The following is a 56,473-nucleotide window of genomic DNA, read 5'->3' on the forward strand; positions in this document are numbered from 1 at the left end:
GAAAGTCCTTGCCCTAATGACCCTGTGGTCATATCAAGTCCCGGTGTGGATTTCATATCGGGATGCCCTTGAAGTATTGAGCCAAGCTTTCTTAAAGTTTTTAACTCTTCTTTTGGGAAAAACCCTTTTTCAGCTAATACAGCATACAGTGCAGGAGCTGCATGACCTTTTGAAAGCACAAGTCTGTCCCTATCTTCCCATTTGGGATTGTCAGGCTTTACATTCATTTTATCAAAATAAAGCAGGGTTAAAATATCTGCACAGGATAATGACCCCCCAGGATGGCCAGATCCTGCTTCTGCCAACATGTTTATGATGTCTATTCTCACTTCTTTTGCCTTTTGCTTTAAAAATTCTTTGTCCATACCAATACCTCCATTTCACATGTTTTTAAATCCTTCTCCTAAAACTTCATGGGCTGTTGATAATATCACGAAAGCGTTGGGGTCTATTCTTTTCACAAGGCTTCTTAAGGTTGTAACTTCTCTACGAGTTACAACACACAACAAAACATTTTTGTCCTTTTTTGAATAACCCCCTCTTCCTTTTAGTTCTGTTACCCCCCTTTCCATTTCCTCCAATATTGATTTACTAATTTCCTCATACCTATCAGAAATAATTATAGCAATTCTCTCATCGCCACTACCTTCTTGTATGAGGTCAATAACTTTGATAGAAATAAATTCAGTAGCTAAAGCATAAAGGGCAAGTTCCGGGCTAAAAACTATGCCTGCTAAAGTTATTATTACAAAGTCTATTATAAGCAGTATTCTGCCCACACTTAAAAAGTGTATGTATTTATGCAAAGTCATAGCAGCCATGTCTGTTCCACCAGTTGTTGCTCCATATTTTATCACAATACCTAGCCCTACACCCATTATTATACCACCATATACTGCCGCCAATATTGTATCATGGGTAAGAGGTTTTAAAAAAGCCAATGCATCAATAGAAACACCTAATAAAATAGTTGAATAAAGTGTTTTAGCTCCAAAACCTGTTCCTAAAGCTTTAGTCGAGATGATAAAAAGCGGAATATTTATTGCCAAGGTAACTGCTCCTATTGGCCATCCAAACAAATGTTGTAGAACAACTGCAAGTCCACTTACTCCACCAGGAGCAATTTTGTTAGGTGCCAAAAATAGGTCAAGAGACAAACTAACAAGTAATGTACCTATCGTAACCCAGAAAAAGTCTATTATTATTTTCTTAAGTGAAACTTTCATAATACATCCCCTTATCGCATGTCAACTTTTCCTTTGTGTAGCAAAACTTTAAGAGCAAATTTAGGAAGTGCCATCATCCTTTTATATCTCCAAGGCTCTTTAATTAACCTGTATAGCCACTCTAAGCCTAATTTTCTATAAATGTAAGGTGCTCTCTTAACTTTTCCAGCTATTACATCAAAACTTCCTCCTACCCCCATTGCTATTTTTACTTTTAATTTGTCTCTGTTTTTATATATCCATTTCTCTTGTTTAGGAGCACCTAAAGCCACAAAAAGAACTTCTGCACCCTTATTATTTATCTCTTCTATGATTTTATTTTCTTCCTCTTGAGTAAAATAGCCATGATGAGTTCCCACTATTTTAGCACTCGGATATAGCTTTTCCAAATTAACACGAGCTTGTTCTGCAATTTGAGGAGCAGCCCCCAATAGATAAATCTTTATATTTTTAGAAGATATATCTTTTATAAATTCCATCATGAGGTCAAAACCTGCTACTCTTTCAGGCATCGGCTTTTTAAAAACTTTTGAAGCAAAAACAATGCCGTTTCCATCTGGAACATTTAAGTCAGTATTATTTAATATTTCCATATATTCTTTATCCTTTTGCGCCATCATTACAATTTCCGCATTAGGTGTTGCAACAATGTGCAGTCTGTCTTCTTGTAAAAAATTGTTTAAAATCTCTACTGCTTGTCTCATCGTCACCCGATCTATTGGCACTCCAAATATATCTAATCTTTCCATCTTCACACCTCAAATTTATTATGTTCAAATAATATATCAAAATTCTTTTTTGCTTTTTCTTTTAACTCATCTAAATGCTTAGACATATCATTTATATACTCTTCTTTTCGCTGTAAAATTGAACTTACTTTATTTAAAATGTCGTCGGCAGTAAAAGAATTAATGTCTCCTGCGCTGCTTTCACCAATGGATTTTAGAAAACCCTCCACCTTAGGGTCATAAGATATACCAACAAATGGAACTAAGGATATAAACGCAAAAATCAAAGAATGCAGTCTTACACCTATTAATAAGCTGCTGCTTCTAATAATACTCAATATCTCTTCTATTTCGTATTTTCCAGTTAAAATTTCATAAGGCATTTTCATATAAGTAGCAACCCTATCGCTCTCTTCTATATCCTCATGATAAAAAGGAAGAAAAACAATCTTATATCCATAATCCTGCGCAATAAAATCTGCAGCCCTTGCCAACTCAACCCTTGATAATTCAGAATTTCCCCATTCTCTCGTGCAAATCAGAACATATTCTGCAGAATTTAAATCAATCCCTTCTTTTTCGAGGATTTTGCCAAAAATTTCTCTATTATTACCACCAGAAAAATTTAATACAAGGTCTGCCGCTACTACCACATCTTTTTTTACATTTAGCTGTTTCAAATACTCTTTGGATAATTCGTCTCTTACAGCTATTCCGTCAACTTTATTTAAAATTCTTGCAGTAAGCCATCTGTTAAACTTTTTATCAACTGGACCAATACCTTGTCCCATAACATACACTTTTTTCCTAAGGAATTTCCCCATAAGCATTATTCCGAGATAATACCACAAACTCTTACTACTGGTCTTATCTTGTATAAGACTCCCACCGCCACTTAACAGTACATCTGACTGTTTTAGCGCTTTGTATATTTCTTTGAAAGAGTTCCTATTTACTGCTTTTACGTTGTACTTTTTAGAAGTTTCATCAGGTTTATTAGAAAGAACTGTTATATCTGTTATACCTCTTTCTTTTAAACCTTCTACCAGACATTTTAGAACAGCTTCATCCCCAATATTATCAAATCCGTAATAGCCGGATATGACTGTTTTCATATCAATACTCCCTTTTTATATTTTTTAAGATCTTGTCCACTATAAATACAGCAATCATGCCAATTAAAGCCCCCAATACCCATGCAATTACCGTGCGCTCTATCGCAATCGTAAGCACGCTTTCGATATGGCTAAAAGTATTGACAATCGACAATATACCTATCGAAGCAAATATCCCCATAATAAATGTCCACGCTTTTGAGCGTTTAAAAGCAGCATAAATTCCCAATATAATCGCAGGGTCACCTATTAAAAATTCCTTCGTCCGAGGTCTTGCTACAAGAGTGTGTTCAAGGAAATCTCTAAATTTAAGCTCTAACTCTGTCGGCTTAACAATAGGTTCATTGCCCGTCCTTGAAATGTATATAATTCCGATAATCCCTGCTATAGCAATAGCTACTAAATGCCATACTTTTATATCTATATTTAAAAATTCCTTTATTCTCTCCATAAAAGTCTTCCAGTGATTAGCATTGTATATCTTTATAATATAATACAAAACATAAAACACTAAAGGTAGTACAAAAGAAACTTTTACACCCCTAAAATAGTCAATTTTTAACATATATTTACTGTCAGCCATTATAGCCGCTATACTAAGAGCCCCTATAAAAGAAATCAATAGTGAATTAATAAATATTTTTAGTGAGGTATATGTGAAGCTGATATTTTGCTTTTTCTCCAATATTTCTTTCGTTTTGTCTATAAAATATCCTATCCCAAGAGAAGGAAAAATTATAGAAGAAGCTAATGCTACTACTTTGACACCTAAATCGTTAAATCTGCTTACTAACACTAAAGAAGTCAGTATAGCACCCAACAATCCTAATAAAATTAACACATATTCTCCAATTCCTAACATCTGTAAAAGCAACAAGCCACCAGCGATAACTCCCAAACTTATAAGTATTTCTGTAAGTTTTGACTGGTGAAGTTGTTGAAGAGATTTTGCAATGCCAGCTTTTAATCCAGCTTTTTTTATGTATTTTGTCATATCTTCAATCATAGATTGATTTTGTTGTATGTTGTAAGCTGCACTTTTGGAATTATCTATTTTTGCTCTCATATAAATAATTCTCACATTTCGCTCTATTATTCCTCTGTACCATCTATTTACTATTTCAGAAGTATCGTATTTTTGAGTTTCTGCTTCTGAAACTCCAAAGACTTTTATCCCCCTATAATCATCGAACTTAGCAAATTTATTCATTCCATCTTGAAGTTTTTTCCCCATAGGCACATCTATAATTCCTACGTTTATGCCATTTTTCTTAAATAAAGAAGCAGCATAAGATATTTTTTCCGGATTTCCTAAGACATCAGTACCATTAAAAATTACAGTTTTTACATCAAATTTCTTCAATATATCAACATAGTCTTTTATATCTTTATCCTTTATCCCAGTAAAATTCTCAATTCGCGGTATCACATCAAAGCCTAAAGACTTTACCAGTTCTAAATCGCTTTCATCAAATCCCAACCCCTTTGTTATAAAAGCATCTTTGGGTTTATTGATAACAAAGGCATAGCTACCTCTCTTTTCAAGCACTTTTAATTCGTCTTCAGGTACTCTTCTTGTTAAAGCCTCTTTAAGAAAATTGAATATCTTTACATCTTTTGTTGTAACAACTATGTAGTTTCCATACTGCTCCCTTTCCTTATCTGTAAGACTCTTTAAGTAGTCTTCCAATGCTACATTCCCTAAGTTTGAAGACAACAAATAAAGATTCCCTACGTCTTTTAAAAGGCTCAAAGAAATTTTACCAGACTGTTGAAGGCTTTCAAGAGTAACCTCATTTACAGCAACACCTATAAGACCAGCTGATTTCATGTCAGAAAGTACAGAAACCAAATCTTTGCCTGTTGCAGAAGCAAGGTATTTGAAGCTTTTTAAATCTCCTACAATTTCTACTGTATCATAGTTGTTTTCTACTCTTATTCTGTTTATGTCTACGAAAATAGATACTACTAAAGAAATAGCAATAAATATTACAAGTATTTTTCTTAGCTTCAAATTAATCTCTCCTTTGTATTCGCTTTTGTAACACATCGACATTTAAGGTGGGTAACTACTCATATTATATCACAAAAATTTCTTTAGAGCATAAAAAAACAGCGCAAAGCGCTGTTAATTTTTTGTATATTTCCCCATCACAACTATGTATGTGTGTTTTGTCGCTTTTATGCCTCTGCCATCAGAGCGTGGAAAAAGCAAAAGGTGATTAGCAGGTATAAGGTCATTATCTTTCAAATTTGTACCTGCAGTAAGGTCCGCTACTCCATCAGTTTTTGTAACAATTACTGCTGAATTTGCAATTCTAACTATCGCTTGGGTACCGCCCTCCATTGTCAAAACCTCTCCTGCATTTAGTTCAACTACTTCATAGCTTGCCCCTGTCTTTGCCTCTTTTAGCTTATCATCAACATAAGCTTTTACCTGATTATATTGCGAATCAACATAGCTTTTGCTGACAAGGGGGTCTTGCTGACTTCCTGGTTCAGGATTTTGATCAGCATAACCAACACTCAAAGCCACTAAAATCACAACAAAAACCAGTATAAGCGCATAAGCTTTTTTCATTTGTTCTTCCTCCTATAATTCCCCTCTTCCACCTCTATTTTATAAAAAAATAAATGATATTTCAACAAAAAATAAGAACTTATCTTAAAATAAGTCCTTAAAAATCAATCAACCCTAAACTTATTTGCAAAGCTTCATTGACTTTCTCCATCATTTCCTGGTCAAAATGGCCAATTTTTTCTCTTAAACGTTTTTTGTCAATAGTTCTGATTTGTTCTAACAATACTACAGAATCTTTGTTAAGTCCATATTCTGCCCCATTTATTTCAACATGAGTGGGCAATTTGGCTTTGTTGATCTGAGATGTAATTGCCGCTACTATTACTGTTGGACTATATTTATTACCAATATCATTTTGAATTATAAGTACAGGCCGAATTCCACCCTGTTCAGAGCCTATTACAGGGCTTAAATCGGCATAAAAGATATCTCCTCTCTTTATCACCATAGTCAATCACACTTTTTCAATTTCATTTCATATCCTGTAAAACATTCGTTTTCTGCGGTTAGGCCCATTTCCGCAAGTTCACTGTTGATTGCTGCCATCTCGAGATATCCTTTTTTCATGCTCTCGCGTATTTGAACTTTTTTCCTCTCGCGTATATATAATTTCATCGCTTCTCTTATAAATTCACTGCGATTTCTGTTTTCCATAGCGGCAAGAACGTCGACCTCTTCTAATAAACTCTGAGGTAAGCTCACAAGTATTCGCTTTGTTTCGCCCACTTTTAGGACCTCCTTACGCACTTATATAATTTATTATATATTACTATATATAATGATGTCAATCATTTGTAAATTTTATACTATAAAAGTCAAATTTTTAATTAATTTTTTACTTCAACTACCTCTCCTTTGTAAATATATATTCGAGGCACCCTTCTAGATATTCCACAATATACTTCATAAGGTATAGTATTTAATTTTTTAGCAATCTCATCCGCTGTTATTTTTTCTCCCTCTTGATTTCCAAAAATAACTACATCATCACCTAGTTCTACTCCTTCTATATCGGTGACATCTATCATCGTTTGGTCCATACAAATTCTCCCAATTACAGGAGCATATTTCCCTTTTACTAAGACATGATGATTATTAGAGAGTAATCTATTAAAACCATCAGCATATCCTACAGGCAATGTGGCAATTTTGCTTTTTCTTTTAGTTATAAATGTCCTTCCATAACTAATGGAAGTACCTTCAGGTACCTCTTTTATATGCACTATTTTAGTTTTAAAGCCCATAGTTTGTTTTAAATCCAATGGTCTTTCGACTTCTTCTGAAGGATAACTGCCGTATAAAACTATTCCTGGCCTTACCATGTCTAAATAAGTATATTTAAGGTCAATAATTGCTCCACTGTTAGCTATATGCTTTAAAGGAATATTTATCCTTTTTTCTTTTAACCTTTCCAACAATTTTTTGAACACATCAAACTGTTTTTCAGCATATGTTTTATTTTTTTCATCAGAAGTAGCAAAATGACTAAATATGCCTTCTACTTCTACCCCTTCCATTTCCATCATTTTTTCTATCTCTTTTTCAGCTACCTTTAAATCTGTATATCCTATCCGTCCCATACCTGTATCAATTTTTACATGAACTTTAGCCTTCTTACCCACATTTAAGGCAATTCTTTCTAAGTCTTTAACATAGTTTATATCAAAAACAGTTTGAGTTATATTGTGCACAATTAATTCTTTGGCCTGAGTTAAAGGAGTATATCCAATAACGAGTATGGGAATATTAATTCCGCATTCCCTTAATTCTAACGCCTCTTCTATTGTAGCTACTGCCAAATAAGAAACCCCATTTTCTATTAAAACCTTTGCTACTTGACAAGCTCCATGACCATAAGCATTGGCTTTCACTACCCCCATTATTTTTACTTTCTTGCCCACCCATCGCTTTACTTCACTCAAATTATGCACTATATTATCCAAATATATTTCTGCTCTTGTTGGCCTTATATTATCAAACATTAAAAATCCCCCTTGTTTTTCACCTCAAGGATTTTATCACTTTAAGTATCTCCTCTTCATTCAAATCCCCGGTTACTGTAATTTTTACTTGCATACCATTTACCATCGTAGTATATTCCTTTTCCCCATTGTCTTTTTCTTTATAATACACTCCTTCACTCAAAAGAAATCCTTTTTCATTAACTATTTCGTTTTGGTCAACTACAGTTTCAAAAATTTCTATCAAATCCCCACCCGAAGTATACACAAAAGTAACTCCATTATTTTTATTAACATTCACTAATACATTTAAAAGTTTAAAGCCTTGTGGTAAATACACAGGCATTACAGGATTTATGCCGCAATATTTATAAACCTCTTTTGCATCTATTTCTATTACTGGAGAATCTAAAAGATTTCCCGCTAACGTCGTTACGCTATCCTTAGTAAACAACTTGTCATTTATCTCAGGGTTATATTTATAATCCTTATAAGTAATTTTTGAAAAAATTTCATTATTAATATCAAAAATTGTCAATTCTTTAGGTGTCAAATCCTCTTTAGAAAAAGCCATTTGTTCTTTGTACATGAAAATATTTTTATCCAAAATAGGAACTGTTATTAAATAAAATTTATCCATCTCTCTTTTTTCTATCTCTCCACCTGAATTAATATAGTTTTTTATAAAAGAAGTAATCATCGAATACAAAGGAATCTCTTCTGTATTTTCTGCTACAAAAACTTGATTCACCTTTGCAAAATACACATAACTTCTTTTGCCGTCATATACAATAATTTTATCCGGACTCCCATTTTCTTTTAAAACTTCTAATCGAAATTTACCTTTTTTGTAAAATTGCACAACTGCAAATTTGTTATCTATCTTGTTGTTATAAAGCTCTACAATTGCTGTGGCAGTATAACTTTCTAATTTATCTAATTGTTCTTTAATAGAAATAAAAGGATCTTTAACTTTTTTGTTTTTACTCCACACCCTGAAAGAAGAAATATAAGCACAAAAACAATTACAAAAAAGCTCTTTTTCAACAACTCTCACCCTCTTACAAACCACATTTAAGAGCCTCTGGAATGTTCTCAAGGATATCCATCGCTGTCATTCCATACTCTCCCACATATTCTTTAGCAATATCTCCTGCCTTCCCATGATAAAATACCCCATAAATTGCCGCTTTTTCTTCGCTAAACCCTTGAGCCAAAAAAGCTGTAATCATTCCTGTCAAAACATCTCCACTACCAGCAGTTGCCATCCCGGGATTGCCTGTGCTATTTATATATATGCTTCCTTCTTTTGTCGCTATTACAGTTTTAGCACCTTTAAGTACAAGTGTCACTTTGTACCTATCAATAAAAGTTTTTGCTACTTCAAAAAGATTATTCTTAATCTCATCAATCTCTAGGCCTGTCAATCTTGACATTTCCCCATAATGGGGAGTTAGAATAATTTTTTTACCTTGTATAACTTCCAATCTTCCTACCAAAGCATTGAGAGCATCAGCATCTAAAACTACAGGCTTATCCGTATTTTTTACAATGTCATATACCAATTGTGAAATATCTCTATCATGAGTCAATCCTGGTCCTATAGCAATAACATCACTTTCCTCTATTAACTCTAGTACACTACTTAAAGCATTATGGGATAAAATACCATTTTGTTCCTCTAATCCATAGGTTATAACCTCATAAAGTCCCCCCTGAATTACTGATTGCACACTTTGGGGAACTGCTAATTTCACCAATCCGCAACCTGCCTTAATAGCGCTTTTAGCACTCAAATATGCTGCTCCTGTCATATTTTTAGAACCAGCTATAATCAAAGCTTTACCATAATCTCCTTTATGAGTATTTCCATGCCTTTTTGGAAGCTTTACATCCTCTGAAGTCACAAGGTTATAATTATAACCTACCTCTGCTGCTAACCGGTAAGGAATCCCTATTTCAGCAACACGAACTTCTCCTGCATAATCGGCACCCGGATACACTAATAAGCCTGGCTTTAGAAATTGCATAGTAACTGTTTTAGTAGCCCTAACAGCGCATCCTTCTACTTTACCTGTATCAGCATTTAATCCAGAAGGAATATCGACAGATACCACAATTTTATTGGCTTGGTTTATCATTTCTATAATCTCTTTTGTTATGCCGCTTATTTCTCCTTTAAGCCCAATTCCGTAAATTGCGTCCACAATCACATCGCTGTCTTTAATAGTTTTTTCCAAAAATTTTAGATGTTCTCTTTGAGTAATTTCCGCTACATAAATCCCCATATTTAGGATTGCATCTAAATTTACTTTTGCATCCCCTGAAATAGCACCTAAACTTGTAGTTAAAAATACTTTTACATCGACTCCCCAATTATGAAGATTTCTAGCCACTACATAGCCATCTCCACCATTATTCCCCTTTCCAGATATAACTATTACAGAGTTTAAATTCTCTTCCTCTAAAATCTTTTTCACTTCTAGCGCTGTTTCTCTTCCCGCATTCTCCATTAAACCTATAGAAGGAATTCCTATTTTTTCTATAGCTATTTTTTCAACTCCTCTCATCTGTTTTGATGTCAGCACTATCATTTTTTTCACCTCCAATAGCAATAGCACAGCTTATAGCATAGGTCTTCGTATGAGAAATAGACAGCTTTATATCCCTTATTCCCTTTTTGTCTGCAATATTTTTAGCCTTCCCCTTTAAAATTACGGCAGGGGCTCCTTTTTCATCGTGACATATTTCAATATCTTTCCAGCTAAAACCACTGATACCTGTTCCTAAGACTTTTGATATGCTTTCTTTTGCTGAAAAAAAACCCGCTATATGAGGTAATTTCATCCTTTTACTGTTAAAATACTCTATCTCTTTTTGAGTAAATAACCGTTCCAAAAATTTAGAATTTGCATCAAAAGCTTTTTTTATCCTTTCAACTTCTACAATATCCGTTCCCACAAACAGTTCCATATATACAGTTCCTCCAATTATCCTAATTACATTATATTATTTCTCTATTAATTCACAAAATCCTTCAAAAAAATAAAAGAAGGCATGACACCTTCTTAAATAGCAACCTTACACAATTTAGCTTGTCTATCATAGTCACTTATATAATCTTCACACATATCGTCAATTACTTCATACAGATGAACAGGCGATACCGTCATTTCTTTAAAGAATTGTGCTAGCTTGTCCACTTTTTCAAAGTAAGGACTTATATTTGTCACTTTTTCTTCTATTATTTCAATTTTCTCCTTTTCTCCATCAAAAATTTCTTGAAGAATTTTGATCCCATACGACGGCAATTTTACTTCCTCTTTTCCGTTAAAAACACTTATTTCTGACATGACCACTGTGTAGTGAGTAGTTATGTTTCTCCTTTCTTCCTCCCTTGTCGATATGTACTCGCTCACTTTCCTGTAATACATCTTACTATCCCCTCCAATTTATTTTTTAAGATTAATTATTAACTTACAATACATATTAATATATTCTATTTTTTTCTAAAAAATCCTTTATTTTTTTGAAAATTTTTTATCGACAGAAAAGACACTTTTTTTACTTTAACAAACATTTAACAAGTCTATGTAAAACTATTTGGTGTTTTTTGCGATATCGAAAATTGTAAATTATTCTGTCTATGTTCAATATTAGAACTATAATTGTCGAAAAAAATTTATAAAAAATTTCTATCAAAAAAATTTCACAAAATACGAAAACTCTTTTTTAAAGTTTTAATATCTCCTTTATTTTATCCATATATTTTTTCCCTGACCTTTCACCATGTAAAATCATGCTTAAATATGGCTCACTGGTACCTATCAATCGCGACAATTCTTTTTGTGTCATATTCAGTTCCGCCAATCTGTCATTCACTAATTTCCCAAAATCTGTTAACTTTCTTTTCTTCATCAAAGCACCCCCTTGTTTTTTCCTACAAACAAAAGTTAGCATATTTATTCAGTAGGAATAATAAAATATTTGTGTTAAAATAGATAATGATTAAAAATTAACTATTTTAAATATATATCTGAATTACGAAAATGTCAATACTAATATCGTAATTCAGAAAAAAACAAAGGAGGAGTGTTATGGATACAGTTGGCGAACGCATAAAATATGCTCGTAAAAAAAATAATTTGACTATAACAGCTTTGAGCAAACTCACAGGATTATCTGTTGGAAATTTAAGTGACCTTGAAAACAACAAATCAATGCCTTCTTCCAATGCTTTGATAAAGTTAAAAAACGCCCTTAATGTTTCAATAGATTGGCTTCTTACTGGCCAACAAATAGAATATGTAAAAGAAGAAGAGGAAAAATACTTATCGAGAGAAGAGTTTGAAAGCATCAGTGAAAAGGATAAAATAATTTTTAAAGCCTTTGAAACATTGCCTGAGGAAAGAAAGAGAGATATAGAAGGATACATAAAAGTGAGTTTGAATACTACTGATTTAGAAGAGTTCATTAAAAAAGAAAAGAAAGTATAATTTTAACCATTATGATTAATTATTAATCATAATGACAAAAGATTACGGCTGCATTTTGCAGCCGTAATCTTTACTCACCCATGAACATTTTCATATCATCTTCTACGTTTGTGATACCACCAATGCCAAATTTGTCAACTAATACTTTTGTGACATTTGGTGATAAGAAAGCAGGAAGCGTAGGTCCTAAATGAATATTTTTTACTCCGAGGTATAAAAGTGCCAAAAGCACTATAACAGCCTTCTGTTCATACCACGCAATGTTGTAAGAAATAGGAAGCTTGTTTATGTCATTTAAACCAAAGACTTCTTTAAGCTTCATGGCTATCACAGCTAATGAGTAAGAGTCATTGCACTGTCCTGCGTCTAAAACTCTTGGAATTCCGTTTATGTCTCCAAGGTTTAACTTGTTGTACCTGTATTTTGCACAACCTGCAGTTAAAATGACTGTATCTTTAGGAAGAGCTTTAGCAAATTCGGTATAATAGGTTCTGCTCTTCATTCTGCCGTCACAGCCTGCCATTACGAAAAATCTCTTTATAGCTCCTGTCTTTACCGCTTCTACAATTTTATCCGCCAGCTCTAAAACTTGGTTGTGAGCAAAACCACCAATTATTTCCCCTCTTTCAATCTCCACAGGTGGCTTGCATCTCTTTGCATGTTCAATTATTTCTGAAAAGTCCTTCTTTCCGTCGGGACCTTCTGGAATGTATTTTACTCCCTCAAAGCCTACAACACCTGTAGTGTAAACTCTATCCTTGTAGGAATCCTTTGGAGGCACAAGGCAGTTTGTAGTCATTAAAATTGGTCCGTTAAATAGCTCAAACTCCTTATCCTGCTGCCACCATGCATTTCCATAATTACCAACAAAATGCGGATATTTCTTAAAAGCTGGATAATAATGAGCAGGAAGCATTTCTCCATGTGTATAAACATCTACCCCTGTACCAGCAGTTTGCTCTAACAATTGCTCTAAGTCTTTCAAGTCATGACCGCTTATCAATATTCCAGGATTATTTCTCACACCGATATTAACTTTTGTTATCTCAGGATGGCCATAAGTCGAGGTATTTGCTTTGTCAAGGAGCGCCATTGTATCAACACCATATTTTCCTGCCTCGAGTGCAAGAGCCACATAATCATCAGCAGTTAAGCTGTCATCTAAAACTTTAGCTAAAGCCTTTTCCATAAACCTAAATATATTATCATCTTTGTATCCCAGCTGATATGCGTGATATGCATAAGCCGCCATACCTTTTACACCATAAGTGATAAGCTCTCTCAAGGACCTTATATCTTCGTCTTTCGTAGATAAAACTCCTACTTCAGCTGCTATTGCTTCTATATCTTCATCTGTATCATAAACCCAGTTTATTGCCTCACAGGATTCGTCTACTTCAATTCCTGCCTTTTTGAGGTCTTCTTTTATTTCTTCTCTTAATGCAACAGCTTCTTTTATTTTGTTAATAAAGAAGTTTCTGTCAAAATTAACGTTAGTTATTGTGGAAAATAATCCCTCAAAAAGGAATCTGTCCGTCTTCTCTTTATTTACTCCTGCCTCTCTTGCTTTTAAATTTAAAAAAGATATGCCTTTTAATGTAAAAATCAACAAATCTTGCAGATTTGCAACGTCGTATGTCTTACCGCATACACCTCTCACTGTACACCCTATGCCCTGAGAGGCTTCTTGACATTGATAGCAAAACATACTCATTTTACTTCCTCCTTTTTCTAAGTTTTTGCCCACAAATTATGATAAGCTAAAAACTCAAAAGAATCTGTGATAAAAATCACAAAATAAAAGCTCCAAATGAGCATATTCATTTGGAGTCACACATTTATTGTATCCATTTCTATATTTTCTATATAAGCATCTGTATTTTCTTCAATATAGTCTACAACCTCTTGAACTATTTTATTTGTTAAAACAGCATCACTGCCACACACCGAAAAACCTATGACAATTGATTTGTGTAAATCTTGATTTTCTATTTCGCATATAGAAACATTATAATGACTTTTTACTTTACCTACAATACTTCTTACAATCATTCTTTTTTCTTTTAAAGAATGAACCCAATTTGCTCTCAGATATATTTTACAATAAGATACAATCATATATATCGCCTTACCTAATTTCCTCCAGAAAATTTTTACAATATAATTATACCTTACATAATAAACTCTTTCAATAAAATCACACCTTCTCTATCTAACGTATTATAAATAGAGGCTGGATAGAGAGGAGTGTGAACATATGAAATGGCTAATTATTCTTGGTTTCGCAATATCATCAAGCATAGATAATTTTGGAGTAGGCATTTCCTATGGTATACGAAATATACGAATAAGCCTTTTTTGTAATACAATTATCGCAGTAATCGCTTTTTTGTTTAGCATATCTGGAATTGTCTTTGGCAAATGGTTAAATTCAATACTTCCAGGGTCACTCCCTATTTTTGTAGGAGCTTTTTTGCTGTTTATAATCGGACTTAGAATTATTTTACTGGCTGTCCCTCGTAAATCTTCTTCACAAAACACACAACAAGTATCATCAAAAACTACTTCTATAAAGGGAATTTTAGAAAATCCTGAAATTGTAGATTTAGATAAATCAGGAGAAATAAGTCTATTAGAAGCAATTCTTTTAGGAATTGCCCTTTCGGCAAATGCCCTGACAAACGGATTAGGAGCAGGGCTTTTGGGCTTTTCTCCCTTTGCTATATCTTTCACTACAGCAATTGGAAGCCTTGTTTCTGTATGGGCAGGAGTACAATTCGGGACAAAAGTTGCTAATATACGAATAGGCTCTTTTACTATCGGACAATTTGGCACAATTATAAGCGGGGTTATTTTACTTATAATAGCTTATAAAGCTTTGTTCTAACCTTTAAAATTATAACACTTGACATAATCCCTTGAATATAATGTATTGAAAAAAGTAAAAGCTAAGAGGTGATTTTATGGAAACAGAAGCAATAGAAAGTATCCCAAGAACTTGCCTTCCTCAAATAGGAGCACCTGCCCCAGATTTCAAAGCCAATAGCACTTTTGGACCTATAAAATTATCAGATTATAGAGGTAAATGGATTGTACTATTTTCACATCCAGGAGATTTTACGCCTGTTTGCACTACTGAATTTATAGCTTTCACACAAGTCTATACCAGTTTTGTAGAAAGAAATGTCCAATTGATAGGATTAAGTATAGACAGTAATCCTTCCCATTTAGCTTGGGTACAAAATATATACAAAAATACTGGTATAGAAATTCCTTTCCCTATAATAGAAGATAAAGATATGAAAATAGCAAAATTGTACGGAATGATATCCCCCGCAGAAAGTTCTACAAGTACTGTTAGAGCTGTATTTGTAATTGATGACAAACAGATACTTCGCCTTATACTGTATTATCCTCTCGAAATAGGTAGAAACATCCAAGAAATAATACGAATTATTGATGCACTGCAAACAGTAGATAAATACAAGGTTTTGGCACCCGCCAACTGGTATCCGGGTATGCCTGTCATCGTTCCACCTCCAAAAACTTATGCCGAACTTAAAGAAAGAGTTAAAAACATTGAAGGATATAATTGTACTGACTGGTATTTATGTTATAAAAAAGTTTAAGCCGGAATTTTCCGGCTTAAACTTTTACCTGCTTTGGAAATCGTACACCATCTTTGATATTTGCCTTATTACAGTATATGCATAAGAATCATCTGACCCATCTACATTGTTTGCCAAGACCGTCAAGATATAAGGCTTTGTGGGATGAAAAACTATTGCAGTGTCATTTACAACATTTGAAAGGTTGCCTATTTTGTGTGCTACTTCTATTTCATCAGGTATTGTATATGATATTCTATCGTTGTATATGGTATTTTTGAGATAATACATCAATTCTCCAGCTGTATCCGGATGAGCCTTCACATAATTTAAGAGATTTTCCATATACATACTCATATCTCTTGGGGAAGTAACATTGCTGTTATAAGGTATTACATTTGCTCCTAAGCTTTCCATGAATTTTATATAGTTATCTCGCCCTACAACTCTCATAATCATATTTGATGCTATATTATCACTCTCTTCAATCGAACGTCTTGAAAGCTCTCTTATAGTATAATAACTTCCAACAGGGTCTGCCTGTATAGAACCGGCACCCCCTTCATAGTCAGCTTGAGTGTATTGCACTTTCATATTAGGGTCTATTTTTCCATCGGTTATAAGAGTATAAAGGTAAAAGTTAAGAGGTACTTTATAAGTGCTTGCCGCAATAAACGAATCATAACCGTTTATTTCAAAAGTTTGCCCTGTATTTAAGTCAATAAAGTAAACTCCGTATTTACCAGGATATTGAGATATTAATGCCTGAATGTTATTTTTAAGTTCTTGATAATTTGTAGCATTGTTCAATTGCTGCGGTACTTCAACAGGCGGATGAGGAATTAAAATCTTTTGCCCAACATATAAACTATCCCCATCATTTAATCCATTTGCATCCATTATATTTTGGGCATTCGTTCCATGGCGCTTTGCTATAAAGTATAAGTTGTCACCTGGTTTGACAGAGTAAACTATCGGGTCAGCCCAGGAAACAGTTTCAAGAGCAGCATATGTCTTAGGACCTACAATTCCATCTGGCACAAGATTTTTGGACCTTTGAAAGTCTAAAACTCCATTTAATGTCATTTTACCAAATATGCCATCAACAGTACCTGTATCAAATCCCGCTTTATTTAACATAGCTTGTAATTCTTCTACATCAGTTCCATACGTCCCGCTATATAAAAGCCTTGACCCAAAAGTGAATTTTGGAAGATTTCTTGCATACGAAAATATAGGTATCAATACAACAATAGCAATAATAAGAATCCATGAAAGTATCTTTTTTATATTCTTCAATTTTATCCCCCCATTCAACTCCATATTATACTGTATATAACATCATATTTCAACAAATATATATATCCATATATACCAATTTACAAATATGATTTTATAAATAAAAAGTTTCTTAATGGGGATATTAATTATGAGGTGATTTAAATATGCGCTCAATGTGGAAAGGAGCAATAAGTTTTGGTCTTGTAAGTATCCCCATAAAACTGTATACCGCTACAGAAGACCATGCCATACATTTTAGGCAACTTCACAAAGAATGTAAATCCCCCATAAAATATGAAAAAATATGCCCTGTATGTAATAGACCCGTTTCAGATGAGGAAATAGTACGAGGGTATGAATACGAACCAGGTAAATTTGTCATTATAGATGATGAAGATTTGGAAAGGATACCTATGCCAACAGTTAAAACCATTGATATAGTAGATTTTACCGATATAGGACAAATAGACCCCATATATTATGACAAAACATATTTCATTGTACCTGAAGATATTGGTACAAAGCCTTATGTACTTTTAAGAGATTCTATGAAAGAAACAAAGCGAGTTGCAATAGCGAAAGTGGTAATTAGGTCAAAGCAAAACCTCGCATGCATACGAGTGTATGATGAAAAATACATGGTCATGGAAACAATGCATTTCCCTGATGAAATAAAAAACGCAAACCAGCTTCCTCCCTTAAGAGAAGTCAGCTTACAGGAAAATGAAATAAAAATGGCCAAACAACTTATTGATACTTTGACCTCCGATTTTAAACCCGAAAAATATGATGATAGTTACAGAAAAGCGTTAATTGAAATGATTGAGTCAAAAATACAGGACAAAGATGTAGAAATTCCCCAAAAAGCACCTGAAGCCGATAATGTTCTTGATTTAGTAAGTGCATTAAAAGCGAGTATTGAATCTGTAAAGAATGAAGAAAAAGCAAAAAAAGGACGCAAAAGAAAAGGCGCATAAAAGGAAGATTGAATATGTCTATGATAGAAGAAAAAATATCACCTATGCTGGCATCCAGCAGTGACCCTTTTGATAGCCCCGAATGGATATATGAAGTCAAATGGGATGGTTCAAGGACTATTGCTTTTATTTCAAATAAAACAAGACTTCAAGATAGAAGGCTTGTTGATATAACCCATCAGTTTCCAGATTTAGCATTACTTCATAAGCAAATAAAAGCAAAAGAAGCAATACTTGACGGTGAACTTGTAGTTTTAAAAAACGGCAAGCCCAGTTACAAAAGCATTATGTCGAGAAAGCATCAACAAAATTTAGTAAAAATAAATCTTTTAAGCAAGATAATGCCCGTAATTTTCATAACATGGGATATATTATATTTAAACGGCAAATCTCTTGTAGAATTGCCACTTATAGAGAGAAAAGATATCCTTAGAAAAACAGTTAAAGAAAACGAGATCATAAAAATATCAGATTTTATATTTGAACATGGAAAAATGCTTTTTGAAGAGACAGGGAAAAAAGGACTTGAAGGAATTGTTGCCAAAAAAGCAGATTCAAAATATTTAATAGGAAAAAGGAGTAAACTCTGGCTTAAGTCAAAACATTTTATTGTAATAAATGCTGTTATTATAGGGTACAGAACTGACAAAACAGCCCTCATACTGGGGCTTTACGATGAGGAAAATAATTTAATAAACATAGGAAGTTGTGAATCAGGCCTATCCCAGAAGGAATTAAAAGCATTCTATGAAGTTGCCAAGGAGATAAAAGCCCCAGATAATTATTATAACTTTAAAGAAAAAAATGTGCAGTGGTTAAAACCCTTGCTAACATGTAAAGTGAGATTTATGGAATGGTCTGAAAACATGAAGATGAGGGCACCTTCTTTTATTCAATTTGAGTATAACGTAAAACCAGAAGAGTGCAGGTTTGAATAAACTCACTTCAAAAACTTAATATACACTCTTCTTCTCCTTGGACCATCAAACTCACATAAATAAATACCCTGCCAAGTTCCTAAAAGTGGCCTTCCATTTTCAATAATGAGAGTTACTGAACTTCCCATAAGAGACGCCTTGATGTGGGCATCAGAATTGCCTTCCATGTGTTTAAAACGCATATTAGGAATTATTTTTTCTAAGGCTGCCATTATATCTTCTCTTACAGTTGGATCTGCATTTTCGTTTATTGTAATTCCCGCTGTTGTATGGGGCACAAAGATAACACAAAGGCCATCAACAACGCCAGATTTTTTAATTTCTTGCATTACCATATCAGTAATATCCACCATAACTTCCCTTGTCGGTGTATTTATCTCCAAAACAACCATAACGACTCCTCCATTTTTTGTTTTCTGGATTTGCTTTTTATAATAGCAAATTGTTTAATGGCATGTCAACATGGATTATAAAAAAGTAAATCAAAAATGCAACATTTATTTCCATATCATCATAAATATACCTGCAGTAATAAGTACACTTGCAACTAACGTTTTTGCGGTGAATTGCTCGTTTAGGATAAAAAAAGATAAAGTTAAAGTTAGGACGATGCTGGATTTATCAATAAGTGCAACCTTTGATACTTCACCTATAGATATTGCCTTATAATAAAATAACCAGGACAAACCTGTCGCCAGTCCAGAGAGAATCAAAAAGATCCAATTTTGTTTTGTCAAACTTTTAATTCCATACTGTCCCCCTGTTGTAAATACAATACCCCACGCTAAAAATATAATAACAGTTGTACGAATAGCTGTAGCCAAGTTAGAATCCACGCCTTTTATGCCAATTTTAGCAAGAATTGAAGTCAAAGCAGCAAACAAAGCTGATAATATTGCAAATAATTTCCACATAATCCAACATCCCCTCAATGCAATTTTTACACTTAACTATTTTTACGTCTCACTTCAATTACTACTGCGTCTTAACCTTTTAACTTCATTATACTTGAGGAAGGAAAAAGTAGCAATATTAATAGTTGAAAAAAGTCGTTCCGTAGGAGAGGATTATGGATCAAGGAAAAAAGGGATAAGTGGCGTAAATCCCGAATTTTTCGAGGCTTTACCACTTATCCCTTTGTTATTCTATAAAGACTTAATCCTTAATCCTTTTCCCTTTCTCCTTCCCAAACGGAACCACTTTTTTCGCATGGGGAAAAGGTATAAATGAAAAATACACAACTCTTCAGCCTTTTGACCTCCATTACTCTACAGTTACTGACTTTGCAAGATTACGCGGTTTATCTACGTCACATCCTTTTTCTACTGCCATATAATATGCTAAAAGTTGCAAAGGCACAACTGTCAATACTGGAGTAAGCTCTTTAAGCGTTTCAGGTATATATATTACTTTATCTACAACGCCCTCAAGCTGCAAATTACCCTGCTTTGCAAAGGCGACTAAAAAACCACCTCTTGCTTTTACTTCTTTTATATTACTAAGCATCTTTTCAAAAAGGTCATCTTGTGTTGCAAGAGCTATCACAAGTGTTCCCTCTTCTACAAGGGCCAAAGTACCGTGTTTTAATTCACCAGCCGGATAAGCCTCTGAATGAATATAGGATATTTCTTTGAGTTTTAAAGAACCCTCCATAGCAACAGCATAGTCCAGTCCTCTTCCAATGTAAAATACGTCTTTTGCATTATAGTGTTCAGAGGCAAATTTTTGTATTACATCTTTGTTGTCAAGTAAATACTGAACTTTTTCAGGAAGTTTCTTTAATTCTGTGCAAAGTTCCATAACCTTTGTTTTAGTTATTGTCCCTCTTTTTATTGCAAGGTCCATAGCTACAAGATAGAGAGCTATAAGTTGCGTAGTATAAGCTTTGGTGGAAGCAACAGCTATTTCAGGACCTGCCCATGTGTATAGTACATCATCTGCTTCTCTGGAGACAGAACTTCCAACGACGTTTGTAATGGCTATAACTCTTGACCCTTTTTTCTTAGCTTCTTTTAATGCAGCAATGGTATCTGCTGTTTCCCCCGACTGGCTTATTACAATTGTAAGAGTTCTTTCATTTACTAAGGGGTTTCTATATCTAAATTCTGAAGCGACATCTACTTCAACAGGTATTCTCGCAAGATTTTCTATGACGTATTTCCCAACAACACCCGCATGATAAGCTGTTCCACAGGCTACAATAAAGATTTTATCTATCTTTTCAAGGTCTTCTTTAGTAATTTTCACATCATCTAAAACTATTTCTGAATCATCAATTATTCTGCCTCTTAATGTATCTTTTATAGCACTTGGCTGCTCGTGAATTTCTTTTATCATGAAATGTTCATAACCGCCCTTTTCAGCCGCCTCTACATCCCATTTTACTTCAAAAAGCGATTTTTCTACTTGCCTTCCAAACATGTCTATAAACTCTACGCTGTCTTTTTTAATTATGGCAATCTCATGATCATCAAGAAAATATACACTTCTTGTATGTTTTAATATAGCTGGGATATCAGATGCAATAAAGTTTTCACCATTGCCTATTCCAACTATAAGAGGTGCTTCTTTTCTTGCAGCTACAATCATATCGGGATTGTTTTTGCACAAAACGCCTAAGGCATAAGAACCTTCAATTCTGTCTAAAACTTTTTTCACAGCCTCTACTATATCGCCATTGTAATAATACTCCAGCAAATTTGCTACAACTTCTGTATCAGTCTCAGACTTAAAGGTATAACCTTCCTCTAACAGCCATTTCTTCAGTGGAAGATAGTTTTCAATTATGCCATTGTGGACTACTGCAATTAGCCCTGATTGGGATAAATGAGGATGGGAGTTTGTATCAGATGGTTCACCATGCGTAGCCCACCTTGTGTGTCCTATGCCTATTGTCCCTACCATATTATCTTTTTCAACAAGCTCTTTTAGGACGTTTAATCTTCCCTTCGCTTTCTTTATATTTATATTGCCATCATTTAAAATGGCAATTCCTGCCGAATCATAGCCTCGATACTCCAATTTTGTCAAACCTTCTAAAAGTATTGGCGTCGCCTGTTTATCGCCAATATATCCTACAATTCCACACATACTCGGTCTCCTCTCACTTTTGTAATAAATATTCATCCCTGCCCAGACTGCTTTATGCCACAGTCGCCTGTGGTTTTACCAGTCCTTTATCGGTCGCAGAAAACCGCAGGGCACCCGCCGATAACTCGATAAACCCTGTCCTCGTCAGCTTAAAGTATACACTTTAAGCCCAGGCGCTTTTTTAATTTTTAATCCTTACCTTCTTTTACTCTTCTTCAATAGGCATCCCCCCTTTCAAATAATACCTTTCGCACTTTTATTTAATTTAATTTTCTTTCTATTAATTCAGCAAGTTCTTTTGCCATTTGACTAATTTTATCAGAATCTTTTCCTTCTACCATAACTCTCACAAGAGGCTCAGTACCCGAGGGTCTTATAAGTACTCGTCCTTCTCCTCTCATTTCCCTTTCTAAGTTTTCAATTTCCCTTTTTATTTCTTCATCCTCTAAATAAGCATGTTTTAACTCATTTTTTACTTTTGCGTTTATAAGAACTTGTGGGTAAGTAACCATGCAGGCAGCTAACTCTGACAATTTTTTGCCACTTTCTTTTAAAATAGAACAAAGTTTTAAAGCAGTAATTTCCCCATCTCCAGTAGTATTGTCATTAAGGAAAATAATATGGCCTGATTGTTCGCCACCAATAGAATATCCGCCTTTTATCATTTCTTCTAAAACATATCTGTCTCCTACTTTTGTCCTTATGAGATTAATCCCTTGCTCTTTAAGTGCAATCTCAAAGCCTATATTGCTCATAACTGTTGCCACAACTGTGTTATTTTTTAACCTACCTTTTTTCTTTAAATCTATAGCACATATTGCCATTATGTGGTCTCCATCAACAACATTTCCTTTTTCATCAACTGCAATAAGTCTATCAGCATCTCCGTCAAAGGCTAAACCTATGTCGGCCCCATTTTCTATGACGAGTTGTTGCAATTTTTCAGGATGAGTAGACCCACAATTGACATTTATCTTTTCCCCTATAGGCTCTGCTCCATGTAATATGACTTCCGCCCCTAGTTCTTTAAATAGAATTGGCGCTACTGTGCTGCTAGCTCCATAAGCACAATCAATTACAATTTTCATTCCTTTTAAATCCCCATCAATAGTAGACTTTAAGAACTCTATGTAATCTCTATGAGAATTTGTGTATTCTTTCCTGGTACCTATTCCCGTCCCAATAGGAGAAGGCAACTCAATTTTTTCTTTTATTATATTTTCTATTCTATCTTCTACTTCATCTGGCAATTTATACCCATTTTTATCAAAAAATTTTATCCCATTGTACTCTACGGGATTATGAGATGCCGATATCATAACTCCAGCATCTGCTTGATATAATCGGGTAAGGTAAGCTACCGCTGGTGTAGGAATTATCCCCACACTTATGACCTCCGCCCCTACAGAGGTAAGACCAGCAGCTAATGCGCATTCTAGCATGTCGCTAGAAATACGGCTGTCTTTTCCCACTACAATTTTGGGCCTATGACTTCCTTCCGTCAAAGCATATGCTCCTGCTCTTCCTAGTTCAAAAGCAAGTTGTGGAGTCAAGTCATAATTAGCTATACCTCTAACACCATCTGTACCAAACAACCTTGCCATTTTCTATCTCCTCTCAATAAATCATACGATAATATTTTATCACAGTGAAAACCATATTTCAATTTACACTATTCCTCCAACATTGTTAATATATTTTGCATAACTTTGTCTCTCAATTCAACAATTTCCATCTTTATATCAATATTCAGATTTGGGTAAATTGGTTCCCCTATTTTTAGTTCAATTTTTCCCCTAAATTTGGGAAAATATTTGCCAAAAGGTAGTATTTCTCTTGTGCCTTTTATAGCCACTGGCACAATGGGCTTTCCCGATTTATATGCTATATACATAGCCCCTTCATACATTTTTTCTACTTTGCCAGTTGGTGATATTCCTCCTTCTGGAAATAATCCTATAGAATTTCCTTCCTTTAGTCTAAATAACGCTTGTTTTATGGCATTTAAATCAGGCGAATTTTTCTTTATGGGAATTGCTTTATCAATTTTTAAAAAATATTTTAAAAAACGCCTTTTATAAAGTTCAGAACTTGCTAAAAATATAACGGGTCTTTTTACAGAACAGGCTACCACAACTGGGTCTAGCAAACTTTGATGGTTTGCAACAAAAATACAAGCTCCCTCAGGCAAATTTTTCTCATATTTTACTTCAAAGGAATAGAATATCTTAAGAATCAATTTAGCAATAAGCCGTAAAATTCTATATAACAAAAAAATAATACCTCCCTTCCTCTAATGACAAATTCAATAAAGTCAGCGCTATAAGATATATTCGCCACAATCTTTAACAATCCTTCTTTTAATAAAAAATGGAGGAAATTATCTCCCCCTCTTAGATTACCTCCAGCCCTTTTCTAAAGGCATTTGTATTTAATTCAACAAATTTTTGTGGCACGTTATTTTTTATTACCTCTTCCCAATCAATGCCTTGTAGTCCTAAATATTTAACAAGTACTCCTAAAAGAACTATATTTTGAGCCTTTATATTTCCAAGGCTCTCTGCTATTTTATCTGCATCTACTGCAATTGTCTTTACGCTTTTTGATATTTCCTCAATTAAGTTCTTGGGATACTCTTCTTTGCTTATGAGCACAGAAAGTGGAGGTATTTCTACCGTATTTACAATGACAACGCCGTCTTTTTTAAGATAATTTAACCATCGCACAGCTTCCATTTTTTCAAAGGCTACGATAACATCAGCAGCCCCAACTTCAATGACTGGAGAATAAACTTTTTCTCCAAACCTTATTTGAGTATTGACACTTCCTCCTCTTTGAGACATGCCGTGGACTTCTGACATTTTTACATCATAACCACTTTTTAATAGTCCTTCCGCCAAAACATTACTGGCTAGAATAGTGCCTTGCCCTCCTACCCCTACCATTAATATGCTTTTCACTTCTTGCACTTTATTTCACCTCACCTTTTCTATAGCATCGAAAGGACATACCTGCATACAAACTGTACATCCGGTACACTGGTCAGGGTCTATGCTAAATATTCCATCTTTTTTGCTTATAGCAGGACAACCTATCCTTAGACACAAACCGCATTTTTTGCATTTATCTTGGTCTATTCTACACTCTCCCTGAGGTCTCGGAGGAATCAAAGCACAAGGTCCCTTTGCTACAATTACCATTGTATCGTCAGTATTCATAGCTTCATCAACAGCATTTTCAACTTCTTTTAAGTTAAAAGGATCAACCACTCTTACTCTTTTTACTCCTATTGCTTCACTTAATTTCGCTATATCTATTTCTGGAGCCTCTTCTCCCATCAAAGTTTTCCCAGTTCCAGGATTGTGCTGATGCCCCGTCATAGCTGTTATGCGGTTGTCAAGAATTATAGGTACAGCATTTCCTTTATTGTAGACTATATCAATCAAACCTGTTATTCCTGAATGGAAGAAAGTTGAGTCACCTATTACACTAAAAATCTTTTGTTTCCTTCCTTTGTGTTCATTGGCCTTTTGGAATCCGTGAGATCCAGAAATACTTGCTCCCATGCAAACACAGGTATCTATAGCTTCCAGTGGAGGAGCTGCCCCTAAAGTATAACATCCAATGTCGCCTAAGACTGGAACTCTCTTTTTTTCAATACGTAGAAAACTCCCCTGTGAGGACATCCTGCACAAAGCATAGGAGGTCTACCTGGCACTTTTGTATCAACTGATATATGCTCTAATTCTTCACCCTTTATAGCTTTTCTTATTATACCAGGATTTAATTCCCCTACTATCGGCAATATCTCTTTGCCTATGACTTTTATTCCTAAGCTTTTTACATGTTCTTCGATGTAAGGTTCCAATTCCTCTACAACGTATAGTTTTTTAACTCCTTCTGCGAATTTTTTTATAAGCTCTGATGGCAAAGGATAAGTCATTCCTAATTTTAAGATTGAAACTTCATCTCCAAAAACTTCTTTTACATAAAGATAGCTTATACCACTGGTAATTATGCCAATTTCTCTATCATTCCATTCTATTCTGTTAATAGAAATTTCTTCTGACAATTGTCTTAAAGCCTTTAATCTTTCTTCTACAACTACATGCCTTTTTTGTGCATTAGCAGGCACCATTACATATTTAGGAATATCTTTTTTATAAGGTTTCATCTCTACATTTTGTCTTTCACCTAATTCTACTACTCCTTTGCCATGACTTACCCTTGTTGTAAGCCTTAACAAAACAGGAGTATCGTACTTTTCACTTATGTCCAATGCGTATCCTACAAAATCTTTACATTCTTGACTGTCTGAAGGTTCTAACATGGGTATTTTAGCAAATTTTGCATAATACCTATTGTCCTGTTCATTTTGTGATGAGTGCATTCCAGGGTCATCTGCCGTTACAATTACACAACCCCCATTAACACCTGTATATGCAAAAGTGAAAAGTGGGTCTGCTGCCACATTAAGGCCAACATGTTTCATAGCAGCAAGACTTCTTGCGCCTGCGATAGAAGCACCAATTGCTGCTTCAACAGCAACTTTTTCATTTGGCGCCCATTCAGAATATATTTCTTTGTACTTAGCTATATTCTCTATTATCTCTGTGCTTGGTGTACCAGGGTATGCAGCAGCAAAAGTGATGCCGTACTCATAAGCACCTCTTGCTACTGCTTCATCTCCCATCATTATTTTTTTCATTCATTTTCCCCCATTTAATTTATCGTTATCAAAAAGATACTGCACAGGCAAAAGCTATAGAATTAAACTTATCTTCGTGGGAATCAGCTCTTGAAACTAGAACAATTGGCGCTTTTGCTCCTACCACAATTCCCGCACTTCTTGCCTTTGCAAAATAAGTAAAGCTTTTACCTAAAGCATTTCCTACCTCTATAAATGGCACCAACAAAATATCGGCATCTCCTGCAACCTCACTTTTTACTCCTTTGTGAATTGCCGCCTCTTTGCTTATGGCAAGGTCAAAAGCTAAAGGACCATCTACTATTCCTTCTATCTCACCTCTTTGGTTCATTTCCTTTAATTTAGCGGCTTCAACAGTGGAAGGCATTTTAGGGTTTACCACTTCTACCGCCGACAAACAGGCTACTTTAGGATTTTCTATTTCTATAGCTTTTGCCACTTTAATAGCATTTTTTAAAATTTGCACTTTTTCTTCTAAAGTAGGACTAATATTCATTCCTCCATCAGTCAAAAGCAATAACTTGTGATAGTTGGGAATTTCATAAACCATTACATGACTGAGTAATCCTTCTCCTCTAATGCCGTATTCGCTGTCAAGAACAGCCCTTAAAAGAGTAGCAGTAGGAACAAGACCTTTCATGACAAAAGAAGCCCTACCTTCTCTAACTTCTAAAACTGCCCTTTTGCATTTTTCCGACTCTTCTTTTTCATCAATTATTTCATATTGCTTAATATCAATGCCTATATCTTTTGCAATAGTTTCTATTTTTTCTTTAATACCTACCAATATAGGATTTCCTATCCCTTCTTTTCTTGCAGATTCGCATGCTAACAATACTTCACAGTCTTCTGCCCCTGCCACAGTAAATATTTTATTGAATCCTTTTGCTTTCTCTACAATTTCACTTAATTTTTTCAAATTTACACCTCCTACAGAAAAAATAACCTCCGAAGAGGTTATTTTTTAGTTGTAATGAGACTTTTTACTAATTCTGCTCCCCTATTTAACGCTTTTTCATTTATAGGCATCAAATGCTCTTTACCTTTGCCAAAGACCTCAGGCAGAGCTTTTAGTACTGTTTCCATTTTTACAACTTTAGTAGCTTCTATGAAAGCTCCTAGCATCACCATGTTAGCAATTTTTAAATTACCCAATTCATTAGCAATATCATTGGCAGGTATCTCATACACTTCTATATCTTTTCTCTCTGCTTTTCTATCTACTAATGAAGTATTTATGAATAATTTTCCACCTGGTATCACATAAGATTCATATTTGTCTAAAGAAGGCCTATTCATTACAACTACAGAGGTAGCCTCTGTAATAATTGGAGAGCCTACTTCCTCATCTGATACAGTGACATTACAATAGGCAGTTCCTCCTCTCATTTCAGGACCATAAGAAGGAGTCCAAGACACATTTTTCCCTTCAAACATTCCCGCATAGGTAATTATAAGCCCCATTGATAAAACTCCTTGACCACCAAAGCCTGCAAAAATTATTCTTTCTTCCATAATTACTTAACCTCCTCTAAGGTGTTTTTATACACACCCAAAGGGTAATACGGTTCCATGTGCTCTTTTATCCAATTTAATGCCTCTACCGGTGTCATACCCCAGTTAGTAGGACAACTAGAGAGCACTTCTATCATAGAAAACCCCTTTTTTTGTATTTGAGCTAAAAATGCATTTTTTATGGCTTTTTTAGCCTGCATTACATGTTTTACATCGTAAACAGATACTCTTTCAATATATGCTGTACCCTCAAGGGTTGCTAGCATTTCACTCACTCTAATGGGATAACCATTTATTTCTGGCTTTCTTCCGTAAGGAGTAGTAGTTGTTTCCTGACCAATTAATGTAGTAGGAGCCATTTGTCCTCCTGTCATTCCATAGTTAGCATTGTTGACAAAAATAACTGTTATATTTTCTCCCCTTGCAGCCGCATGAACAATCTCTGCTGTTCCAATAGCTGCTAAGTCTCCATCTCCTTGATAAGTAAACACAATTTTATCAGGATGAACTCTCTTAATACCTGTAGCAACTGCTGGAGCCCTCCCATGAGCTGCCTCTTGCATATCACAATTAAAATAGTCATATGCAAATACAGCACATCCTACAGGAGCAACACCTATTGCCTTATCTAAAACATCTAACTCTTCCATAATTTCAGCTACTAACCTGTGGATTATACCATGAGTACAGCCTGGACAATAATGAAAAGGCGTATCTGTCAATCCCTTTGTTTTTTGAAATACAACAGCCATTATTTCACACCTCCTGCAATTTTCCTAATTTGTTCTAGCATCACAGATGGTTCTGGTATCATACCACCTGGCCTTCCGTAGAAATAGACCGGCTTTTTGAATTGTACTGCAAGTTTTACATCTTCTACCATTTGTCCCATGCTCATTTCTACAGTCAAATAAGCTTTTGCGGTATCAACTGTCTTTTCGAAAGGCTCTTTCGGGAAAGGCCACAAGGAAATAGGTCTTATTAATCCTACTTTATACCCTTCTCTTCTTGCAATATTCATCACATTCTTTGCTACGCGGGCAATAGTACCATAAGCAACTAAAATAACATCCGCATCTTCGCAATTTATCATTTCATATCTCACTTCATTCTTTTCAGCCTTTGCATATTTTTCAAATAATTGATAATTATATTTCTCTAATACAGGTGGATCGATATATAAAGAATTGATTATGTTTCTATGCTCTCTATTTCCTCTTCCTGTAGTAGCCCATGTTTTTTCTGGAATATCTCTCTTTCTTTTTTGAATATTTTCAAAATCTACAGGTTCCATCATCTGACCTAACATCCCATCTCCCAATATAACAACAGGGTTCCTATATTCATCTGCAATATCAAAAGCTTCTTGGACTAAATCTGCCATTTCTTGGATTGTAGAAGGAGCAAGGACAATCAATCTATAATCTCCATGGCCTCCTCCTTTTGTAGATTGAAAGTAATCTCCTTGAGCTCCTTGAATGTCTCCTAATCCTGGGCCACCCCTCATTATATTCACAATTACACAAGGTACTTGAGCACCTGCAAGATATGAGATACCTTCTTGCATAAGACTCAAACCAGGGCTGCTGGTGGAAGTCATAACACGAGCTCCTGCTCCACCTGCTCCATATACCATATTTATAGCAGAAACTTCACTTTCTGCTTGTAAAAATACGCCACCTACCTCTGGCATTCTCTTTGCCATGTAAGCTGTAACCTCATTTTGAGGTGTTATAGGATAACCAAAGTAATGTCTACACCCAGCTTGAATAGCTGCTTCCGCTAACGCCTCATTACCTTTCATTAATACCTTAGCCATCTTACTCCCCTCCATTTATTTTATAACTGTTATAACAGTATCAGGACACATCATAGCGCAAAATGCACAACCTATACATTTGTTCATATTTTCCGGTTTAACAGTGGCAGGATGATATCCCTTCACATTTATTTTGCTCATGTCCATTTCAATAATTTTCTTGGGACAAGCATTTACACACAATTCACAACCTTTACATAAATCTTCATTAAAAATAACTTTTGCCACATAAATTCCTCCTCTCACATTTTATCCCATGGAGTTTTCATATAAAGGTCAATTGGAAATATCGGATATCCTAAGTCAGGAACTTTGTTGAGCAATTCTCTTTTTACAGTCACCATCTTAATAGGTATCCCTGTAATTTTTGAGACTTCCTCCACCACTTTTTGACCTTTTAAAATATCCTCTACTGTTGTTTCATAAGATAAATGAGTATTGTTTACCAAATGAGTTACTTTAATTTTAGCTGCTTCTTCAATCGATTTAAGATATTCAATGACCGATTCTACATCTTTTGTAAGTGGCCTGTTTACATTAACTACAAATAATACTTCTGCATCTTGATCCTTTATTATATGCCGATACTGACCTAATGGAGTTGCTCCTACATCGTCTCCCCCAACATCGAAGACTGCATATTTATCCTTGCTGTATAATGCCCCATAGATGTTGCGGGAAATAGCAGGCACATCTGCATTCATATATTTCTCTTCTACTCCTGCTACTCGTATTCTCCACTTATCAAAAAGTTCTTTTCTCACTTCCCTCGACCTAAAATATGGATTTACAATATCTAAATCGACTATTTCTACCTCTTTTCCTGATTCTCTTATAAACTTAGCATAATTTATTGCAACCTCGGTCTTACCTGTACCGTAATGCCCTACTACAATTGTCAACCTTTTGAAATCCATTATCCATCATCCTTTTAACTATACATTTTAGCTTTTTCTTCACCGCTAAGTACCCGATATGCCCCCTGCGCCAAAGCTAACATTTCATCCTCACCTGGATATACATAAACAGGAGCTATAAATTTTACCCTTTCACTTATCCTTTTTACAAAATCCTCGTTATACGCAATTCCACCTGTAATTCCTACTGCATCTACATGGCCTTTTAAAACCACTGCCATCGCTCCAATTTCCTTAGCTGTCTGATAGGCCATAGCTTCTAAGACCAATTCTGCTTTTTTATCTCCTTCTTCAATTTTTTTATAAACTTCTCTTACATCGTTAGTGCCTAAATGTGCCACTATTCCCCCTTGTCCTATTAACTTCTTTTTCATCTCCTGATAGGTGTATTTACCACTATAACATAACTTTACTAAGTCAAGTACAGGAAGTCCTCCCGCTCTTTCTGGAGAAAAAGGCCCTTCCCCATTTAAAGCATCATTTACATCTACTACCCTGCCGTGTTTATGAGCCCCAACAGATATACCACCACCTAAATGAACAATAATTAAATTTACTTCTTCGTACTTTTTGTGTAAGTCAGCAGCTAAACGGCGAGCAATTGCTTTTTGATTTAACGCATGGAATATACTAGATTTTTCAATCTCAGGCATCCCTGTTATTCTCGCTACATCCTCTAACTCATCCACTACTACAGGGTCTACTATATAAGCTGGAATATTGTGTTCTTTAGCTAAAGTATAAGCAATTATACCCCCTAAATTGGAAGCATGTTCTCCTCTTTCAGCCTTCTTTAAATCCTCTATCATTTTTTCATTTACAATATAAGTTCCACTTTCTATTGGCTTTAAAAGTCCGCCTCTCCCTACTATTGCATCAATTTCTGAAAGAGAAATGCCTTTTTCTTTTAACATATTTAAAATCGCCTGAGTTCTAAATTCAAACTGGTCAATAATACTTTTATACTTACTAAGCTCTTCAGTATTGTGCCTTAAAGTTTCAGTAAAAAGGGGCACTGTGTCCTTAAACACAGCAACTTTTGTAGATGTAGAGCCGGGATTTATCACAAGAATTAAAGGCAAAACAATCCCCTCCGTGCTATCAATTTATATTATATTACACTTCCTTTTTCTATCAAAATTTTTAAGGAAAGGGCAAACAAAAAACCGCCCACCCTTATTTGACAATATAATTGTCTTTTACAGCAGCAATGGTCTTTATCCTCTCTTCTGCCACTCTATCTGCTGCTGCATATGTCGGTATGTTCTCTTCTTTAGATTTCTGTATAACCTTTTTCACTGTATCAAATATCATAGAAACTTTTCTCATAGCCCTATCTCTGTTATAGCCAGAAGGATTGAGCTCATCAGCTACATTTATAACCCCACCAGCATTTATAATGTAATCAGGCACATAGAGTATACCTTTCTCTTGCAATATATCCCCATGCCTCTCTTCTTTTAACTGGTTATTAGCTGAACCTGCTACTATCTTACACTTAAGTTGCGGTATCGTTTCATCGTTTATTATCGCTCCCAAAGCACAAGGCGCAAATATATCGCATTCTACCCCATAAATCTCATCCGGTTTCACATATTCAGCTTTAAATTCCTCTACTGCCCTCTTTACATTGTCTTCAAATATGTCTGTCACAATTAGCTTTGCCCCTGCTTCATATAAGTGTTTCGCTAAATTGTAGCCTACATTTCCTACACCTTGTATTGCAACTACTTTTCCTCTTAAATCTAAAGTTCCAAAAATCTCTTCAGCAGCTGCTTGCATACCCCTATAGACTCCATAAGCTGTAAAAGGAGACGGGTCTCCACTGGTTTCTGCTAACCCTGCTACATATTTCGTCTCATAGCGTATATATTCCATATCTTTTAAGTTAGTTCCAACATCTTCTGCTGTTATATATCTTCCTTTTAGAGACTCTATATATCTTCCCAAGCTTCTAAATAGTGCTTCAGATTTATCTGTTCGAGGGTTTCCTATTACAACTGTTTTACCTCCACCTAAGTTTAGGCCCGCAGCAGCATTTTTGTATGTCATTCCCCTTGCAAGCCTTAATGCATCATTTATTGCATCCTCTTCTGAGTCATAAGTCCACATCCTACATCCGCCTAAAGCAGGACCTAAAGTCGTGTCATGAATTGCAATTATCGCCTTAAGACCTGAAGTCTTGTCATGGCATAAAATCACATTTTCATAATCTTTAGTTTCCATTATTTCAAATATTTTCATAAAATATCTCCTCCTATTTAATAATCAACTTAAATAATCAAACATTAGAAGCAAGAGATGCCAACATTATAGAATTAAATTTAGCTTCACTGGAGTCTGCCCTTGAAGTCAAGACAATCGGCCTTTTTGCCCCCATTATTATTCCTGCTATCCTTCTTTCTGCTATATAGGTTATAGCTTTATACAGCATATTACCAGCTTCAATATCTGGAACTAAAAGAATGTCAGCATTACCTGCAACAGGGCTTATTATCCCTTTATGCCGCGCTGCTTCTACTGATAAAGCATTATCAAGAGCCAACGGCCCATCTATTATAGCCCCTTTGATTTGACCTCTTTCACTCATTTTTGAAAGTATTGCTGCATCTAATGTGGCTTGCATATCAGGATTAACTGTTTCAACAGCTCCTAAAACTGCAACCCTTGGAGCATCAATTCCAATTTGCCTTGCAACGTCTACTGCATTTAAAATTATGTCTATTTTCACTTTCAAATCAGGGGCAATATTCATTGCTGCATCTGTCAAAAGGATAAGCCTGTTATAAGGAGATTCAAAAACAGCCACATGACTTAAAGTTCTTCCAGTGCGAAGACCAATTTCCTTATCTAAAACAACCCTTAATATCTCTGCCGTCTGTACAAGGCCTTTCATCAATATATCAGCTTTGCCTTCGCTCACAAACTTTACAGCTTCGCGACAAGCTTCTAAGTTACTTTTTGTGTCTATTATTTCGTGATCCTTTAAAGGCATTGATATTGAAGAAGCTATCCTTTCTATTTTTTCTTTATCACCAACTAATATTGCTTTTACTATTCCTCTTTCATGAGCTTCTTTAATCGCTTCTAATACATCTTCATCTGCCGCTTGAGCTACTGCTATAGTTTTGGGAGGCAAGTCTTTTACGTAATTATACATTTCTTCAAATGTTCTCATATCATACACCTCATCAGCTATAAATCTTGGGCTTTTCAATATTTCTTAAAACTCTTAATGCACCATCTCTTAAAGCTTCCATTTCATCTCCCCCTGGATAAAGAGTTATAGGTGCAATAAAGCTCGTCATATCAATGATTATCTCTATTAGTCGTTTAGAATAAGCAAGTCCACCAGTTAAAATTATTGATTTCACATCCCCCTTTAATACTGCCGCCATTCTGCCAATTTCCTTTGCAATTTGATAAGCCATAGCTTCAAAAACTAATTTAGCTTTTTTATCACCATTTTGTATTCGCTTTTCTACTTCTCTCGCATCATTTGTCTCAAGATGTGCTACCATCCCACCCATACCTACAATTTTTTTCTTCATCTCATCAAAACTGTATTTACCAGAATAACAAAGGTCAACAACTTTCATCGATGGCAGGCTTCCTGTCCTCTCAGGAGAAAACGGCCCCATTTGATTTGCATTGTTTACATCTACAATTTTTCCTCCTTTAATTGCTGCTACAGAAATGCCTCCCCCCATATGAGCCACAACAAGATCCAATTCCTCTTCTTTAACACCATTTTCCATTGCATATCGATGAACACACGCTTTTATGTTTAAAGCATGAGATTGACTTTTTCTTGGAAGCTCAGGAAGGCCAGAAATTCTTGCAACATCTTCCATTTCATCAACAGCTACAGGATCTAATGTATAAACAGGAATATTATGCTTATCTCCTATAGCTCTTCCAATTAGTCCACCGAGATTTGAAGCATGTTCACCTCCAACTCCCCTTTTCAAATCCTCAAGCATAATATCGTTTACAAAATAAGTACCACTTTGAACGGGTTTAATAAGTCCTCCTCTTACCACAATTGCAGATATTTCTTTCAAGTTTATGTTGTTTTGCTCTATCCAATCATTTATAGCATTTAACCTTAAATCAAATTGCTCAATGATACTCTTATATCTTTTAAGCGCTTCAATGTCGTGGACAATCTCCGTTTTTACAATTTCTTTTTCCTCTTCATACAATGCCACTTTAGTAGAAGTAGAACCCGGATTAATAACTAAAACTTTCAACAGGTTCACCTGCCCTTCTTAATACATAATATGAAGTTCTATTACAATTTTTGAGTGTTATTAAAAATTTTTTAACCTTACAATATTTTAATTCTACATATTTGTCAAAAATCCTTCTCTTAAATTAAAATTTTTTTATAAAGACTTTATATTTTGTGGAATTGATAGATTTTTAGCAAAATTAACAGGCGGGAAGTACCCGCCTATTGAATATTAACAGTTACTTTGTCAGGTTTAATCCTAATTATTTGCAAGTTCAAGTTAGTATTTATATTTACAGTTAAAGAATGATCACCCATTGGCAGATTGGTTACGTCTATATATGCGTTAAAATCGGAAGCTGTAGCTCCATTAACTACACTTTCTGGGCCAGATATAGTAATGACTAAATCTGGATTTTGAATTACAACATTTTTGTTGTCTGCTCCTCGTATATCTATATTGCTTATAGTAATCTCTTTAGTCGCTATTTTTTGTATATCCACATATACTTTTGCATTAATATCACTTTTAACAAGTTTCACACCATCTGGCAAATCAAAAGGTACATTTTCAGTGACAGGTTCATTTTTCCCAGAAATATCGATTTGCTTAGTACTTATAGATTTTATCGTATTTAGGACAGTCTCATCACCAGTAATATACACATACTCTGGCAGTACATTTACAGATGCTATCATATATCCTTCCATTGGTTTCCCGAATATTTTAGGAACTACAGGCACACGTATAGATTTATTTACAGGAATATATACTTCAACAAGATTAGGAGTAATAGTAACACCTTTTACTTCTTTTCCTTCTCTGTCAACAGCAACCACTGGAACAGAGATTTTTACATCCTCTTTTTTATAAGAAACATTGACCCCAGCTATCACATTTTTTATAAGATTAATTTTACTTTCTGGTCCAATCACCAATACCTCTCCCGGCGTGGGGACAGCAGGTTGCATAGCATAACCATCCATCACATTGCCAATTACTTTTACAGTAACTGGCATTTGCGTTTTCGCAATATTATCTATTTCTACCTTTATTTCTGACGGATTTATTGAAACTAAGGAGACATTTCTAGGTAATCCTTCCACTGTAACAGGAATGACATTTGTCCCATTAGAATTTACTCTGCTTAAATCTGCAAAAGCTGATATATTCTGGGCTGCTATATTCAGAACATCACTTCGTCTTCCTTTTACTTTTACATTTACCGTATAATTTTTTTCATCTAAAACAATAAGTCCTTTTTTCTCTAAAGTATCGCTATTAATCAATTTGACAGGCACATTGCTTATTTCATAAGGAATTTCTGGATTTTCTTCTCCCATTACATAAAGCCACAGTAAAAAAGCCAATACCAGTGACAGCAATTTTATTGTAAAATCTTTAGTCAGCATGTTTGTTCCCCCATTTTTTCCATACGGGCTTTTTGGTATCTTTTACTTCAAATATGCTCGACAACACCTCTTTTAAAGTTTTTGCATCTAAATGTCTTGAAATCCTGCCATTTTGTGCAAGAGAAATAGTGCCTGTCTCTTCAGAAACGATTATCGCTACCGCATCAGATATTTCAGTAACACCTATTCCCGCTCTATGGCGTGTTCCTAATTCACTACTTAGATTTTGGTTGTCTGTTAAAGGTAAAAAACAACCTGCCGCCATAATCCTATCTCCACGAATTATGACAGCTCCATCGTGTAAGGGCGTATTAGGTATAAAGGTATTTATTAAAAGCTCACTGGAAATTTTAGAATCCATGGCTATGCCAGTTTCAATGAGCTCATTAAGGCCTGTCTCCCTTTCTAAAACAATTAAAGCCCCTATTTTTGAGCGGGACAAAAATTGCACCGCATCGCATATCTCTCCCAAAACCTCTGACATATCTTTTTCCTCTTCATTAAAAAAGAAGAAATTTTTGCCTAAGAACCCGCTCCTACCTAAAGACTCTAATCCACGCCTTAACTCCGGCTGAAAAACAATTAAAAGCGCAATAACTCCTACCGTCATAGCATTTCGCAATATATAATTGACTGTCCTAAGTTGTAGCCATTCGCTCACTTTGGTAATTACAATTAACACAGCAAGCCCTTTAAGCAACTGCTCTGCTCGTGTTTTGTGTATTACCAAAATTAAGCGATACAGGACATAAGCTATTATTAAAATATCTATTACATCGTTAATGCGCATTGTTTTTATGATATCTATAAGTCCATTAAACAAAAAATTCACCTCTCAAGGCTCTGTGGTAAATCGTGTGTACATATTAATTATACAACAAATTTGAATAAAAAATAATTTAAACTGAATTAAATTTTAATTAAAGTGGAAAAATTATTTTAGCAAAAAATAAGGAGGATGAAAATGAATAAAGATAAAATTATAGAAAAAAATATAAAGGAAAAATTAGAAAAGGAAAGGGTGTCTTACGGAGTAGATGTAAATGTCCGGTGTATCAATGGTCATGTAACTTTGTATGGAATAGTAGATAACTTATCCGAAAAAAATCACGCTCAAAAAATAGCAGAAAGCGTAGAAGGTGTAAAAAAAGTAGAAAATAATATAACAATTGCAATAGATAGCAAAATAACAGACAAAGATATAAAGCAGGGTGTTTTGAGAAATCTTCAGAACTCCAAATTTCATGAAGAAATAGGAGAATTAGGTGTTGATGTAACCGACGGTACCGTAACTTTATATGGAAAGATTAATAACGCACAGCAAGAAATAGAAAGCATAAGTCAAGCAGCCCAAGCCATGGGTGTCAAAAGTGTAATAAGCAAATTAGAACTTAACAAAGAGCATAAAATAGATGATGTATCTCTTGTAAATTTAGTAGTACAAAAGCTGTCTCGTTATGATTTGAGTTTGCCTGATTTAGTTATTACAGCAAACAACGGGACAGTAACATTAAGTGGATATGTGAATAATTTAAAAGAAAAAGAATTAGCCAATGAAGCAGCTCAAAGCGTAAATGGGGTAAAAAAAGTGATAAATCATATAAAAATTAGAGAGAAGTCATAGAAGGATATGTCATTCTATGACTTCTACTCTTATGTCATTCTTTTCTACTTCTTTTTTCAATGGATTTATCACATCTCCATGAAGTATAACATCCAGAGCAGACCTTAAAGACTTGCCTACTATTATCTCGGTTATATTGTTTTCTTTCGCAAATTCTGCCAGCGTTTTTGAGATTTTTTTACCCACCAAAATAGAAACTCTGCCACCCATTTTTTGTGCTAAATCAAAGAGCTCCAGCAATACTTTGTTTTGTTTTAAATCATTAGAGATGTCGTTGTTTTTGTTAACGTATACAACACAAAACTCACCATTAGTTTCTTTCGCTCTTTCAGCACCTCTTTCCACAAGCCTGCGGCAGCTTTTCTGCGGGGTCACGCATACCATGATCCTGCTCTTCACGTCAGGCTCGTAACTTAAAACCATTTTAATAAACCCCTTTCAGGTGCATACTTTCCCTTCCAAATATTATTATATGTTAGTTCTCTAACCTATGTCAAATTCATTAATAAACCTTATATTCTTTTTAGATTTAACTGTCTCTTTTTCTTTAACTCTTTTATAAATTCTTTTAGATAACCTACCTCTTCTTGAGAAGGTGTTTTACCTCCATAAACTGTTTCATTGTATATCCGCGTAACTTCACTGAAACCTATATACCCATTTCCCAACACTTTTTTTGATATTCTAAAGGAGTTTCCGTATCTAACTTTTTTAAGCCCTTTTTAGCTAAATGCTTTCCAATTTTTTCATAATAATATATCACCCAAAATTTATTGCCTAAATTATTAATTTTTTTCTTTTTATCCCACCAGTATAAAGAAGTTGTTACCACTAAAATTACTATCAATATTAAGCCAAAACGTAAAATATTAAATTTATTATCATTGAAAAAAGCAATTTCCTGAGAAGTTGTCTCCGTATTATCACTTTGTTGCAGTTTATCGACTGTGCTATGGGAATCTCTACTCCCGTTATCTGGTTGTAATTCCATATCATTTTCTAAATTTAAGTGATTATCATTTGAGAGGGACATTGGAAATTCTAATGAGGGATAATTAGGTGTTGGTTCAAAAGTAATCCAACCGTAGTCATCAAAATATACCTCTACCCACGCGTGAGCATTAGCAGCGGTAATCCTGTATTTGCCATCACTACTAGGTGCTGACGGCATTCTAAATCCCACTACATATCTTGCAGGAATTCCAATTGTCCTGAGCATAATCACCATTGCCGTCGCATAATAAGAACAATATCCTTTTTTTAGATCGAATAAAAAATAGTCAACAAAATCTCTATCCGAAGGAGTAGGAGGAACATCTAAAGAATAGGGGTATTGCCTTAAATATTCTTCCACTGCTTTTACCTTATCATAAAGAGTTTTTTTGTCTTTTGTGATAGAATAAGCTAAATCTTTCACTCTTTCTGGTAGAAGAGTAGCTGGATAAGACAAATATCTTATTCTTTCTTCGCCTTTTAAAGTCTCGTTACCTTTTTGCCTCAGTGAATTTAAATCAATTTGTGGCTTTAAATAAGTGACAACATAAGGCTCTCCAGTACCATGAGAGGTTTTTGCTCTTAAGTTTAAATTATCAACTTCATAATAAAAATCATAGCTTAGTTTATGAGGTTGCCAAGGGGAAAAAAGAATATCTGACTTAATTTTTAGTGGAATTACTGTGATAGTTTTTACTTCAAAATTTACATTATTACTGAAAGTTGGCGGAATTTTATCGCTGCTTTCTACATACATATACTGTTGTCTGGAATTTTCCCATCTATTAGAAAAATTATCATAAATTAAAGGACTTTTTGAGGAATAAGTATAAGTATCATAGACCATTCCCCTAAGGTAAGTACTTTCATCGGCTTCTACTTCCATTATTAAAAAATTATTCGGTTTCACATTTCCGCCTAATTCATTGGCAAAAGTAGTAAAAACCGTTTCCCCAAACCAATCATCATTAGTGCCTTCGCCATTTCTCCAATCTCTAGTAAAAGGGAAAGTATCATAAAACCAATTATTCAATGTTTCCCACTTAACGGGTTTAAAGTTTTTAGGCATCAATTGAGCACTGATAGAGGTAATAGAAGATAGAAAGATTACAACAATCAAAAAAACTGCAATAGGTGCTTTGGCACTGCCTTTTTTAAAATAGTTCTTTATTCCAATATCTATAAAACAAAGCGTAATATAAACTGTCATATAGAGGTAAGCAGCATCTACATAATTATACCACTGCACAACAAAAAACAATATTCCTGAAAATAAAGTTAAAAACCAACTCCTTATGATAATATTTAATAACGTAATAATCAGTGTTACTATAACAACGGTCATTATAATCATAAAAAATCTATATTTTTCTGTTAAAAGGTCAAAGCCTGGAGGCGAAATTGTATAATTCATATAAATATCCGCCCATTTTATAAAACCATCAATATAAGATACAATACTCACTAATAAGCTGCGATATTTGATAAAAACTATGACATCTATAAGTAAAAGGCTTGTAAGCAAAAATATTATCAGTTGTGGCCTTTTGAGCAAAAAAGCAAAAAATATCACTAATACTATATCTAATAGTAAAAGATAATAGAAAGGATATGAGAATCTAAAGCCGCTAACAGCAGATAATATAACCACAAGAGATAGGGCAATTGTCATAATGTGTTCATGCAAACTCTTTTTTAGCTCTTTTGACATCTTTCTTCCCCCAGAAAACAACTTCGATATCTAATTTGCTAATTTTATCTTCAATTTCTTTTGGGTCATTAACATAATAGATTATTAATTCTCTATTACTGCTTCTTAAATCCGCTAATTCTCCTAAAATTACATTATTCAAATAAGGAGTTATTAAAATAAGAGTCACATCATAGGGAATACTTTTATATAATCTCAAAAAGTCCTCTAGACTTTTTTCGTAAACTGGAAAATTCCTTAAAGAAGCCTCAATAAAATTTTTAAAATCTTTAATCGTTCTTCCTTTTATATGAACCTTACCAGTATTGTAATCTATAACACTTACAGGAATACTATGTAAAAGGCAAAATTTCGCTATAGATAACATGCATTCAGCACAATTTTCATCTATTATTCCTTGGGTATCCATAGCAAAATGGTTTTTATCTAAATCCCACAAAATATAAACTTCACTCATCGCGGATACTTGAAATTCTTTCACGTAGAGTTCTCTTTTCTTTGCTGACACCTTCCAATGAATCCTTTTAATACTGTCACCATAATTGTACTTTCTTAATTGCGATATATTAGTATAATCTTCAAAAGCTTTATTTTCCGCCTCTATATTTCCTAATTGTTGTCTTGCCTTCAATTCCACATTTATATTATGAATCCTTGGTAGCACTACAAATTTTAATTTAAAATCATATTTTTTTACTACATTAAAAATTCCAAAAGGATCTTTTATTTCTACTTCAAAAGGTCCAAGAAAATATATTCCTCTTTTTGAAATCACAAATTTTTTTTGTACTTTTTTATTTTTAAAAGGCATAAGATACCATTCTTCTGATTTAAATTTAGCATTTAGAGGAGTATAGTCAATAATTTTAAGATTAAAAACAGGAAGAAAACTGTTGTTTATCAAAGTTATTTCATAGGCTATCTCTTCTCCAACAGTAATTTCATCTTTGTGAGATATAACATAGATATCTATAGAATTTTTTATATGCCTTATATACAGGTAATTCAAAAGGATAAAAAATGCAAATTCATAGACAAGCAAATAAAGTATTTTCCCGCCGGTAAAAATGGCAAAAGCAAAAGAAACTATGAGTAGCAATAAAAGAAAAATTTTATTACGCATATCTTTTTATCACCGGCACCTTTGTGGTATCTACAATATTTTTAATAAACATTTTCTCGTCCAATCCTTCAAATCTTTCTTCATTTTTTAAAATGATTCTATGAGATAACACAGGTACCGCTAATTCTTTTACATCATCTGGTAAAACATAATTTCTTCCTTCGCAAAAGGCCTTTGCCTGAGCAGCTCTCATCAAATTTATAGTAGCTCTTGGGCTTGCACCTAACCTCATTGCTTTGCTTTTTCTGGTATTAGCAACTAATGTGACAATATAATTTCTGACTAGATCATCTACATAGACAGACTTTACCTTCACTTGCATTTCCTTTATGTCTTCAGCATCGGCTACTGGAGAAAGAGACTCTAAAGGGTCCTCTCTCTCGAAATTTTTTAAAATCATCATTTCCTGATATTCATCGGGATAACCTATCTCTATTTTTATCATAAATCTGTCCAATTGAGCTTCTGGCAATCTAAAAGTCCCTTCATATTCAATTGGATTTTGGGTAGCCAATACCATAAAAGGCTTAGGTAAAGAATAAGTAACCCCATCAACAGTTATTTGTCTTTCTTCCATTGCCTCCAAAAGGCTAGATTGAGTCTTAGGAGAAGTTCTGTTGATTTCATCAGCTAAAACTATCTGACTCATTATAGGACCTGGTTTAAATTCAAAGTCGTTCTTTAATTGATTGTAAATAGTTATGCCTATAACATCTGAAGGCAAAAGATCCGGTGTGAATTGTATTCGTTTAAATTTAAGATTTACTGATTTAGCTAAAGCCTTAACTAAAGAAGTCTTTCCTACACCAGGAACATCCTCAATAAGGACGTGGCCTTCAGCCAATAAGGCTATCACCACAAGTTCAATAACTTTTCTTTTCCCTATTATTACTCTTTCTATATTCTCTATAATTTTTTCTACAGCAATATTATCCATTTTTACCTCCACCATATATTCAAATTATTTTTAGAATTTCTAACATATCATTTATGACATAATCCGGTTTTGCTTCCTCTAAGAGATTAAACGGCAAGATTGTCCATTTAACAGCCGCACTTTTTACTCCAGCATTAGAAGCACATAATATGTCATAAGGACTGTCTCCCACCATTAAAGTCTCTTCTTTATTAGCATTGAGTAGTTCCAAAGCTTTTAAAATTGGATCCGGATTTGGCTTATGTTTTTCTGTGTCCTCTAATGCCACAATTACCTTAAAATACTTTTCCAAGTCAAAAAGCCTTAACCCCCTTATAGCCAATTCTCTCCTCTTAGATGTAACTATACCCATTTTTATTCCATTTTTATACATGAGTTCAAGGGCTTCTTTTACATCTTTTCTTATTTTGGTATATTTATCATGATTAAACTCATTGTATTGTCTATAAGTATCCAGCATCAATTCCCATTTATCTTGGCTAAATCTTTTTAAAGTTATTGGAAGAGGTTCTCCAAAGTAAGGAGTAACGTCTTCCGGTTTTATGATATATCCTAAATGCCGTTCAATTGTGTATTTAAAAGACTCAATAATAAGTTCATTGGTATCAATAATCGTTCCATCTAAATCGAAAAGTACTGTTTTTATCCCCATATTATCTCCCTTCATAAATTCTCTTCTTCTTTTAGTATACAAAAAAAATCACTTCATAACAAGACATGAAGTGAAAAATTTTGCTATTCTGAAACTTTTTGAAAATAATGTATTAAACCTTTATATATTGCCCAAGCAATTTTATATTGATAATTTTCGTCATTTAAAAGCTTTTCCTCTTCTGGATTCGACATAAAGCCACATTCCACAATAACTGCCGGCATTTTAGCGTTTCGCAAAAGGTAATAACTATTAGAACTTTTAGCCATCCTGTCGTTATCAGGATCTAACGTATTTCTTAACTCTTGTTGAATAAGTTCTGCTAATAGTTTACCTTTTTCAGAATTGTTTTGATAAAATACCTGTGCCCCTTTGTATTTAGATTGACTAAAGCTATTTAAATGAATACTAATTAAAACATCTGCTATTACTTCATTTGCTTTTACCACTCTATTTTTTAAATCCTTTGAAAGAGAACTATCTGACAAAGTGTCGTCTTCCCTTGTCATCACTACAATACCACCACTTTCTTCAATAAGTTCTCTTAATTTTTGAGCAATCTCAAGATTTAACTCATCCTCATCTTTTCCATATTTTCCAGGTTTCCCAGGGTCTGGTCCTCCATGTCCCGCATCTATGACAACAACTTTATTCATTATTGGAACAGTTTTAAAAGCAGCGATATAATACCCTTTTTTAAAACTATATAACCCTACTATTAAACTTACAATTAGTAAAAACATCATCCACCTTTTAAATACCATGTCCCCATCCCCTTATCTTTTAGTAAAAATTATTCATCTAAAAAAGTTTATATGTCACTTAATAATAAAATCCACATATTATGATTAAAGGAAGGAGGTAAAAATATGGTTACTTTAGAATTCACATACGTAGTACAACCAGGAGACACGGTATTTTCAATTGCTAAAAAATTTAACACCTCAGTTGACGCTATAATCACAAGAAACAACATTATAAATCCATCTTTAATATATCCTGGACAAAGGCTTATCATTCCAGTACAAGGAAGTTATTATACTGTCCAACCTGGAGATACTCTATATCTTATTGCTCAAAAATTTAATGTTCCTTACGAAGCTATCATTTATACAAATAATCTCACATACCCTTATACCATATATCCGGGTCAAAAGCTATTCATCCCTGGAGCAAAAATAATCGCACCACAACCACCACTACCTTCACCACCTCCCGCACAAAAGCCTTGTCCAACTTATTACACAGTACAGCCAGGAGATACTTTATGGACTATAGCACAAAAATTTGGAGTATCATTGGAGGAGCTAATTAAAGCAAACTATTTAATAAATCCAAATATGATATACCCTGGGCAAACATTAATAATTCCTTGTCCCACATCGCCACCCATTGAATATCCCACACTAAAGATTGGAGATAAAGGACCCTTTGTAGTAAACTTGCAAGCAAGACTAAAATCTTTGGGCTTTGACCCTGGTCCTATTGATGGTATCTTTGGAAGAAAAACAGAAGAAGCCGTAAAAGCGTATCAGCAAAGCAGAGGGCTTCCAGTAACAGGAATTGTCGATAATGTGACATGGAATGCACTCTTGTTTGGAACTCCTCCTGTTACTACTCCTACACCACCAGGAAAAGTTTATATAGTAAAACCTGGTGACACTTTATGGAATATAGCAAAAACTTTCAATACAACAGTAGACGCTATATTAAAGGCAAATCCAGATATTAAAGACCCTAATTTGATTTATCCCGGTCAGAGAATTATAATTTCTACATCTTCACAGGAAGTAGCCTATAACCAAGAAGTACAAGAAATAAATGCAGAACAAGAAGAAAGCAAAGAAGAATAAAGTCAAAAAATAGTCAGGAAAAATCCTGACTATTTTTTGACGCTGTCTATATATTTTTCTGCTACATAAGCCGCTGTTGCGCCATCTCCAGCAGCCGTTATAACTTGTCTTAAAGATTTATGCCTTATGTCTCCAGCTGCAAAAACTCCAGGTATATTTGTCCTCATATCATCATCTGTCATGATATATCCATATTCATCAAGGTCTACTATGCCTTTCACCAATTCTGTATTAGGAGCATAACCAATAGCTACAAAGACACCATCTACGTTTAGTGTGCTTTCTTCACCTGTTTTAACATTTTTAAGTTTGAGTCTTTCTACTCCATACTCTCCTTCTACATCAACTACTACAGTATCCCAAATAAACTCAATTTTTTCATTTGCGAAGGCTTTTTCCTGTTCAATCTTTGTAGCTCTAAGTTCATTTCTTCTATGAATTATATAGACTTTTTTTGCAAATTTAGTAAGGTATAACGTCTTCTACTGCTGTATTTCCTCCGCCTATAACTGCCACTGTGGCATCTCTGTAAAAAGCTCCGTCACAGGTAGCACAGAAGGAGATACCAGCCCCTATAAATCTATCCTCATTTGGAACACCTAACTTTTTAGGTGTAGCGCCCATCGCTAAAATAATAGCTTTTGCTTCATAAGTTTTATTAGAAGTCTTAACTTTCTTTACATCTCCTGTAATATCTAGGCTCTCAACATCTTCATTAACAATCTCAAGGCCGTGTTTTCTCACCTGTGCCTCCATCTTGGCAATAAGGTCAGCACCACTTATCTCTTCATAACCGGGGTAATTTTCTAACTGATAAGTATTTACTATTTGCCCTCCCAGATAAGTTTTTTCAATAAGTACCGTTTTAAGCCTTGACCTTGCAGCATACAATCCAGCAGTAAGTCCCGCAGGACCTCCTCCTAAAATAATTAGATCGTACATAATAAAATCACTCCTCCTTTGAAAATAAAATATAATAATGGAAGCAGTAAAAACACTACTTCCATTATTATATCACAAACTTTTTATATTTACATCATCCCAACGGGTTGTCTAAATTTGTTCCTTGCCTCTTGTATATCCTGAGGTGGAGCCGGTTTGACAGGATACCATCCTCTTTGATTTATAGCATTCCAAACTGTCCTTTGATCTTCTAAAGTAGAATTTAAAAGATTGATATATTCTCTTCTTATGCTTTCATTTGCAGACTCAACTGCTGCATGGCTGAACATTTCTATTGCGAATTTGTAATTGCCCAGTACATTCATCATAATATCCTTGTCACTAATTTGCGTATTTCCATACATATTTTTACACTCCTCCTAACTTAAATGTTTTAGCAAAGAATTGAAATTGTTTTGACATCTATCTGCAAGATTTTGGCATAAAGCTTTAAGCTGTGGGTCTTGACATCTTGTAGCATAATCGTTTAAAGTTTTTGTCATATTTTGTTGTAATGATAAAATATCATCCAAATAAAGTAACTCCTTGTTTGAAAGTTGCATATTTATCCTCCCTTCTTAGATTTCATTTTTAATATGCGCACAAAAATAAAAAATATGCAGAGTTTTTCTGCATATTTTTTATTTTATATACCCTTTCCTTTTTAATTTTTCGATATGTTCTTTAAGTTTTTCTTCAATATTTATATTATACTTTTCCTCCAAGACAAACATCATTGAAACTGCGACTTGAGCAACATCTAAAAGCTCCTCTGAAATTTTTTCCATTATCTCTTTTTCGCTTAAAGTGACATTTTCTCCGTTTAAACCTCTAAATTTTCCTATAGCTTGTGCCAATTCTCCTGCTTCTTCCATTAATTTAAGGGCAGTAGATTCCAGTGAGGGTGTCAAATTATTAAGCTTTGGCAAACTTATTTCTTTAAAACTGGTTTTCATGATTTCATCTCCATCTTTTAAGCTTTTTTCGCCTTGCCATAAAGGTTGCCAACTGGGGCGCTACTTCCTTAATCAAATCAAGCATCTTAAAAGAAACATTCCTTATATCCCACTGAGCTTCATTAGTGCATCTCAAATTTGCAAAATGATCAAAAGCCCATAAATCCGCATTCATAAGAACCAAGCGTTTGTGTGCATTTGTTACCACGTAAGGACTTACTTCAGGCAATTTTTCTTTTAATTCTATAAACAATTCCTCTGAAGCCTTTATCGCTTTTATTAAAATTTCGGAAGCCTTCGCTTTTTCGATATTTGGAGGAATAACAAAACCATTTTCAATTGTCGGTTCACCGCAATCAAAGACAATAGTTCTATGCCTTAAAAGCTGATGCCAATTAGCTTCACTTATCTTCAGTTGAAATTTAAATCTAACCGATTTAAATGCCTCCATTAAATGGTCAAATTCCCCTATATCTTCAACTGCCTGCTGCAAGATTTTACTTTTCCCCTCTTCGTCCATCTCCTTCACTGTTTTTCTCACCGCTTCAAAACTTTTACCTGAATATGTAAACAAAATATGCATAATTACAATATCTACCGGAGAATATTCACTATCTTTCCCTGTATAGTCTATTAAAATGACATCCTCATCTGAATTTGATAATTCATCTTCCTTTACAACACTTGCTAAATTCTTTAATCTATCGTGAACTTTTAATTGATAAACAGTAGGAGTTGTATGTCGTAACATGCTTGGTGCAATTTTTTCCCCTTGTTCTACTATTCTTTCGGCTAATAACTTTGCCTCTTTAGTAGGATGCGCGAAAAGTTTTCTCACTATATCCTGTAAATCTAAGGCATTTAAAGCTACTGCAAAACTTGTCTTGGTAGCTAAAAGAAGTGCATATCTCGCATCTTCAAAGGCAATTTTACTAATCCTATTGTAAAACCTTTCTTCACTTTCCCCCTCTTTTTTCTCTTCTGCCCTAGCTAAATATTCTGTCAAAACTTCTACAAGTTTTTCATAGGCATCATAGGAGTTGTTCCAGACTTTTAAAAACTTTTCTTTCAAATCAGGCTTTCCTTCTAATTCTTTTGGTATCACTACTTTATCTCTTGTAGGCTTTTGATACCTTTGGCTCCACTCTATAAAGGCAGGCCGCCTGTTCATAAGTTCAATATCCCCTGACAAAAGCCTTGAAACATCTTCCACGCACAGGTGCATTAAATGCTGCTCAGCAATAGAAGAATGTCCAAATCTTTCAACCCACTTTTCGTGAAATTCTTTCGCCTTTTGTATTGCTTTTTCTAAAGGTATGTTATGTTTGGGTATGTAGTCAGTTATGTTTAAATCTCCATCTGTCAAAGACTCAAGTATATTAAGCCTCCAGCTGGTATCTCTTCTACTTACCTTCGAATTTATAGGTGGAATGATAAACTCCGGCAATGAATGTATAAAATAGACAGGTCCATATACGTCTGTCACAAAATTCTCTAAAAGCTTCTCCTCTTCAGGAGTCAATTTTCTCATTTTCATGTCAAAAACTCCCTTCAAAATTATAAAACCGACCTTTTCGACATTTTATATTATTATATCATAAACTTTTGCTGTAAAAAACAAAAAACAGTTATCAACTGATAACTGTTTTTTACAACTGGTGACCCATCCGCGACTCGAACGCGGGACACCCTGCTTAAAAGGCAGGTGCTCTACCTCCTGAGCTAATGGGTCATATGGTGGAGGGAGATGGATTTGAACCATCGAAGGCGACAGCCAACAGATTTACAGTCTGCCCCCTTTGGCCACTTGGGTATCCCTCCACATTTTTAAAACAATAAAAAGTTTTGCTTGAAGCTTTAACAAAAACTACGTAGCTTATTTTATCATATAGAATTCTATTTGTAAAGGGCTTTTATGCAGTTATTTTTGTGTAAAAATATGTAAACAATTTTGGAATTTGATTTATTTTTGTTTTTCTATATAATGAAGATAGTAATCACATAGTTTTTAATTCATAGCAACTCAAAAATATTGGAGGAAAAAATATGAAACTTGTTTCATGGAATGTAAATGGCTTACGGGCCTGCTTACAAAAAGGGTTTATGTATTATTTCAAAAAAGTAAATGCTGATATTTTTTGTATACAAGAAACCAAATTACAGCCCCATCAGACAGGCCTTGAAGAACTTAATTTAGAAGGTTATTACGCTTTTTGGAACTTTGCTGAAAAGAAGGCTTATTCAGGAACTGCTGTATTCACAAAATATAAACCTTTATCCGTTAACTACGGAATAGGCATCCCTCAACATGACAACGAAGGAAGAGTTATAACGTTAGAATACGAAAAATTTTACTTAGTAAATACCTACACTCCTAATTCTCAAAGAGGATTGACAAGACTTTCTTACAGAATGGAATGGGAAGAAGACTTTCGAAATTATTTGCTAAAATTAGATTCCGTAAAACCTATAATTTTATGTGGAGATTTAAATGTAGCCCATAAAGAAATAGATATAAAAAATCCATCTGCTAATAGAAGAAATGCAGGTTTTACAGATGAAGAACGTGAAAAAATGACAATGCTTTTAAACTCCGGCTTTATAGATACTTTCAGATATTTTTATCCTCATAAAAAAGATGCTTACACCTGGTGGTCTTATATGAGAAATGCCAGAGAAAAAAACATCGGTTGGCGAATTGATTATTTCATAGTTTCTCAAAGATTAAAAGATTATCTTATTGATGCAGAAATTCATTCTGATGTAATGGGTAGTGACCACTGTCCTGTGGTTTTAGAAATAGATGATAAATTAATATAACCATAATTTAACAACTCCTTCTGAAAATTTATAGAAGGGGTTGTATTTTTATAGCAAACTCTAAAGAATTCATTGCACTCTCTCCTCTCCTTAAATTAGCAACAAAGGGCTTTCATCTGGATAAATTTAAAGATGAAAGCCCTTTGAAATTTTACTCAACTTCAACTTTCTTGCTATTCTCCCACAAACCGTGTATATTGCAGTAGCTTGCCGCATAGATTGTTCCTGATTTTTCAACTTTAAACTTTATTGTCAAGTCGGGTTCTGTAAACACTCCATACTCTCCGTGAGATGTAAAATTGTAATTACCTATTTCCACAGGGAATTTATCTCCTTCACCATGGAAATACACTTTAATCCATTTAATGTGGTGTTCCAATGTATTTGGATGTGGAATTTCTTCTCCTATATTGACTCTTAATTCAACTACTTCTCCTTTTTTTACCTTGTCGGAGATATGTATGACAGGTACGTGCTTCTCTCCTTTCCAATCTCCACTTTGATATAATGACCCAAATTTCTCCATAAATATCCTCCCCACTTTTTATTATTTTTTATTCATCATGTCTATATCTTCTTTTAAGTTCTCTAAATCTTCTTCGTGCCCTATTTCATCTTCTAATATCTCAAAAATCAAATGATAATCACTTCTCCTCTCCTTTTATTTTTTAAATTTTTTTTGAATTTATTTATCATATATAGACTTAATCTTAAACTGTATATCAAAGTTGTTTACTTACAACAATACAATAACTTCCTTTACCACATACTTATGTTATTATTATATCACAAATTTACCCAATGTCAAAAAACTTTTAGAAATTTTATATTTAACAAAAGATTATAAACCGGAAATTTTTTTTAACAAAAAACTATGTTATAATAATATACAACTGCAAATAATAATTTAAATTTTGCAATTTAAGGAGAAAGTTAGCATGGATTATAGTGTATTAATAGGCGGTAAAGCAGGTCAGGGAATTGATACTACTGCTAGTCTTTTAGCAAAAATTTTAAAGCGCAATGGCTTTTATGTATTTTCCAATAGTGACTATATGTCCAGAATAAGAGGCGGTCACAATTTTATACAAATCAGATTTTCTAACAAACCGATATACTCTCACAACTCCAAAGTCGACATAATTTTTGCTTTGAATGAAGAAACCATAGAAATTTATAAATCTGATTTAAAAAACTCTGGAGTAATTATTGCTGATAAAGAAATATCTATTAGAGAGAAAGAAGTAAAAGACAAAGTATTGCCTCTACCTTTGATGGAAACCGCTAAACAATTGAAAAATTTAAAAGTCTTTCCTACAGTAGGTTTAGGAGCAATACTTATGTACTTTAATAGATATTTTACAGCCTTGTGTTGTCTGGAACAGAGTCAACACTTTCGCCTGGTATAAAGAGAGAGTATATCATCTACCAGAAGATTACGACTATACTAACAAAGAAGAAGCCTTTAAAAAAGCAATGGAATTTGGAGATAAAATTCCAATAGGTATAATTTACAAAGTCGAAGAAAAATTTGATTTTATAAAAAATGGTCCCCCTTTAGTAGACGCAGAACTCAATCAAAAAAATGCAAAAAAATTAATTAAAGAATTTGTTTGATTTATATTTCAAAAAATAGGGACAGCTCATATTAATTTTTTACTAGCTGTCCCTGTTTTTATTATTGAGATTTTCTTTATCACAAAATTAATTTAAAACATCTAAGATTGCTATAGTACATTCATCTTTCCTTCTTTTTCTAATACCCCTGCTGTCAAATTATATATTTCATCAAAAAACGACTTTAAAACTGCCAGGTCCTTTGACATTGCTATTTTGAGCAGCTTTTTCGCCTGCTATTCCAAAAGCCACAAAAGCTTCTACCGTTACTTCAATCAATACTGTTTTTTAAAAAATTTAACTACCTCCATTACTAAAAGAGGTGTAACTGACATTGCAATAATTATATCCCAGTCATAAACATTAATATTCCTAAGTCCAAATATAGTGTTTAAAGGAGTTACAATTAGAATAACCTGTAACAAAATTGCCACTATCAAAGCAAAAATCATGTATTTGTTTGTAAATAATCCTACCTTAAAAATGGATTTGTCCGACCTTACATTTAAAGCTTGAGCAAGCTGCGATAAAGTCAACACCGCAAAAGCCATTGTTCTTGCAGTCTCTATATTTTGCTTAAGTCCTATAACAAAAGCAATTAATGTGACCAACCCAATTAACATACCTTCAAGCGGTATTCTATAGGCCAACCCTCCTGCGAAAATGCTTTCGCCTTTTTGTCTGGGTTTTTTCTCCATTATATCATTTTCCGGCGGTTCAAATCCAAGAGCAAGAGCTGGCAGGCTATCAGTTATAAGGTTCACCCATAGTATATGTATGGGTTTTAAAGGCATCGGCATGCCTAATATTGTAGCAATAAACAGTACAACTATTTCACCTAAATTACAGGTTAATAAGTAATGGATAGCTTTTTTTATGTTTGCAAATATGGTCCTGCCTTCTTTTATTGCTGCAACTATTGTCGCAAAATTGTCATCAGTTAAAACCATATCTGCTGCTTCTTTTGCAACATCGGTACCAGTTATACCCATTGCAACTCCAATATCCGCCTGTTTAAGGGCAGGTGCATCATTTACACCATCGCCTGTCATTGCTACCACAGCACCATTTTTTTGCCACGCTTTTACAATTCTCATCTTGTGCTCAGGAGATACCCTTGCAAAAACAGATATTCTTTTTATCCTTTCCTTTAATTCTTCATCAGAGATTCTGTCAAGGTCTTCGCCTGTTACTGCTTCATCATTATCCTCAAGAATTCCAAGCTCCCGTGCTATCGCAGAAGCCGTTATCTTGTGATCACCCGTTATCATAACAGGTTTTATTCCTGCTTTTTTACATATTTCAACTGAATGTTTGGCCTCCAGTCGTGGTGGATCTATCATGCCTATAAGCCCTATAAATATCAAATCTTTTTCCATTTCATCGCTGCTCAAATTTTTAGGTATTTCTTTGATATCTTTATAAGCAACTGCAATAACTCTTAAAGCTTCTTTTCCCATTTCTTCGTTAATAGAACTTAACCTATTCTTTTCTATTTCATCAAGCGGTAAAATTTTATTGTCTTTCAAAATATACTTACATCTTTTTAAAATATTGTCAGGTGCTCCCTTGGTAATTAATCTAAAGTCCTCTTTATCCATAACATGTATTGTTGACATCATTTTTCTATCTGAATCAAAGGGTATTTCCGCAATTCTTGGAAATTCTTTTTCTATATCGGCTTTTTTAAGCCTATTAAATCATTTAGCGCAGCAACAATCGCAACTTCCGTAGGATCGCCAATCCCTTTTCCTTCCTCATCTATAAAAGCATCAGTACATAATGCAGCATTTTTTAAAAGGAAATAGTCCTCCTGTTTCACTTCATCTTCTTTTACATTCACTTTTCTATCGTTAATATAAAGCTTCACAACTGTCATCTTGTTCTGTGTAAGGGTTCCTGTTTTGTCAGAACAAATAACACTTGTACTGCCAAGCGTTTCTACAGCCGGAAGTTTCCTTATTATCGCATTTTTCTTAATCATCTTTTGCACGCCAAGTGCAAGCGTAACAGTTATAATAGCAGGGAGTCCCTCAGGAATCGCTGCAACAGCAAGGCTTACAGCCGTCATAAACATATCAAATGCTGGTCTTTTTTGAAGTACTCCTATTGCAAATATTATTGCGCTTATGAGAAGCGCAGCTGTTCCTAAATATTTGCTCAATTCTTCAAGTTTTAATTGAAGTGGCGTTTTGACATTCCTTTCGTTTTCTATCAAACCGGCTACTTTCCCCATTTCGGTATCCATACCTGTAGCAATTACAATAAATTTACCTCTGCCGTAAGTAACCGTAGTACCCATGTACACTAAATTAAGCCTATCTCCTAAAGGTATATTTTCATTTTCTATTACAGTATCAACTTTGTCAACAGGTACTGATTCACCAGTTAATACTGATTCATCTACTTTAAGGTTTTTAGCCTCCACCAATCTTCCATCTGCAGGTATGATATTTCCTGCTTCTATTAATACTACGTCTCCTATTACAAGAGAAGATGCTTCAACTTCCATTACTTTCCCATCTCTTATTACTTTTGCAAGAGGTTGAGACAATTTCTTAAGAGCTTCAAGAGACTTCTCAGCTTTGTTTTCCTGAATTGTTCCTAATAATGCATTTAAAATTACAACAACTAATATTATACTTGCATCTATTGTCTCTCCAAGAAAAAAAGATATAATTGAAGCAATAATAAGAATTAACACCATATAATCTTTAAACTGTTCAAGAAATAATGAAAATATTGATTTCTTTTTCTTTTCTTTTAAAGCATTTTTACCATATTTAAATAACCTTTCATTAGCTTGCTCTTGTGTCAAGCCATTTTTATCATCAGTTTCTAATTCTTTTTTTATCTCTTCTACATCCATATTCCAATATCTTTTCATTAGCAGCCCTCCTTTAAAAATTTTTGCAAAATAAAATAGACCTTTACTTTGTAGTATCCCACAAAGTAAAGGTCTCACTCGCATTTTTTGCTCAATCAGCCGGGCAAAGCCGTCATGACGACTGATTGATTCAGAGTTACTCCCCTTTACTCTATCTAATTAATGAACTGGAGCTGGCAGTGGGATTCGAACCCACGACCTGTTGATTACGAATCAACTGCTCTGCCACTGAGCTACGCCAGCAATAGCTAAAAACTCCATAAAAAAATTATGGTGCCTCGAAGTGGAATCGAACCACTGACACAGGGATTTTCAGTCCCTTGCTCTACCTACTGAGCTATCGAGGCATAATATAATGGCGACCCAAAAGGGACTTGAACCCTCGACCTCCAGCGTGACAGGCTGGCGCTCTAACCAACTGAGCTATTGGGCCGCATTATTATTTAATTTTTTAAATGGTGGGCCTTCAGGGATTTGAACCCCGGACCAATCGGTTATGAGCCGACCGCTCTGCCAGCTGAGCTAAAGGCCCATATTTGGTGACCCCGACGGGATTCGAACCCATGTTGCCGCCGTGAAAGGGCGGTGTCTTAACCACTTGACCACGGGGCCACGATTTGGCTCCTCAGGTAGGACTCGAACCTACAGCCTACCGGTTAACAGCCGGTTGCTCCACCATTGAGCTACTGAGGAATATTTTTAATTCCGGCAGCGACCTACTCTCCCGCGAAAGCAGTACCATCGGCGCTGGAGGGCTTAACTTCCGTGTTCGGAATGGGAACGGGTGTTTCCCCTCCGCTATCGCCACCGGAAATCTAGACCCTCAAAACTGCACAAAGCCTTCTCGGTCAAGTCCTCGACTGATTAGTACCGGTCAGCTAAGAGTGTTTCCACTCTTACACCCCCGGCCTATCTACCTCGTGGTCTTCGAGGTGTCTTACCCCGGCACTCAACTCTACTCACTAGTGGAAAGACTATTCTTTATCCTCTCTTTTAGCCATCTACGCCCTTGTCCTGACTTTTTTAAATGTTTCTCCCTTATCAACGCATCTTTTTTATCTCTATATGCTTCATAGTATACTAATCTCCATTTTCCTTCTCTTGTATTCTTTACTTCTTTTCGTTGATGCGCTAAATACCTTTCCTTTATATTAGACGTATAGCCTATATATATCTTTCCTTTTTCATTTGCCAGGACATACACATAATACATCTTGCCTTCCTCCAGTAAGTATAGTTGAGTGCCGGGTGGGAAACCTAATCTTGAGGCGGGCTTCACGCTTAGATGCTTTCAGCGTTTATCCCCTCCGAACTTGGCTACCCAGCTGTGCACCTGGCGGTGCAACTGGTACACCATCGGTTCGTCCACCCCGGTCCTCTCGTACTAGGGGCAGTGCCTCTCAAGTTTCCTTCGCCCGCGACGGATAGGGACCGAACTGTCTCACGACGTTCTGAACCCAGCTCGCGTACCGCTTTAATGGGCGAACAGCCCAACCCTTGGGACCTACTTCAGCCCCAGGATGCGATGAGCCGACATCGAGGTGCCAAACCTCCCCGTCGATGTGGACTCTTGGGGGAGATCAGCCTGTTATCCCCGGGGTAGCTTTTATCCGTTGAGCGACGGCGTTCCCACTCACTGCCGCCGGATCACTAAGCCCGACTTTCGTCCCTGCTCGAGATGTCTCTCTCGCAGTCAGGCTACCTTCTGCCTTTGCACTCTCTCGCGCGATTCCCGTCCGCGCTGAGGTAAC

At 34.7% G+C, this 56,473-nt stretch carries 55 protein-coding genes, 8 tRNA genes, 2 rRNA genes and 5 pseudogenes (2 of these 70 only partly in view); 10 read left to right on the forward strand and 60 right to left on the reverse strand.

The features are described from left to right. The 14 genes from OEI98_RS11810 to OEI98_RS11875 form a co-directional block, all read right to left on the reverse strand. A protein-coding gene (locus OEI98_RS11810) for a transketolase (protein ID WP_003870016.1) crosses the window boundary here: on the reverse strand, positions 1–365 show its beginning. Its footprint begins 457 nt before the window's first position; only the first 365 of its 822 coding nucleotides appear in the window; its start codon is at positions 363–365; its stop codon lies beyond the left edge, outside the window. Between the two features lie 15 nt (positions 366–380). Next, complete coding sequence (locus OEI98_RS11815; protein WP_003870017.1) at positions 381–1,226, reverse strand: YitT family protein; 846 nt, start codon at positions 1,224–1,226, stop codon at positions 381–383. Between the two features lie 11 nt (positions 1,227–1,237). Then, positions 1,238–1,975, reverse strand: a complete 738-nt coding sequence (locus tag OEI98_RS11820) for a WecB/TagA/CpsF family glycosyltransferase (protein ID WP_003870018.1) — start codon at positions 1,973–1,975, stop codon at positions 1,238–1,240. A gap of 2 nt (positions 1,976–1,977) precedes the next feature. Continuing rightward, the gene (gene csaB / locus OEI98_RS11825; protein ID WP_003870019.1) at positions 1,978–3,069 is read right to left on the reverse strand and encodes a polysaccharide pyruvyl transferase CsaB; all 1,092 of its coding nucleotides are present in this window, start codon (positions 3,067–3,069) and stop codon (positions 1,978–1,980) included. Position 3,070: 1 nt separating this feature from the next. Further along, complete coding sequence (locus OEI98_RS11830; protein WP_019907959.1) at positions 3,071–5,083, reverse strand: DUF5693 family protein; 2,013 nt, start codon at positions 5,081–5,083, stop codon at positions 3,071–3,073. A gap of 114 nt (positions 5,084–5,197) precedes the next feature. Then, positions 5,198–5,650 carry a hypothetical protein gene (locus OEI98_RS11835; RefSeq protein WP_003870021.1) on the reverse strand — a complete coding sequence of 151 codons (453 nt, stop codon included), beginning with the start codon at positions 5,648–5,650 and terminating at the stop codon, positions 5,198–5,200. Between the two features lie 97 nt (positions 5,651–5,747). Then, positions 5,748–6,098: a type II toxin-antitoxin system PemK/MazF family toxin gene (locus OEI98_RS11840; protein ID WP_003867472.1), complete on the reverse strand. Its 351-nt coding sequence runs from the start codon at positions 6,096–6,098 to the stop codon at positions 5,748–5,750. A 2-nt stretch (positions 6,099–6,100) separates the two neighbouring features. Beyond that, positions 6,101–6,376 (reverse strand): CopG family ribbon-helix-helix protein, encoded by a 276-nt coding sequence (locus OEI98_RS11845; protein ID WP_003870023.1) that lies wholly within the window; start codon positions 6,374–6,376, stop codon positions 6,101–6,103. A 101-nt stretch (positions 6,377–6,477) separates the two neighbouring features. Then, entirely contained in the window at positions 6,478–7,632 is a 1,155-nt protein-coding gene (gene alr, locus OEI98_RS11850; RefSeq protein WP_003870024.1) for an alanine racemase, read from the reverse strand. A gap of 19 nt (positions 7,633–7,651) precedes the next feature. Beyond that, entirely contained in the window at positions 7,652–8,668 is a 1,017-nt protein-coding gene (locus OEI98_RS11855; RefSeq protein ID WP_244262740.1) for a LolA family protein, read from the reverse strand. A 4-nt stretch (positions 8,669–8,672) separates the two neighbouring features. Then, entirely contained in the window at positions 8,673–10,205 is a 1,533-nt protein-coding gene (locus OEI98_RS11860) for an NAD(P)H-hydrate dehydratase (RefSeq protein WP_003870026.1), read from the reverse strand. After that, positions 10,168–10,584 (reverse strand): holo-ACP synthase, encoded by a 417-nt coding sequence (acpS, locus tag OEI98_RS11865; protein WP_003870027.1) that lies wholly within the window; start codon positions 10,582–10,584, stop codon positions 10,168–10,170. The genes OEI98_RS11860 and acpS overlap by 38 nt, the downstream gene beginning before the upstream one ends. A gap of 95 nt (positions 10,585–10,679) precedes the next feature. Beyond that, positions 10,680–11,045, reverse strand: a complete 366-nt coding sequence (locus OEI98_RS11870; RefSeq protein WP_003867466.1) for a DUF6514 family protein — start codon at positions 11,043–11,045, stop codon at positions 10,680–10,682. 298 nt (positions 11,046–11,343) lie between these two features. Beyond that, entirely contained in the window at positions 11,344–11,529 is a 186-nt protein-coding gene (locus OEI98_RS11875; RefSeq protein WP_003867465.1) for a helix-turn-helix domain-containing protein, read from the reverse strand. Between the two features lie 179 nt (positions 11,530–11,708). Between OEI98_RS11875 and OEI98_RS11880 the strand changes: the two genes are divergently transcribed. Then, positions 11,709–12,107 (forward strand): helix-turn-helix domain-containing protein, encoded by a 399-nt coding sequence (locus OEI98_RS11880; RefSeq protein WP_003867464.1) that lies wholly within the window; start codon positions 11,709–11,711, stop codon positions 12,105–12,107. A 70-nt stretch (positions 12,108–12,177) separates the two neighbouring features. Here the strand turns inward: OEI98_RS11880 and hcp are convergent, their stop codons facing one another. Next, positions 12,178–13,821 carry a hydroxylamine reductase gene (gene hcp, locus OEI98_RS11885; protein WP_003870029.1) on the reverse strand — a complete coding sequence of 548 codons (1,644 nt, stop codon included), beginning with the start codon at positions 13,819–13,821 and terminating at the stop codon, positions 12,178–12,180. 116 nt (positions 13,822–13,937) lie between these two features. Then, positions 13,938–14,225, reverse strand: coding sequence for a DUF503 domain-containing protein (locus OEI98_RS11890; RefSeq protein ID WP_004403250.1), 288 nt, complete (start codon positions 14,223–14,225; stop codon positions 13,938–13,940). A 115-nt stretch (positions 14,226–14,340) separates the two neighbouring features. Here OEI98_RS11890 and ytaF point away from each other — a divergent pair, with 115 nt between their 5' ends. Both ytaF and OEI98_RS11900 read left to right on the forward strand, forming a co-directional pair. Then, positions 14,341–14,994, forward strand: a complete 654-nt coding sequence (gene ytaF / locus OEI98_RS11895) for a sporulation membrane protein YtaF (protein WP_323053819.1) — start codon at positions 14,341–14,343, stop codon at positions 14,992–14,994. 76 nt (positions 14,995–15,070) lie between these two features. Further along, positions 15,071–15,736, forward strand: a complete 666-nt coding sequence (locus OEI98_RS11900) for a peroxiredoxin (RefSeq protein ID WP_003870032.1) — start codon at positions 15,071–15,073, stop codon at positions 15,734–15,736. Between the two features lie 24 nt (positions 15,737–15,760). On the opposite strand, the gene OEI98_RS11905 is transcribed toward OEI98_RS11900, so the two are convergent. Continuing rightward, positions 15,761–17,038 (reverse strand): serine hydrolase, encoded by a 1,278-nt coding sequence (locus tag OEI98_RS11905; protein ID WP_033426665.1) that lies wholly within the window; start codon positions 17,036–17,038, stop codon positions 15,761–15,763. A 122-nt stretch (positions 17,039–17,160) separates the two neighbouring features. Between OEI98_RS11905 and OEI98_RS11910 the strand changes: the two genes are divergently transcribed. Then, positions 17,161–17,973, forward strand: a complete 813-nt coding sequence (locus OEI98_RS11910; protein WP_003870034.1) for a Ku protein — start codon at positions 17,161–17,163, stop codon at positions 17,971–17,973. Positions 17,974–17,987: 14 nt separating this feature from the next. Then, complete coding sequence (ligD, locus tag OEI98_RS11915) at positions 17,988–18,911, forward strand: non-homologous end-joining DNA ligase (protein ID WP_003867458.1); 924 nt, start codon at positions 17,988–17,990, stop codon at positions 18,909–18,911. A gap of 2 nt (positions 18,912–18,913) precedes the next feature. Here ligD and OEI98_RS11920 read toward each other — a convergent pair whose 3' ends face one another. The 19 genes and pseudogenes from OEI98_RS11920 to cdaA all read right to left on the reverse strand — a co-directional run bounded on the left by OEI98_RS11920 (position 18,914) and on the right by cdaA (position 37,430). Continuing rightward, entirely contained in the window at positions 18,914–19,303 is a 390-nt protein-coding gene (locus OEI98_RS11920) for a secondary thiamine-phosphate synthase enzyme YjbQ (protein ID WP_003870036.1), read from the reverse strand. A gap of 105 nt (positions 19,304–19,408) precedes the next feature. Next, positions 19,409–19,825 (reverse strand): EamA family transporter, encoded by a 417-nt coding sequence (locus OEI98_RS11925; protein ID WP_003870037.1) that lies wholly within the window; start codon positions 19,823–19,825, stop codon positions 19,409–19,411. Between the two features lie 349 nt (positions 19,826–20,174). Then, complete coding sequence (gene glmS, locus OEI98_RS11930; protein WP_003870038.1) at positions 20,175–22,001, reverse strand: glutamine--fructose-6-phosphate transaminase (isomerizing); 1,827 nt, start codon at positions 21,999–22,001, stop codon at positions 20,175–20,177. A gap of 260 nt (positions 22,002–22,261) precedes the next feature. Continuing rightward, entirely contained in the window at positions 22,262–23,605 is a 1,344-nt protein-coding gene (gene glmM, locus OEI98_RS11935) for a phosphoglucosamine mutase (protein WP_003870039.1), read from the reverse strand. Between the two features lie 68 nt (positions 23,606–23,673). After that, positions 23,674–24,273 (reverse strand): lysophospholipid acyltransferase family protein, encoded by a 600-nt coding sequence (locus OEI98_RS11940; RefSeq protein ID WP_003870040.1) that lies wholly within the window; start codon positions 24,271–24,273, stop codon positions 23,674–23,676. Between the two features lie 121 nt (positions 24,274–24,394). Next, a complete protein-coding gene (locus OEI98_RS11945; RefSeq protein WP_003870041.1) occupies positions 24,395–24,970 on the reverse strand; it encodes an indolepyruvate oxidoreductase subunit beta in 576 nt (191 codons plus the stop codon). A 6-nt stretch (positions 24,971–24,976) separates the two neighbouring features. After that, positions 24,977–26,709 (reverse strand): annotated as a pseudogene (gene iorA / locus OEI98_RS11950) (indolepyruvate ferredoxin oxidoreductase subunit alpha). A gap of 28 nt (positions 26,710–26,737) precedes the next feature. Next, the gene (locus OEI98_RS11955) at positions 26,738–27,628 is read right to left on the reverse strand and encodes a bifunctional enoyl-CoA hydratase/phosphate acetyltransferase (protein ID WP_003870043.1); all 891 of its coding nucleotides are present in this window, start codon (positions 27,626–27,628) and stop codon (positions 26,738–26,740) included. Positions 27,629–27,666: 38 nt separating this feature from the next. Next, a complete protein-coding gene (locus tag OEI98_RS11960; protein ID WP_003870044.1) occupies positions 27,667–28,224 on the reverse strand; it encodes a 2-oxoacid:acceptor oxidoreductase family protein in 558 nt (185 codons plus the stop codon). A 2-nt stretch (positions 28,225–28,226) separates the two neighbouring features. Continuing rightward, positions 28,227–28,976, reverse strand: a complete 750-nt coding sequence (locus OEI98_RS11965) for a thiamine pyrophosphate-dependent enzyme (RefSeq protein ID WP_003870045.1) — start codon at positions 28,974–28,976, stop codon at positions 28,227–28,229. Then, the gene (locus OEI98_RS11970; protein WP_003870046.1) at positions 28,976–30,043 is read right to left on the reverse strand and encodes a 3-methyl-2-oxobutanoate dehydrogenase subunit VorB; all 1,068 of its coding nucleotides are present in this window, start codon (positions 30,041–30,043) and stop codon (positions 28,976–28,978) included. Before OEI98_RS11970 ends, OEI98_RS11965 begins: the two co-directional genes overlap by 1 nt. 15 nt (positions 30,044–30,058) lie before the next feature. Beyond that, complete coding sequence (locus OEI98_RS11975; RefSeq protein ID WP_003870047.1) at positions 30,059–30,271, reverse strand: 4Fe-4S binding protein; 213 nt, start codon at positions 30,269–30,271, stop codon at positions 30,059–30,061. A gap of 14 nt (positions 30,272–30,285) precedes the next feature. After that, positions 30,286–30,960, reverse strand: coding sequence for a hypothetical protein (locus OEI98_RS11980; protein WP_003870048.1), 675 nt, complete (start codon positions 30,958–30,960; stop codon positions 30,286–30,288). Between the two features lie 14 nt (positions 30,961–30,974). Next, positions 30,975–32,048: a butyrate kinase gene (gene buk / locus OEI98_RS11985; protein ID WP_266040691.1), complete on the reverse strand. Its 1,074-nt coding sequence runs from the start codon at positions 32,046–32,048 to the stop codon at positions 30,975–30,977. 88 nt (positions 32,049–32,136) lie between these two features. Continuing rightward, positions 32,137–33,204 carry a Glu/Leu/Phe/Val family dehydrogenase gene (locus tag OEI98_RS11990; RefSeq protein ID WP_003870050.1) on the reverse strand — a complete coding sequence of 356 codons (1,068 nt, stop codon included), beginning with the start codon at positions 33,202–33,204 and terminating at the stop codon, positions 32,137–32,139. A gap of 37 nt (positions 33,205–33,241) precedes the next feature. Beyond that, complete coding sequence (gene ptb, locus OEI98_RS11995) at positions 33,242–34,138, reverse strand: phosphate butyryltransferase (protein ID WP_003870051.1); 897 nt, start codon at positions 34,136–34,138, stop codon at positions 33,242–33,244. A 13-nt stretch (positions 34,139–34,151) separates the two neighbouring features. Continuing rightward, positions 34,152–35,216, reverse strand: a complete 1,065-nt coding sequence (gene buk, locus OEI98_RS12000; RefSeq protein ID WP_208638278.1) for a butyrate kinase — start codon at positions 35,214–35,216, stop codon at positions 34,152–34,154. Between the two features lie 200 nt (positions 35,217–35,416). Further along, positions 35,417–36,607, reverse strand: a complete 1,191-nt coding sequence (locus tag OEI98_RS12005) for a YbbR-like domain-containing protein (RefSeq protein WP_003870053.1) — start codon at positions 36,605–36,607, stop codon at positions 35,417–35,419. Then, positions 36,597–37,430 carry a diadenylate cyclase CdaA gene (cdaA, locus tag OEI98_RS12010; RefSeq protein ID WP_003870054.1) on the reverse strand — a complete coding sequence of 278 codons (834 nt, stop codon included), beginning with the start codon at positions 37,428–37,430 and terminating at the stop codon, positions 36,597–36,599. Before cdaA ends, OEI98_RS12005 begins: the two co-directional genes overlap by 11 nt. A 141-nt stretch (positions 37,431–37,571) precedes the next feature. On the opposite strand from cdaA, the gene OEI98_RS12015 reads away from it, so the two are divergent. Continuing rightward, positions 37,572–38,231, forward strand: a complete 660-nt coding sequence (locus OEI98_RS12015; RefSeq protein ID WP_266038098.1) for a BON domain-containing protein — start codon at positions 37,572–37,574, stop codon at positions 38,229–38,231. 9 nt (positions 38,232–38,240) lie between these two features. On the opposite strand, the gene OEI98_RS12020 is transcribed toward OEI98_RS12015, so the two are convergent. From OEI98_RS12020 to cwlD, 6 genes and pseudogenes are all read right to left on the reverse strand, one after another. Beyond that, positions 38,241–38,654, reverse strand: coding sequence for a universal stress protein (locus OEI98_RS12020; RefSeq protein WP_004403326.1), 414 nt, complete (start codon positions 38,652–38,654; stop codon positions 38,241–38,243). Positions 38,655–38,743: 89 nt separating this feature from the next. After that, positions 38,744–40,935, reverse strand: a pseudogene (locus tag OEI98_RS12030) (transglutaminase-like domain-containing protein). Next, positions 40,904–42,058: a DUF58 domain-containing protein gene (locus tag OEI98_RS12035; protein ID WP_006569558.1), complete on the reverse strand. Its 1,155-nt coding sequence runs from the start codon at positions 42,056–42,058 to the stop codon at positions 40,904–40,906. The pseudogene OEI98_RS12030 and the gene OEI98_RS12035 overlap by 32 nt, the downstream one beginning before the upstream one ends. Then, positions 42,051–42,995, reverse strand: a complete 945-nt coding sequence (locus tag OEI98_RS12040; RefSeq protein WP_004403334.1) for an AAA family ATPase — start codon at positions 42,993–42,995, stop codon at positions 42,051–42,053. The genes OEI98_RS12035 and OEI98_RS12040 overlap by 8 nt, the downstream gene beginning before the upstream one ends. A 19-nt stretch (positions 42,996–43,014) precedes the next feature. Next, entirely contained in the window at positions 43,015–43,647 is a 633-nt protein-coding gene (gene ppaX / locus OEI98_RS12045; protein ID WP_004403336.1) for a pyrophosphatase PpaX, read from the reverse strand. A gap of 83 nt (positions 43,648–43,730) precedes the next feature. Continuing rightward, complete coding sequence (gene cwlD / locus OEI98_RS12050; RefSeq protein ID WP_266038106.1) at positions 43,731–44,411, reverse strand: N-acetylmuramoyl-L-alanine amidase CwlD; 681 nt, start codon at positions 44,409–44,411, stop codon at positions 43,731–43,733. Positions 44,412–44,516: 105 nt separating this feature from the next. Here cwlD and OEI98_RS12055 point away from each other — a divergent pair, with 105 nt between their 5' ends. Continuing rightward, a complete protein-coding gene (locus OEI98_RS12055) occupies positions 44,517–45,500 on the forward strand; it encodes a LysM peptidoglycan-binding domain-containing protein (RefSeq protein WP_074592845.1) in 984 nt (327 codons plus the stop codon). A 29-nt stretch (positions 45,501–45,529) separates the two neighbouring features. Here OEI98_RS12055 and trxB read toward each other — a convergent pair. The 7 genes and pseudogenes from trxB to OEI98_RS12090 all read right to left on the reverse strand — a co-directional run bounded on the left by trxB (position 45,530) and on the right by OEI98_RS12090 (position 49,219). Next, positions 45,530–46,442 (reverse strand): annotated as a pseudogene (gene trxB, locus OEI98_RS12060) (thioredoxin-disulfide reductase). An 89-nt stretch (positions 46,443–46,531) separates the two neighbouring features. Continuing rightward, positions 46,532–46,807 (reverse strand): spore coat protein, encoded by a 276-nt coding sequence (locus OEI98_RS12065; protein WP_003870065.1) that lies wholly within the window; start codon positions 46,805–46,807, stop codon positions 46,532–46,534. A 15-nt stretch (positions 46,808–46,822) separates the two neighbouring features. Further along, positions 46,823–47,005 (reverse strand): spore coat protein, encoded by a 183-nt coding sequence (locus OEI98_RS12070; protein ID WP_004405882.1) that lies wholly within the window; start codon positions 47,003–47,005, stop codon positions 46,823–46,825. A 78-nt stretch (positions 47,006–47,083) separates the two neighbouring features. Then, on the reverse strand, positions 47,084–47,398 hold the full coding sequence (locus OEI98_RS12075) for a MazG-like family protein (protein WP_003868493.1): 315 nt from the start codon (positions 47,396–47,398) through the stop codon (positions 47,084–47,086). A 4-nt stretch (positions 47,399–47,402) separates the two neighbouring features. Continuing rightward, a complete protein-coding gene (locus OEI98_RS12080) occupies positions 47,403–48,935 on the reverse strand; it encodes an FAD-dependent thymidylate synthase (protein WP_266038111.1) in 1,533 nt (510 codons plus the stop codon). A gap of 119 nt (positions 48,936–49,054) precedes the next feature. Beyond that, positions 49,055–49,130, reverse strand: a tRNA-Lys gene (locus OEI98_RS12085). A 3-nt stretch (positions 49,131–49,133) separates the two neighbouring features. Then, a tRNA-Tyr gene (locus OEI98_RS12090) sits at positions 49,134–49,219 on the reverse strand. Between the two features lie 225 nt (positions 49,220–49,444). On the opposite strand from OEI98_RS12090, the gene OEI98_RS12095 reads away from it, so the two are divergent. Beyond that, complete coding sequence (locus OEI98_RS12095) at positions 49,445–50,218, forward strand: exodeoxyribonuclease III (protein WP_266038113.1); 774 nt, start codon at positions 49,445–49,447, stop codon at positions 50,216–50,218. 151 nt (positions 50,219–50,369) lie between these two features. On the opposite strand, the gene OEI98_RS12100 is transcribed toward OEI98_RS12095, so the two are convergent. Next, entirely contained in the window at positions 50,370–50,744 is a 375-nt protein-coding gene (locus OEI98_RS12100) for a class II SORL domain-containing protein (protein WP_003870069.1), read from the reverse strand. 412 nt (positions 50,745–51,156) lie between these two features. Here OEI98_RS12100 and OEI98_RS12105 point away from each other — a divergent pair, with 412 nt between their 5' ends. Further along, positions 51,157–51,627, forward strand: a complete 471-nt coding sequence (locus OEI98_RS12105) for a 2-oxoacid:acceptor oxidoreductase family protein (protein ID WP_039929139.1) — start codon at positions 51,157–51,159, stop codon at positions 51,625–51,627. After that, positions 51,575–51,835, forward strand: coding sequence for a hypothetical protein (locus OEI98_RS12110; RefSeq protein WP_266040695.1), 261 nt, complete (start codon positions 51,575–51,577; stop codon positions 51,833–51,835). Before OEI98_RS12105 ends, OEI98_RS12110 begins: the two co-directional genes overlap by 53 nt. A 110-nt stretch (positions 51,836–51,945) precedes the next feature. Here the strand turns inward: OEI98_RS12110 and OEI98_RS12115 are convergent. From OEI98_RS12115 to OEI98_RS12160, 10 genes and pseudogenes are all read right to left on the reverse strand, one after another. Beyond that, a pseudogene (locus tag OEI98_RS12115) lies at positions 51,946–52,102 on the reverse strand (hydroxyethylthiazole kinase); the annotation flags it as partial. 8 nt (positions 52,103–52,110) lie between these two features. Beyond that, a pseudogene (locus OEI98_RS12120) lies at positions 52,111–54,722 on the reverse strand (calcium-translocating P-type ATPase, SERCA-type). A gap of 168 nt (positions 54,723–54,890) precedes the next feature. Beyond that, positions 54,891–54,965 (reverse strand) — tRNA-Thr (locus OEI98_RS12125). 28 nt (positions 54,966–54,993) lie between these two features. Beyond that, positions 54,994–55,069, reverse strand: a tRNA-Phe gene (locus OEI98_RS12130). A 9-nt stretch (positions 55,070–55,078) separates the two neighbouring features. Beyond that, positions 55,079–55,155: transfer RNA gene (locus OEI98_RS12135), tRNA-Asp, on the reverse strand. Between the two features lie 23 nt (positions 55,156–55,178). Next, positions 55,179–55,254 (reverse strand) — tRNA-Ile (locus OEI98_RS12140). Positions 55,255–55,259: 5 nt separating this feature from the next. Continuing rightward, a tRNA-Glu gene (locus tag OEI98_RS12145) sits at positions 55,260–55,334 on the reverse strand. A 6-nt stretch (positions 55,335–55,340) separates the two neighbouring features. Next, positions 55,341–55,415: transfer RNA gene (locus tag OEI98_RS12150), tRNA-Asn, on the reverse strand. Between the two features lie 10 nt (positions 55,416–55,425). Then, positions 55,426–55,534: ribosomal RNA gene (rrf, locus tag OEI98_RS12155) — 5S ribosomal RNA — on the reverse strand. 32 nt (positions 55,535–55,566) lie between these two features. After that, positions 55,567–56,473 (reverse strand): 23S ribosomal RNA (locus OEI98_RS12160) (it continues 2,357 nt past the right edge of the window).

The sequence above is a fragment of the Thermoanaerobacter sp. RKWS2 genome, assembly GCF_026240795.1.
Taxonomy (GTDB): domain Bacteria; phylum Bacillota; class Thermoanaerobacteria; order Thermoanaerobacterales; family Thermoanaerobacteraceae; genus Thermoanaerobacter; species Thermoanaerobacter ethanolicus.

Bases quoted from the DNA above. Each gene is read 5' to 3' on its own strand.
- OEI98_RS11980 (WP_003870048.1), bottom strand. From the start codon at position 30,960: ATGGATTTCAAAAGGTTGACAATTGTAGTAGGGCATTACGGTACAGGT.
- OEI98_RS12015 (WP_266038098.1), top strand. From the start codon at position 37,572: ATGAATAAAGATAAAATTATAGAAAAAAATATAAAGGAAAAATTAGAA.
- OEI98_RS12095 (WP_266038113.1), top strand. From the start codon at position 49,445: ATGAAACTTGTTTCATGGAATGTAAATGGCTTACGGGCCTGCTTACAA.
- OEI98_RS11900 (WP_003870032.1), top strand. From the start codon at position 15,071: ATGGAAACAGAAGCAATAGAAAGTATCCCAAGAACTTGCCTTCCTCAA.
- acpS (WP_003870027.1), bottom strand. From the start codon at position 10,584: ATGGAACTGTTTGTGGGAACGGATATTGTAGAAGTTGAAAGGATAAAA.
- glmM (WP_003870039.1), bottom strand. From the start codon at position 23,605: ATGGCAAGGTTGTTTGGTACAGATGGTGTTAGAGGTATAGCTAATTAT.
- OEI98_RS11815 (WP_003870017.1), bottom strand. From the start codon at position 1,226: ATGAAAGTTTCACTTAAGAAAATAATAATAGACTTTTTCTGGGTTACG.
- ppaX (WP_004403336.1), bottom strand. From the start codon at position 43,647: ATGGGGATAAAAACAGTACTTTTCGATTTAGATGGAACGATTATTGAT.
- OEI98_RS12080 (WP_266038111.1), bottom strand. From the start codon at position 48,935: ATGAAAATGAGAAAATTGACTCCTGAAGAGGAGAAGCTTTTAGAGAAT.
- OEI98_RS12100 (WP_003870069.1), bottom strand. From the start codon at position 50,744: ATGGAGAAATTTGGGTCATTATATCAAAGTGGAGATTGGAAAGGAGAG.
- OEI98_RS11880 (WP_003867464.1), top strand. From the start codon at position 11,709: ATGGATACAGTTGGCGAACGCATAAAATATGCTCGTAAAAAAAATAAT.
- OEI98_RS11860 (WP_003870026.1), bottom strand. From the start codon at position 10,205: ATGATAGTGCTGACATCAAAACAGATGAGAGGAGTTGAAAAAATAGCT.
- OEI98_RS11835 (WP_003870021.1), bottom strand. From the start codon at position 5,650: ATGAAAAAAGCTTATGCGCTTATACTGGTTTTTGTTGTGATTTTAGTG.
- glmS (WP_003870038.1), bottom strand. From the start codon at position 22,001: ATGTGTGGAATTGTAGGATATATTGGCGATAAACAGGCGACGCCAATA.
- OEI98_RS12055 (WP_074592845.1), top strand. From the start codon at position 44,517: ATGGTTACTTTAGAATTCACATACGTAGTACAACCAGGAGACACGGTA.
- OEI98_RS11920 (WP_003870036.1), bottom strand. From the start codon at position 19,303: ATGGTTGTTTTGGAGATAAATACACCGACAAGGGAAGTTATGGTGGAT.
- OEI98_RS12070 (WP_004405882.1), bottom strand. From the start codon at position 47,005: ATGCAACTTTCAAACAAGGAGTTACTTTATTTGGATGATATTTTATCA.
- alr (WP_003870024.1), bottom strand. From the start codon at position 7,632: ATGTTTGATAATATAAGGCCAACAAGAGCAGAAATATATTTGGATAAT.
- OEI98_RS11820 (WP_003870018.1), bottom strand. From the start codon at position 1,975: ATGGAAAGATTAGATATATTTGGAGTGCCAATAGATCGGGTGACGATG.
- cwlD (WP_266038106.1), bottom strand. From the start codon at position 44,411: ATGGTATTTAAAAGGTGGATGATGTTTTTACTAATTGTAAGTTTAATA.
- OEI98_RS11870 (WP_003867466.1), bottom strand. From the start codon at position 11,045: ATGTATTACAGGAAAGTGAGCGAGTACATATCGACAAGGGAGGAAGAA.
- OEI98_RS11960 (WP_003870044.1), bottom strand. From the start codon at position 28,224: ATGGAAGAAAGAATAATTTTTGCAGGCTTTGGTGGTCAAGGAGTTTTA.
- ligD (WP_003867458.1), top strand. From the start codon at position 17,988: ATGTCTATGATAGAAGAAAAAATATCACCTATGCTGGCATCCAGCAGT.
- OEI98_RS12020 (WP_004403326.1), bottom strand. From the start codon at position 38,654: ATGGTTTTAAGTTACGAGCCTGACGTGAAGAGCAGGATCATGGTATGC.
- OEI98_RS12035 (WP_006569558.1), bottom strand. From the start codon at position 42,058: ATGCGTAATAAAATTTTTCTTTTATTGCTACTCATAGTTTCTTTTGCT.
- OEI98_RS11965 (WP_003870045.1), bottom strand. From the start codon at position 28,976: ATGGCTGTTGTATTTCAAAAAACAAAGGGATTGACAGATACGCCTTTT.
- OEI98_RS11905 (WP_033426665.1), bottom strand. From the start codon at position 17,038: ATGGAGTTGAATGGGGGGATAAAATTGAAGAATATAAAAAAGATACTT.
- OEI98_RS11925 (WP_003870037.1), bottom strand. From the start codon at position 19,825: ATGTGGAAATTATTTGCAATATTATCAGCTTTGTTTGCTGCTTTGACT.
- hcp (WP_003870029.1), bottom strand. From the start codon at position 13,821: ATGAGTATGTTTTGCTATCAATGTCAAGAAGCCTCTCAGGGCATAGGG.
- OEI98_RS11890 (WP_004403250.1), bottom strand. From the start codon at position 14,225: ATGATTGTATCTTATTGTAAAATATATCTGAGAGCAAATTGGGTTCAT.
- OEI98_RS12040 (WP_004403334.1), bottom strand. From the start codon at position 42,995: ATGGATAATATTGCTGTAGAAAAAATTATAGAGAATATAGAAAGAGTA.
- OEI98_RS11970 (WP_003870046.1), bottom strand. From the start codon at position 30,043: ATGGCTAAGGTATTAATGAAAGGTAATGAGGCGTTAGCGGAAGCAGCT.
- OEI98_RS11910 (WP_003870034.1), top strand. From the start codon at position 17,161: ATGCGCTCAATGTGGAAAGGAGCAATAAGTTTTGGTCTTGTAAGTATC.
- csaB (WP_003870019.1), bottom strand. From the start codon at position 3,069: ATGAAAACAGTCATATCCGGCTATTACGGATTTGATAATATTGGGGAT.
- OEI98_RS12005 (WP_003870053.1), bottom strand. From the start codon at position 36,607: ATGCTGACTAAAGATTTTACAATAAAATTGCTGTCACTGGTATTGGCT.
- OEI98_RS11840 (WP_003867472.1), bottom strand. From the start codon at position 6,098: ATGGTGATAAAGAGAGGAGATATCTTTTATGCCGATTTAAGCCCTGTA.
- OEI98_RS12065 (WP_003870065.1), bottom strand. From the start codon at position 46,807: ATGTATGGAAATACGCAAATTAGTGACAAGGATATTATGATGAATGTA.
- OEI98_RS11990 (WP_003870050.1), bottom strand. From the start codon at position 33,204: ATGAAAATATTTGAAATAATGGAAACTAAAGATTATGAAAATGTGATT.
- ptb (WP_003870051.1), bottom strand. From the start codon at position 34,138: ATGAGAACATTTGAAGAAATGTATAATTACGTAAAAGACTTGCCTCCC.
- OEI98_RS12105 (WP_039929139.1), top strand. From the start codon at position 51,157: ATGGATTATAGTGTATTAATAGGCGGTAAAGCAGGTCAGGGAATTGAT.
- OEI98_RS12075 (WP_003868493.1), bottom strand. From the start codon at position 47,398: ATGAAAACCAGTTTTAAAGAAATAAGTTTGCCAAAGCTTAATAATTTG.
- OEI98_RS11875 (WP_003867465.1), bottom strand. From the start codon at position 11,529: ATGAAGAAAAGAAAGTTAACAGATTTTGGGAAATTAGTGAATGACAGA.